Origin of the sequence: Streptomyces anthophorae (assembly GCF_049310305.1) — a bacterium.
Lineage (GTDB): Bacteria > Actinomycetota > Actinomycetes > Streptomycetales > Streptomycetaceae > Streptomyces.
Genome location: NZ_JBLWQQ010000001.1, coordinates 4035505 through 4089963, shown reverse-complemented (window position 1 = coordinate 4089963; position 54459 = coordinate 4035505). Strand labels below are relative to the sequence as shown.

Below are 54459 nucleotides of genomic sequence, written 5' to 3'. Positions count from 1 at the left end.
GTGGTGAAGGCCGTGCAGGCGGTGAAGATCCCGAAGGAGATCCCGCTGACCTCGGCGGCGCTGATCGGCTGCGGGGTCCTCACGGGGGTGGGCGCGGTCCTGAACCGGGCACGGGTCGACCGCGGTGACACGGTCGTCGTCATCGGGACGGGCGGGGTCGGGCTGAACGTGCTCCAGGGCGCGCGGGTGGCGGGTGCGCTGCGGATCGTCGCGGTCGATACGAACCCCGCGAAGGAGGAGGTGGCGCGGCAGTTCGGCGCGACGGACTTCCTGACCGATGTGGGGGCCGTGCGGGAGGTGCTGCCGGACGGCGCGGACCACGTCTTCGAGTGCGTGGGCCGGGTCGAGCTGATCCGGGCCGCCGTCGACCTCCTCGACCGGCACGGGCAGGCGGTGATCCTCGGGATGCCGGCGGCGAAGGCGGAGGCGTCCTTCGTGCCCGCCGAGCTGTTCCTCGACAAGTCCATCCTCGGCTGCCGCTACGGCTCCTCGCGCCCGCAGCGCGACATCAGGCTGTACGCGGACCTGTACGCGCAGGGCCGGCTGCTGCTCGACGAGCTGGTGACGCGGACGTACCCGGTGGAGGAGTTCGGCTCGGCGGTCGCGGACGCGGAGGCGGGGAAGGTGGCGCGCGGGGTGCTGACCTTCTGAGGTGGGGGGTGCGGACCGGCGAGGGCGCCGCCGCACCCCTTCCAATCTGACGAACCGTCAGCTTCAATGGATTTCATGATGGGACACGCAGGGATGGCGGCCACCGTCGTCCGCTACCTCAGGTCGGTCGGTGCTCCCACGGCGGAGGCCCCGGTGGAGGCGCTGCCGCGCCCGTACCTGCGAGCGGTCGGCGACGACGAACGGGCGCCCGTGGATCCGGCCGAATTCCGGCGCGTCATGGGCGAGTTCGCCAGCGGGGTGACCGTCGTGACGGCGGCCGAACCGGACGCGGGCCCGGCGGGCTTCGCCTGCCAGTCCTTCGCGTCGCTGTCCCTCGACCCGCCGCTGGTGGCGTTCATGGTGGCGCGGACCTCGACGACCTGGCCGCGGATCGCCCGGGTGGGTTCCTTCTGCGTGAACGTACTGGGTGCGGACCAGGGCGAGTTGTGCCGGGGATTCGCGGTCAGCGGGGCGGACAAGTTCGCCGGGGTCGCGTACGACGAGGCGCCGACATCCGGCGCGCCACGCCTGGACGGTGCCGCCGCGTGGATCGACTGCGCCATCCACGCGGTGCACACGGGCGGGGACCATCTGATCGTGGTGGGGCGGGTGACGGCGCTCGGTTCGGCGGGCGGCGGCGCGGGGCCGCTGCTGTTCCACCGGGGCGCGTTCTCGGCGCTACGCGACTGAGGGCGGTCTACGCGGCCGAGGGCGCGGCGGCCGGGGTGTCCGCCCGGCCGCGCCGGATGACCAGCGACATCAGCGCCGCCGCCGCGCACAGCGCGCCAGAGGCGTACCAGACGACGTCGTACGACCCGAAGACATCCCGCGCCGCACCGCCCAGGAAGGCCACGACCGCGGCCCCCACCTGGTGCGAGGCGAGCACCCAGCCGAACACGATCGCGCTGTCCTCGCCGTAGTGCTCACGGCAGAGCGCGATGGTCGGCGGCACGGTGGCGACCCAGTCGAGCCCGTAGAACACGATGAAGAACAGCATGGGCGGCCGGACATCAGGAGCCAGCAGCATCGGCAGGAACATCAGCGAGACGCCGCGCAGCGCGTAGTAGACCGCGAGCAGCCGGCGCGCCTCGATCCGGTCCGTGAACCAGCCCGAGACGACCGTCCCGACGACGTCGAAGACCCCGACGACGGCGAGCAGCGACGCGGCCGTGGTGACCGGCATGCCGTGATCGTGGGCGGCGGGCACGAAGTGCGTCCTGACGAGGCCGTTCGTCGTGGCGCCGCAGATCGCGAAGGTCCCGGCGAGCAGCCAGAAAGGCCCGGTGCGGGCGGCCTTCACGAGGACGGTCACGGCCCGCTTCCCCGCTCCCCGTACGGGCGCGGGCTTCGGCACGAACTCCTTTGCCCCGTACGGCTCCACGCCCACGTCGGCGGGGTGGTCGCGCAGCAGCAGCCACACCAGCGGCACGACGGCGAGCGCCGACAGGGCCACGGTCACGGCGGCGGGCCGCCAGCCGTGCCGCTCCACGATCCAGGACAGGAGCGGCAGGAAGACCAGCTGCCCGGAGGCCCCGGCCGCGGTCAGCACCCCGGTGACGAGGCCGCGCCGGGCGACGAACCAGCGGTTGGTGACGGTGGCGGCGAAGGCGAGCGCCATCGACCCGCTCCCGAGCCCCACCAGCACGCCCCAGAAGAGAACCAGCTGCCAGGCGGCGGTCATCCACACGGTGAGCAGCGAGCCACCGGCGATGACGCTCAGCGCCACCGCCACGACCTTCCGAATCCCGAACCGGTCCATGAGCGCGGCAGCGAACGGGGCGGTGATCCCGTACAGCGCGAGATTCACGGACACGGCGAAGCCGATGGTGCCGCGCGACCAGCCGAAACCGGTCTCGGGGTCGTGCAACGGCTCGATGAGCAGCCCCGGCAGCGAGGCGAAGGCGGCGGCGCCGACGATCGTCACGAAGGTGACGGCGGCGACGGCCCAGGCCCGGTGGGGACGGCGTCTCGGGCGGGTGCCGGGCCGCGCGTCCGGCTGCGGCTGGGTCTGCGTCTGCGTCTCGGTCACGTGAGCAGCTTCGGGGATCTCCTCCCGCGGAACGAGTGGCCCGAATGCCATCCTTCGCTAGGATCGGGCCATGGCCTCCCGTAGTGAACGGCACACCCCGCACCGCGTCGCGGTGCTCGCGCTCGACGGCCTCATCCCGTTCGAGTTCGGCATCCCCCAGCGCATCTTCGGCCGCGCCCGTGACGCGACGGGGGAGCGGCTGTACGAGGTGGTGACCTGCGGGGTCCGCGAGCCGGGCCGCGTGCTGACGGACGCCGACTACGCGATCCACGTCGAGCACGGCCCGGAGGCTCTGGGGTCGGCGGACACGGTGATCGTCCCGGCCTCGTACGAGATGGGCCCGGTCTACGAGAAGGGCGTCCTCACGCCGGAGCTGGAGGCAGCCCTCGCCTGGATCCGCCCCGGTACGCGCATGGTGTCCATCTGCACCGGCAGCTACGTCCTCGCCGCGGCAGGGTTGTTGGAGGGCAGGCCCGCGACCACGCACTGGGCGGACGCCGACCACTTCCAGAGCCTCTTCCCGCACATCAAGGTCGACCCGAACGTCCTGTTCATCGACGACGGCGACGTGCTCTCGTCGGCGGGCGTCGCGGCCGGTATCGACCTGTGCCTGCACCTGGTGCGGCGCGACCACGGCGCGGCGGTGGCCAACGACGTGGCGCGCCGCACCGTCGTACCGCCGCACCGGGACGGGGGCCAGGCCCAGTACATCGAACGCCCGCTTCCGGAACCGACGTTGGCGTCCACCGCGCGCGCCCGCGCGTGGGCCCTGGAACATCTGGGCGAGCCCATCCAGCTCCGCGACCTGGCGGCCCGCGAATCCCTCTCCGTCCGCACGTTCACGCGTCGCTTCCGCGAGGAGGTGGGCACGAGCCCCGGCCAGTGGCTGACGGCCCAACGGGTCGAGCGGGCCCGCCACTTGCTGGAAACGTCCTCGTCCTCCATGGACGACATCGCCCACCAGTCCGGCTTCGGCACGGCCCAGTCCCTCCGCCAGCACTTCCACGCGTCGGTGGGGGTGACCCCGACGGCTTACCGGAGGACGTTCCGGTCGGGGGTGGCGGGGTGAGGTGAGCTGTGGGAGGGGGCCACCTTTCTCGCCCGCACCGGACTGTGACGTGAAATGACAGCCCAGTCGTCATTTCACGCCACAGTCGCCCGCCCGGCCGTCTCAGCGGCCCCGGAACTCCGGCCTCCGGCGCTCCACGAAGCTTGCGACGCCCTCGGTCGCGTCGTGGGTGGACATGTTCAGTTCCTGGGCCGTCGCCTCTGCCGCGAAGGCTGTCGTGCGGTCGGAGTCGAGGCTTGCGTTGACCAGTTGTTTGGTCAGGGCGAGGGCGCGGGTGGGGCCCGCGGCGAGGCGTTCCGACCAGTCGCGGGCCGTCTTGGCCAACTCGTCGTCCGGGACGACCCGGTTGACCAGGCCGAGGCGTTCCGCGTCGGCGGCGGGCAGCGCGTCGCCGAAGAACATGAGTTCCTTGGCGCGTTGCGGGCCGATCAGGCGGGGGAGGAGGTAGGCGCCGCCGCCGTCCGGGACGAGGCCGCGGCGGGCGAACACCTCGATGAAGCGGGCCGACTCGGCGGCCAGGACCAGGTCGCAGGCGAGCGCGAGGTGCGCGCCGATGCCGGCGGCCGTGCCGTTGACCGCCGCGAGCACCGGCTTCTCGCAGTCCTGGATCGCGGCGATCAACCGCTGCGCGCCGAGGCGGATCATGCGGGCGACGTCCCCCACGACCCGTTCCCCGGCGTCCGCGTTCCCGCCCCGCAGATCCGCGCCCGCGCAGAAGCCCTTGCCCGTCGCGGTGATCACCACGGCGCGTACGTCCGGGTCGGCGGAGGCCTCGGCGAGCAGCGCGATGACGCGTTCGCGCTGGTCCCAGGTGACGGCGTTCATGGCTTCCGGCCGGTTCAGGGTGATCCACGAGACGCCGTTGTCAGTGGCGTGCAGTACCAATGAGTCCAGGGACTTTTCCGGGTCCTCGGGTGGGCCCGGTTCTGCGGGGGAGGCGTGTGTCATGGGGGAGCTCCGTCTCGGGAGAGGGTCGGTGGCGGCCGGTTCAGCGGCACACCGCGAGCGCGTCGAGGGCGACCGCGCCCTGGCCGCGTGGCAGCACCATCAGCGGGTTGATGTCCAGTTCGGCGAGGTCGTCGCCGAGTTCGAGCGCCATCCGCTGCACCCGCAGGATCACCTCGACCAGCGCGTCGATGTCGACGGGCGGCGCCCCCCTGACCCCGTCGAGCAGGGGCCGCCCGCGGAGCTGGTCGAGGACCGCCCGCGCCTGGCTCTCGCCGAAGGGGGGCACCGCCACGGCGGTGTCCCGCAGCACCTCCACCAGGACGCCGCCGAGGCCGACGGTGACGGTGGGGCCGAACAGGTCGTCGCGCGTGACACCGACGACCATCTCGACGCCCCGCTCGACCATCTGGCAGACCAGGACGCCGTCGAGCTCGATGCCCTCGTAGCGGGCGATGTCGGTGAGTTCGCGGTACGCGTCCCGCACTTGGCTGGCGGAGGTCAACTCGACCTTGACGAGCCCGAGTTCCGATTTGTGGGCCAGTTGGGGAGCCGACGCCTTCATGACGACGGGGTAGCCGACGAGGGACGCCGCCCGCACCGCCGCCGCGGCGCTCGTCACCAGCTGCTCCCGCGGCACCCGGATCCCGTACGCCCGCAGCAGCTGCTTCGCCGCGTGCTCGCTCAGCTGGTGGCCGGGGCGGATCAGGGCCTGCGCCTTGCGGAAGGACGGCGAGGGGGTGCGCGGCGCCTCGTCGAAGGGGGAGACGTACGAGGCCGTGAAGCGGTGGTGGTCCAGGTAGGAGCGGACCGCGGTGATGCAGTTGGCGAACGTGCGGAAGGTGGCCACCCGGGAGGAGCCGAGCAGGGTCTTCCGGTAGGCGTCCTCCGTGCCGACCGGCGAGCCCCACACCACGCACACCAGCTTGTCCGTCTGTTCCGCCGCGTCCACCAGGTCCTGCGCCAGCTTGTCGCTCATGGGCGGGAAGGGGCCGGTGATCGGGCAGATCAGGACGCCGACGGAGGGGTCCGCGAGGATCGCGTCGATGATCTTGCGGCCGCGCCAGTCGCCGACCGGGTGGCCGCCGTTGTCGACCGGGTTCGCCACGCTCAGATAGTCGGGTATCCACTGGTGCAGTTCGTCCTGCTTCTCCTGGGGGAGGGTCGGCAGGTCGAGGCCCGCCTCCGTCGCCAGGTCCGAGAAGTGGGCGCCCGTGCCGCCGGAGATCGAGTAGACGACGACGCCGTCGGCCTGCGGCGGCCGGGCGCGGGCGAGCAGGGCGGAGGTGTCCTGGAGTTCGTCGAGCCCGTCGACGCGGATGACACCGAACTGCCGCATGGCGGCGTCCACGACGGTGTCGGCGCCGGTGAGCTTCCCGGTGTGCGAGGCCGCGGTGCGCGCGCCGGTCTCGGTCCTGCCGACCTTCACGGCGACGACCGGCACGCCCTCGCGCGCGGCCCGGTCGGCGGCCAGGAGGAAGGAGCGGCCGTCCTTGAGGCCCTCGACATAGCAGGCGATGGCGCCGACCTCGGGGCGCTGGGAGAAGTAGGAGATGAAGTCGGCGGTCTCCAGGTCGGCCTCGTTGCCCGTCGGCGCCCAGTGGGAGAGGCGGATGCCCAGTTCCTGAAGGGAGAAGACGGGGCGGCCCTGGTGGCCGGACTGGGTGATGAGCGCGATGGCGGGCCCGTCGAGGTCGTCGCGGAAGCGCTCGAAGGCGTTGAGGTTGGTGTTGGGGCCGAGCAGGCGCATGCCGGAGCGTTCCACGGCGGCGGACAGGCGGGCCTGCGCGGCCGCGCCCTCGTCGCCCGTCTCCGCGAACCCGGAGGCGAACGCGACGGCGAACTTCACCTTCGTGTCCGCCAGTTGCTCGATGACGGGCAGCGGATCGGCGACGAGCAGCACGGCGAGGTCGACCTGCTCGGGCAGCTCGGCGACGGAGGGGGAGCAGGGGAGGCCGAAGACGGTCTCGCGGGTGGGGTGCACCGGATACAGGCGCGCGCCGACCCGCTCCGCCCAGTTCATGAGCTGCCGTGTGATGCCCGTGTTGGGCCGGCCCTCCGCGTCGGACGCGCCGACGACGGCGACGGACTCGGGCCGGAAGAACCGGTCGAGATCGGGGACGTCGGAGTGCAGCGGACGCCCGCTGACGTCCAGCTCTTCGGTACCGGCCCGCCCGTGCACGGCGGGTCCGGGCTGCTCACCGCAGGCGATCACGCGGGCCCGGCGGGAGTCGGTGGTCAGGGTGCCATACGTCGATCCAAGCATCGGTCCGCCCGCTCCTGTGTGTCAGCGACATCTCTTGCCTGTGCAGTGCCTCGAAGTCCCCCCGAGGGATAACTGACGCATAGTCAGATTACTGAACTGACACTGTGTCAGGAACAGGGCTGCAGGCAAAGAGATGGGGCGAATGTTCCGAGGGGCGTGCGCGCGCGGGTGCTCGGGGGCGGTTACGCGGGTAGCTGTGCCGCCACCTTCTTGCCGATGCGGCCCGCGTCCAGGGCGAGTTCGCGGAGCATGCCCGAGATCGGGTTCGTGTAGCCGGTGAAGTGGAGGCCGGGGGTCGAGGAGGTTCCGCGGGGCCGCCCCGTGGCGGGGTCCAGGACGTTCAGGTGGCCCACCAGGCCCTCCAGGCCCTGCCGGTACCCGGTGGCCGCGATCACGGAGTCCGGGGTGACGCGGGTGTCGTCGGAGAGGAGCACCGCGTCCGAGTCGAAGGAGGTGACGGCGGCGACGGGCTCGACCTTCCCGGCCCGTACGGCGTCGACGAAGCCGGCGTCCTGCACCGGGATGGCGCCCTGGAGTGCCCGCGAGTAGAGGCCGGTGTCGGGGCGTGGCAGGCCCTGCGCCGACAGGTCGGGGACGCTCATCCTGCCGAGCGGCGCGGCGAGCCGGTCGACCAGGCCGACCGGCAGGCGCCGGCAGAGGATGCCGGTGCGCTGGGCGGGCCAGCCGAGCGTGGAGCGGCGCACGATGTGCGGCGCGGTGCGCACGGCGATGCGGACGCGCGCGGCGCCGCCCTCGACGAGGTCGACGGCGATCTCGGTCCCCGTGTTGCCCGCGCCGACGACGAGGACGTCCTGGCCGGCGAAGGGGGCCGGGTCGCGGTACTCGCCCGCGTGCAGCAGCTTCCCGGTGTACGTGGCCGCGCCGGGCCAGTCGGGCAGGTGCGGGGTGTGGTTGTAGCCGGTGGCGACGACGACGGCGGCCGAGGTCAGCTCGCGGCCGCCGGTCGCCCGCAGCAGCCACCCCGAGTCGTCGGGGGTCCGCTCGATGCGGGTGACCTCGACGCCGGTGACGACTTCCAGGTCGTGGTGCTCGACGTACTTCTCCAGGTAGCGCACGACGTCGTCGCGGGCGACCCAGCGGCCGAAGCGGCGCGGCATCGGCAGGCCGGGCAGGCCCGAGAGGCGGCGCGTGGTGTGCAGGTGGAGGCGGTCGTAATGGCCGCGCCAGGAGGCGCCGACGCCGTCGGACTTCTCCAGGACGACGGGGCGCACACCGTGTGCCTTCAGCCCGACGGCCGTGGCGAGTCCGCCGGGGCCGCCCCCGATGACGTACACGGGTGGACGTTCGTGACTGCGTGCCGGTGCTTGTGGGGAGTCGGCCATGCACGGAGCGTATTGCGGCGCCGGATTGAACGGGACCGGTCAAGACGGAAACCGGTTGCGAATTGATCACGGACCCGGCTCCGGATGCCCGGCCGTTGGTGTGTGCGGGGCCCTTGCGGAGGCGGTGCTGGATGCGTTGAACTGGCCTACCCGAGTAACTGACGTACCGTCAGAAAGTGGAGGAGGGGCCGGACTTCATGGACGCGATAGGGCTCAGCGGCGCCGAGTGGCTCGCCGTGCTGCGCATCGGGCTCGGCCTGTGGTGGCTGGAGAGCTGGCGGCACAAGGACAAGAAGGGCTGGTTCGAGCGCGGCACCGGCATCGCGTGGGCCGCGGACGTGGCGGGCAAGCACAAGTGGAACGCGGTGCGCAGCGGCTTCGAGGTCGTCGTGAAACCGCGGCCGAAAACGATGGCGTACGTCGTGGTGTACGCCGAACTCGCGCTGGGGATCGGCCTGATCCTCGGACTCCTGACGCCGATCGCGCTGATCGGCGGACTGCTGCTCAACCTCCTCTACTTCACGTTGATGATCCACGACTGGGCCGAGCAGGGGCAGAACGCGATGATGGGCCTGATCTCCCTCGTCGCGCTGTTCGCCATGTCCTGGCAGGCCTGGTCCCTCGACCACGCGATCGGACTGTTCTCATGACCACGGCGGACGTACGGTTCGACGTTCCCGAGCCCGATGCCTTCACCCGGCCCTACTGGGACGCGGCCGCCGGAGGGCGGCTGCTGCTCAGGCACTGCGCGGACTGCGGGCGGCACCACCACTACCCGCGGGAGTTCTGCCCGTTCTGCTGGAGCGAGAACGGCCGGTGGCGGGACGCGAGCGGCCGGGCCACGCTCTACACATGGTCCGTCGTGCACCGCAACGACCTGCCACCCTTCGGGGGCCGCACCCCGTACACCGCGGCCGTCGTCGACCTCGCCGAGGGGCCCCGGATGATGACGGAGATCGTGGAGTGCGCGGAGGCCGAGCTGCGGGTGGGGATGGAGTTGACGGTCGACTTCCGGGAGGGCGGGGACGGGTTCGCGGTGCCGGTGTTCCGGCCCGCCACCTGAGCCGCTTCGGCCGCCCGCGCCGAAATCCCGTGGTCGTACGGATACGGACGCGGCCATCATGAGGCGATGGTGACCTCACGGGCACGTACGCATGAGGCGATGGTGACCTCACGGGCACGTACGGGGGAGTGGCTGCTGACGTCGGCGCTCGACGAGTTCGACGAGCGGGCCGGGGAGCTGCTGGCCTCCGACCCCGCCCTGCACACCGTGGCGCTCGGCGTCACCGCGCGCATGCGGGCGTCCGGCTGGGCGAGGGACCGCGCGCGCTTCGGCGTGTGGCCGGGACCCGACGGCCGGGCGGCCGGCTATTTCTTCTGGACGCCGCCGCACTTCCCGTACGTGGCGCTGCCCGGTGGGGCGGCGGGCCGCGAGGAGGCGGCGGGCGCCCTGGTCGACGCCCTCGCCGGACTGCCGGTCGACGGTGCGAACGGTGCGGTGGAGTCGACGGCCGCATTCGCCGGGGCCTGGCTCGCGCGGCATCCCGGCGCGCGGGCCGAGCGCGTGACGCGGCAGCGGCTGTTCCGGCTCGGCGAGCTCACGCCGCCGAAGAGCCTGCCCGAGGGCGGGGCGCGGATCGCGGGCGCGAGCGACCGGGGGCTCCTCGCGGACTGGCACACGGCCTTCGAGACGGAGGCGCACCCGCGCGAGGTCGCGACACGGGAGCAGGCCGAGGCGTGGGCCGACGAGCGCGTCGGCTACGCGGGCGTCACGCTCTGGGAGGCCGCCGACGGCACGCCGGTCTCGATGGCCGGCGTCACCCGCGGCTCGGTCGGCACCGCCCGCGTCGCTCCCGTCTACACACCGCCCGCGCTGCGCGGGCGGGGCTACGCGGCCGCCGTCACCGCCGAGGTGAGCCGGGCCGCGCGGGCGGCCGGCGCCGAAGAGGTGCTGCTCTTCACGGACCTGGCCAACCCCACGAGCAACGCCCTCTACCAGCGGCTCGGCTACCGGCCGGTCCGGGAGTTCGCGGTGTGGGCGTTCACCACCGGCTGAGCGGCCCGGTCGCCCCCGCGGGCCCGCCCCCTCACGGCCACAGCAGCTCCTTGACCCAGCCGTCCGCCGCGCGCCGGTAGCGCAGCCGTACGTGGCGGCGTCGCGCGTCGCCCTGGAAGAACTCCACCTCGTCCGGGGACAGCTCGTAGACCGTCCAGGAGGGGGCGGCGGCGTTCGGTTCGCGCTGCGCGTGCTCCCAAGCGGCCTGTGAGGCGCGCTCCAACTCCTCGTAGGAGTCGAGCAGTTCGCTTTGGTGGCCGACGAGGGCGGAGGCGAGCGCACCGGTCGAGCGGGCGTGCAGATCGGTGTGGGCGACCTCGGGCCCCGCCGTGCGGACGGGGCCGCGGACCCGGATCTGGCGGCCCTGCGTGGGCCAGTAGAAGCCGAGCGCCGCGTACGGGTGCGCGGCGAGCTGGCGGCCCTTCGCGCTGCCCGCGTGCGAGGCGAAGTGCCAGCCGTGCGCCTCGTCGGCGCCGTGCAGCATCACCGTACGGACGTCGGCGTGGCCCTCGGCGTCCGTGGTCGCGAGCGAGGGGGTGTGCGGTTCGGGCTGGCCCGCCGCGACGGCCGCGGCGAACCACTCGGTGAACAGGGGGAGGGGAGCGGCGGGGGTGTCCTCGGGGTCGAAGGCGGGCAGCTCGGTGTCCCATACGCGCAGGGAGCGCAGGAGGGCGTCCAGGTCGGGTTCCGGTTCCATCCCCCGATTCTCGCCCCCGCCCCCCGGTCCCGCTCTGCCCCCACCCTCCGGTCCCGCTCTGCCTCCGCCCCCCGGTCCCGCTCTGCCCCACTCCTCAGTCCCGCCCCAGCACCACCGTCCCCGCCGAGCAGAACCACCCGCCCGTCCCCGACGCCACCGCGAGGCGTGGCAGCGAACCGTCCGCCCGGTGCACCTGATGGCCCCCCGCCTCGCCGCGCAGCTGCCGTGCCGCCTCCACCAGGAGGAACAGGCCGCGCATCCCGGGGTGCTGTGCGGAGAGGCCGCCGCCGTCCGTGTTCGTCGGGAGTTCGCCGTCGTGCAGGAGGCGGCCCTTCTCGACGAAGGCGCCGCCCTCTCCCTTGGCGCAGAAGCCGAGGTCCTCCAGGGTCACGAGCGTCATGTACGTGAAGGCGTCGTAGATCTCCGCGATGTCGATCTCGTCCGGCCGCACCCCGGCCCGCTCGAACGCGAGCCGCCCGCTGACCGCCGCCGGGGAGACCGTGAAGTCGTCCCACTCCGACATCGTCGTATGGGACACATGCTCGCCCGAACCCAGTACCCACACCGGCGGCTTCGCGCAGTCGCGCACCAGGTCCTCGGCCACGAGCAGCACCGCCGCCCCGCCGTCCGAGCGGATGCAGCAGTGCAGCTTGGTGAACGGGTCGGCGATCATCGGCCCGTCCAGCACCTCGTCGACCGTGATCGGGTCGCGGAACATGGCGTCCGGGTTGCGGGACGCGTTCGCGCGGGCCTGGACGGCGACCTGGGCGAGCTGCTCGAGGGTCGTGCCGTACTCGTGCATGTGGCGGCGGGCCGCCATCGCGTACTTGGCGATCAGCGAGTGGCCGTACGGCACCTCGAACTGGAGCGGGCCGCGCGCGCCGAAGGACAGGTTCGAGGTGCGGCGCTTCGCCTTGATGTCGGCGCGGGCCGTGGAGCCGTAGACGAGGAGGACGGCGCGCGCGTGGCCCGCCCGTATCGCGTCCGCCGCGTGCGCCGCCATGACCTCCCAGGTGGAGCCGCCGACCGAAGTGGAGTCGACCCAGCGGGGTTTGAGGCCCAGGTACTCGGCGACCTCGACCGGCGCGAGGGTGCCGAGGCCCGCGCTCGCGAAGCCGTCGACGACGTCGGGGGCGAGCCCCGCGTCGGCGAGCGCCCGGCGGGCGGCCTGGGCGTGCAGGGCGTAGGGAGTGGCCTCGTCGACGCGGCCGCAGTCGGAGAGGGCGATGCCCGCGATGGCGACCTTGCTTCCGCTCTCAGTCATGAATCTGACGGTACATCAGATACGGGGGTGCGCAGGAGTGTGCGTAGCTCTGGGCATCCGGCGGCAGGCGTCCTAACATGACGCCCCGTCAGAAAGGGGCCCACATGGACGCCAGGTTCACCGAGGAACAGCAAGAGATCCGCCGCACCCTGCGCGAACTCGCCACCAAGCGCTGCACCCCGGACGACGTCAAGGCCGCCACCCGCACGCCCGTCGGTCACGACCTCGCCCTGTGGGGCACCCTCAGCGCCGAACTCGGCCTGCCGGGGCTCGGACTCCCGCAGGAGTGCGGGGGCGTGGGCGGAACCCTCGTCGAACTCGCGCTCGCCGCAGAGGAGTTGGGGCGATCCCTCGCGCCCACTCCGCTGCTCGCCACCAGCGGGCTCGCGGCCCCGCTGATCTCCGCCCTCGGCACCGGGGCCCAGCGCGCCGCGCTGCTGCCGAAGATCGCCGAGGGGGCCCTGACCGCGACGCTCGCCGTGCCGGGCACGGGCCTCGCCACCGCCCTCGGGCTCGTCGCCGACAACGTGGGGGACTGGGCGGGCGGCGGCCGGGCCGGCGGCGTACAGGCCGCCCGGCAGGAGAGCGGCTGGCGGCTCTACGGGCAGGCCGAGCAGGTGCTCGACGGCCACAGCGCCGGACTGCTGCTCGTCGCCGCGCACACCGGAGGCTTCGCCCGCTCCCGCACGCTCCTCTTCCTCGTCCGCGAGGACGCCCCCGGGCTCGCCCGCGTACGCCGGACTGCGATGGACGAGACGCGGCCGCAGGCGCGCATCGAACTCCGCGACGTGGAAGCCGAGTTGCTGGGCGAGGAGGACGGCGATGTGACCGGGGCGCTGACCGCCGTCGGGGACACCGTCGCCACCCTGCTCGCCGCCGAGGCCGTCGGCGCCGCCGACCGGGCCCTTGAGCGGACCGTCGACTACGTCAAGGAACGGGAGCAGTTCGGTCGGCCCGTCGGGTCCTTCCAGGCCGTGAAGCACCGGCTCGCCGACGTGTACGTACAGGTGCAGGCGGCGCGCTCGGCCGCCTACTACGCGGCATGGGCCGCAGGGTCCTGTGCGGACGACGAGGCGCCGGTCGGCGGGCTCGCGCTCGCCCAGGCCCTCGAAGCGCTGCGGACCGGGGCCGGGGAGGCCGTGCAGCTGCACGGCGGCATCGGCTTCACCTGGGAGCACGAGGCGCACCTGTACCTGAAGCGGGCCACCGGCGACGAGCTGCTGTTCGGGCCCGTGCACCTGCTGCGGGACCGGGCCGCGCAGGCCGCCGAGCTGTTCGCGCCGGGTGCGGGCCTGAAGGTGGCGGTCTGATGGCGCCGCCGGGCATCAAGCTGGTGCAGAAGGTGTCGTCGACGCGGACGTTCGGCCGCATCGCGCCGCACGTCATCCCCGCCCTCGACCGCACCGTGCACCGCCTCACACGAGGAAAGGTGCTGCTCAGCGCGCAGATGCTGCCGGGTGTGATCCTCTGCGTGCGCGGCGCGAAGAGCGGGATCGAACGGCGTACGCCACTCGCGTGCATGCCCGAGGAGGAGCGGGGGACCTGGCTGCTGATCGGGTCGAACTTCGGGCGGCCCGGCCATCCGGCCTGGACCGCGAATCTTCTCGCGCATCCGGACGCCGGGATCAACTGGCGCGGGGCGGACGTCCCGGTGACGGCCCGGCTCCTCGAGGGCGGCGAGCGGGCGGAGGCCTGGGCGGCGGCGCTGAAGTTCTGGCCGCCCTACGCCACGTACCAGCGGCGGGTGGACCGGGAGATCCGGCTGTTCCGGCTCGAGCGCCGCTGAGCGGCGGGCCGGGAACTGCAACAGCGGCGGCTCACGTTGCACCACGCGAACCGCCGCTGCACGACAGGACCAGGAAGAGTTACTTGACGGGCTTCTTTCCGGTCACGCCGAGGTGCACCAGCAGTGCGAGGTTCGGCTTGAGTTCGGCCTGCTTGACGCCCCAGGCCTGGAAGCCCTTCTGGTGCGAGGCGACCGCCGCGAGCATCGCGACCAGCGAGCCGGCGACGGCGGCCGGGCTCACGTCCTTGTCGACCTTGCCCTTGTCCTGAAGGTCCTTGACGGCGTCCGCGAGGGAGTTGTTCACCGAGTTGAGGATCTTCATGCGGAGCTTGTAGAAGCGCTTGTCGCCCTCGGCCGCGCCGAGGTCGACGACGCGCAGGATCGCGTCGTTCTTGCGCCAGAACTCCAGGAAGCCGTCCACGAGTTCCTGCGCCGTGGCCCAGCCGGCCTTGCCGACCCAGGAGCGGTCCGCGACCAGTTCGGTCAACCCCGCTCCCACGGTGGCCACTTGCTCGGCGATCTCCAGGACGGCGCCCTCGACGTCCGGGAAATACTGATAGAAGGTCGCGGGCGAAGTGCCCGCCTTTCGCGCGACATCAATGACTTTGACGTCCCGGTAGGGCGAGGAGCTGAGCATCTCGCCGAGGCAGTCGAGCAGCTTCTGACGTGTTGCCTGACCACGCCGGCCGGCCACGCGGCCGTCGACGGTCCGTACTTGTCCTGTCATGCCGTCAGCTTACCGAGGGGTGATCGGAGCGCGATCTGGCCGACTGCAAATGGGGTTGGCCGTCATGGCCTCCGGTCAAATGACGCGCCGTGAGCGACTGGAATTGGCCAAACGTTCGAATTTAAAGCACATCGGCGCGTTCGGCCTGGTTAGCGTGACGCCCATGCGCCCCGCACGCCGCGACCGGCTCGCCGTTCCCGAATTTCCCGAAGGGGCCCCGTGCTGGGCCGACGCCAGGCTCGCGGACGTCGAGGCGGGAAAACGGTTCTACGGCGATCTCCTCGGCTGGACCTTCGACGAGGGCGCGGGCGCCGAGCGCGACTACTACACGGCGGCCTACAGCGAGGACCGCGCCGTCGCCGCCCTCGCCCCGGCGAACCTGGAGGTCGAGTGGCGGGTGCACCTCGCCGTGCGCGACGCCTACGCCGCCGCCGAACGGGTCTTCGCGGCGGGCGGGCACATCGTGGCGGGGCCGCTGTCCGGCGGCACCGAGGCGACCGTGGCGCTCGCGCGGGGGCCCGAGGGGGCGGCGTTCGTGCTGCGGCAGGCGGGGAGCCACCGCGGCTTCGAGCGGGTGGGCGGGGCCGGCGCGTTCTGCGGCGCGGAACTCCTCACACCGGATGCCGCGCTGAGCGATTCCTTCCATCGGGCCGTATTCGAGGAGGGGGACTCCGGGGCGGCGGTCCGCCGGCGGGCCGTCGCCGAGGGGCCCGGCAGGTTCCTGCTGCACTTCGGCTGCGCCGACGCCGGGGCCACCGCGGCGGCCGCCGTCCGCCTCGGCGGGCGGGTGCGGGTGGGGCCGCACCCCACGGCGTACGGAAGAGCCGCCGTGATCGAGGATGATCAAGGGGCGGTGTTCGCGGTGTGCGAGCAGGCGTAAGAGGCCCTGAATGCTCCGAGACACCCCGTTTTGACCCGAGGTTCGCAACTGAGGGCCGAGACAGGAAGAATCGGGGGTGCGTGCCGCCGTGGCGCTTCGGTGGTGAGACGCTGACGGGGGCCGTGAGTGCGGTGGCCCGCACGGGGAGGTGGCAGGCAAGTGATGGATCAGCTGACGCAGCACGATCCGAGGCGGATCGGTCCGTTCGAGGTCCTTGGACGGCTCGGAGCGGGCGGCATGGGCCTGGTCTATCTGGCGCGCTCGGCCTCGGGCCGACGCGTGGCGATCAAGACGGTGCGTACGGAGCTCGCCGAGGACCAGCTGTTCCGGGTCCGCTTCACGCGCGAGGTCGAGGCGGCACGGGCGGTGTCCGGCTTCTACACGGCCGCCGTCGTCGACGCCGACCCGCGCGCGGCCGTGCCGTGGCTCGCGACCGCCTACGTACCGGCGCCCTCCCTCGAAGAAATAGTGAATGAGACCGGGCCGCTGCCCGCTCAGGCCGTGCGCTGGCTCGCGGCCGGCATCGCCGAGGCCCTTCAGTCCATCCACGGCGCGGGCCTCGTGCACCGCGACCTCAAGCCGTCGAACGTGCTGGTCGTCGAGGACGGCCCGCGCGTCATCGACTTCGGCATCGCGTCCGGCGTCTCGAACACGCGCCTGACCATGACGAACGTCGCCGTGGGCACGCCCGCGTACATGTCGCCCGAGCAGGCGAAGGACTCGCGCAGCGTGACCGGTGCGTCGGACGTCTTCTCGCTCGGCTCGACCCTCGTCTTCGCGGCGACCGGGCACGCCCCGTTCCACGGCGCGAACCCCGTCGAGACCGTGTTCATGCTGCTGCGCGAGGGCCCCGACCTGGAGGGCCTCCCGGAGGAGCTGCGGCCGCTGCTCGAAGCGTGCATGCAGATGGAGGCGGGCCAGCGGCCCTCCCCCGCCGACCTCCAGGCCCAGCTCGCCCCGCACCTGTTCGGCGCGGGCAGCGACGACAGCGGCACCGCCTCCGCCTGGCTGCCCGAGCGGTCCGTCGCGCTGATCGAGTCCCGCCGCGGCGGCCGCCCCGCCCCCAAGGCCCCCGCGACCCGGCAGCCGGGCCCCGGCGCGCACGCCGCGCCGAACGGGCACGGCGGCCCGATCCCCGCCATGCCCTCGCAGCCGCCCGCCCCGCCGATGGCGCCCGCCCCGCAGCCCGTGGCCACCGACGGCTGGCGGCACTCACCGGTGCCCGCGGGCCAGAGCCTCGTCGCGGACGGGCCCGTGCACCTCGCCGGGGCGCAGGTGCCGATCGGCCCGGGACCGCGGGTCGCCGACGCGCGGGCCGCCGCCGTGAAGACGCCGCCCGCCGAATCGGGCCTCGCCGGATCCTGGTCCCGCTCCAAACCCGCCGTGAACGGCTCGCAGGAACCGGTCGTGCCCGCGCCCTCCGCCGCCGAGGGCGCGCCGTGGCGGCCCTGGCGGTTCCGCATGTCGAACGACGTGTGGGGCACGCCCGCCGTCGCGGGCGACCTCGTCTACGTCACGTCGTTCGAGGTGCACGTCCTGGACGTGGCCACCGGGCGGCGCCGCTTCAAGACCCGCGACGTCGCCTGGTCGATGGCCGTCGCCGACGGCCGCATCCACGCCTCCGACGGGCCCACCCTGTGGGCGCTCGACGCCCGCGACGGCGGCGACCTGTGGCGGATCCAGACCGACGCCTGGGTGTACGCGCTCCAGGCCGACCGCGGCACCGTCGTCACCGCAACCCGCGGCGGCGGCGTCCAGGCCCGCGAGGCCGTCGGCGGCGACCTCCTGTGGGAGATCACCGGCTGCCAGACCGACTTCGAGGCCACCGAGGCCGGACCCGTCCTGCACGAGGGCACGGTGTACGTGTGGCAGGACGCCCGCCTGCGCGCCCTCGACGCCCGTACGGGGGACGAGCGCTGGTCGTACCCGATCGGCGACGCGGGCTCCTGCGGCGGCGTCCCGATGCGCCTGACGCCCGCCTCCGACGGCTACGTGTACGTCGCCGCGGGCACCCGCGTCCTCGCCGTCGACGCCGCCTCGGGCCACGTCCGCTGGCACTTCGAGGCGCCCGCCGTGTTCCTGTCCCCGCCCGCCTTCGCCCCGGGCCCCGCGGTCACCGGCGGCGGCGTGTACCTCGTCGACCACCTCGGCACCGTGTACGCGCTCGACGCCACCGACGGCCGCGACCGCTGGCGCATCGCGACCGAGGCCAGGCCCTCGTCGGTCGACCCGGTCCTCGTCGCCCAGGGCCATGTGCACGTCGGCAGCGGCCAGGGGCTCTACACCCTGGACGCCGTGACCGGCACCCCGAAGTGGCGCTTCCAGGCCGGCGGCGAGATCGTCGGGGCGCCCGTGGTCGCGGACGAGCGGATCCACTTCGGCTCCACGGACCACCTGCTCTACACGCTGAAGGCCGACGACGGCCGGCTGCGCTGGAAGCTCGCCACGGGCGGCGAGATCACGGGCACACCGGTCGTGAAGGACGGCGTCGTGTACGCGTGCAGCAAGGACCGCTGCGTGTACGCGCTCGACGCGGAGAAGGGGACGGGTACCAGCCGGTAGTCGGGTTCCCGGAGTCCGGGACACCCGCCGCCGATAGAGTGCCCCGCGTGATGAAACGGGGACTGAAACTGACAGCGGTGGCGACGATGGTGGTGGTGGCCCTCACGGGGTTCACCACCGGCCGGAGCCACGGACATTCCAAGAGCCGCGGGAGCAGCGGGGGCGGGTGCAGCAGCTCCTCGCAGAAGCACGACTCGTCGTCCGGCCTCTCCAAGGGAGGCAGCGGCTACACCCGGCACACCAGGCACCGCACTCCCACGACGACGTCGTCCGCCTCCTCGTCGAGCCTGCGGGACGGCACCGTGCGGCTCATCAAGTGCGCGGACGCACGGCAGGCGTACGCCACCGTGGAGGTCACCAACCCCAACAGCAGGCGTGCGCGGTTCGACGTCCACGCCTCCTTCCTCGACGCGCGCGGCACCACCGTGAGCTCCCTCTTCCACAAGGTGGAGGTGCCGGCCAACGGCCGGACGACCGCCAAGGTGCCGGTCGGCAGCAAGGACCTCGCCGCGAAGGTCGACCACTGCGACATCGCCTCCGGAGCGCTCGTGCAGCGCTGACCGGCCGTGCTCAGCGCACCCTGAACTCCCGGTTCTGCGTACGGGAGTTGAAGAGTTCCGCCTGCCGCTCCGGCGGCAGGTTGCCCAGTGTGATCAGGTCCGGGGCCCGCGTGAAGGCGTGGGCCCGGGTGGCCTCCGCGGCCGCCCAGACCGCCTTGACCGTGCCCTGGACCGCCTCCGTCGGATACGAGGCGATGGTGGCGGCGCACCGCAGCGCCGCCGCCAACGCCCCACCGGCGGCCGTCACTTCCGACACCAGGCCCACCTCGTACGCGCGCCGCGCCGACATCCGCTCCGCCGAGCCCATCAGTGCGAGCCGGGCCACCTCGCCGGGCGGCATCCGCTGGGCCAGGTGGATCGACTCGAAGGCGTTGACCATGCCGTACGTGGTGTGCGGGTCGAAGAACGTCGCCGTCTCGTCCGCGACCACGAACTCCGATTCGCCGATCAGGTAGAACGCCCCGCCGCAGGCCATGCCGTTGACCGCGGCGATCACCGGTTTCCACAGGTCGTTGGCCTTCGGGCCGACCATGGGCAGCGGATCGTCCGCCGAGTACGGGGAGTCCGGCTGCGGCACGTCCCACCCGCGGTCGATGCCCGTGCAGAACGCCCGCTCGCCCGCGCCGGTGAGGACGATCGCCCGCACGGTGTCGTCGAAGCGGAACTCCCTCCAGGTCGCGGCCAGTTGGGCGACCGTCTCCTGGTCGAGGGCGTTGTGGCGGTGCGGGCGGTCGAGGGTGACGGTGGCGACGCCCGTGCCCTTGTCGATCTCCGTGCGTACGGTCATGAACGCTCCAGCACCCAGCGCGGCACCGTCACCCCGTCGACCTCCGTGAACACCACCTGCACCCGCGCGCCGATCTTGATGCGGTCCGGGTCGACGGAGTTGAGCGGGGCGTCGGCGGCGGAGACCAGATTGCCGACGAGCCGGATCCGGGGCGCCTCGGCCAGCTCCACGACGATCGCGTTGTACGGGGCCTGGGCGGCGTAGGCCGGGAGCAGCGGCGGGTGCGGGATCACGTACGACCAGACCCGTCCGCGCCCGCTCATCCGGCGCCACTCGCTGTCGAAGGACTGGCAGTGCGGGCAGCAGGGCCGGGGCGGGAACCGGAGCTCTCCGCAGTCCGGGTTGGCGCAGGCCTGTACGCGGAGTTCGCCGCGGGCCGCGTACTCCCAGAAGGGGGCGCCGTCGTCGTCGGGGGTGGGGGTGAGGAGCTGGGAAGTGGTGGTCGCGTCTGTCATGTGGCCGTCCCTTCGGGTAGGCAAATCAAGCCCCGCTTTTCGTACGAGAGCCAGCGGGGTCCGGGGCAGAGCCCCGAGACCGCAACGCCGCTGCGGCGCAAGAGAACGGGTCAAGCGCGCAGCAGAAGCGCCGACGTCGGCACCCCCTCACCCGCCGTCACCAGGCAGGTCTCCGCCTCCGGCACCTGCGCCGTACTGACCCCCCGCAACTGCTTCACGCCCTCGTTGATCAGGTTGAAGCCATGGACGTACGCCTCCGAGAGGCCGCCGCCGCCCGTGTTGATGGGAAGGCGCCCGCCGATCTCAAGGGCGCCGCCCTCCGTGAACGCCGCGCCCTCGCCGCGCCCGCAGAACCCGTAGCCCTCGAGGGAGAGCGGGATGAGCGGGGTGAACGCGTCGTAGATCTGGGCGACGTCGACGTCCTCGGGGGTGACGTCCGCGTTCTTCCACAGATGGCGGGCGGCCGTCCACGCGGGCCCGGTCAGCGGGTCGTCGTTCCAGTAGTTGACCATGCCGTGGTGCTGCGCGGGCAGCCCCTGCGCCGCCGAGTGGACGTAGACCGGCTTCTGCCGGCAGTCGCGGGCGCGCTCGGCGGAGACGATGACGCAGGCAAGGGCTCCGTCGGTCTCCAGGCAGTTGTCGAAGAGGCAGAGCGGTTCGCTGATCCACCGCGAGGTCATGTAGCTGTCGCGGGTCATGGGGCGCTCGTACATCATCGCGGCGGGGTTCTGGTTGGCCCTGTTGCGGCAGGCGAGCGCGACGTTGAAGAGGTGGTCCCGGGTGGCGCCGTACTCGTGCATGTAGCGGCGGGCCAGCATGCCGATCTCGTCGGCCGGGCGCAGCAGCCCGTACGGCCGCGTCCACTGGGCGGGGGTGGGGAGTTGGACGGTCGTGTTCTTCCACGGTCGCGGGCCCGAGCCGCGCTTGCGGGAGCGCCAGGCGATGCCCACGCTCGCCTGCCCCGTGGCGATCGCGGCGACGAGATGCGCGACGGTCGCGCACGAACCGCCGCCCCCGTAGCCGACCTTGGAGAAGAAGGTGACGTCGCCGGCCCCGATGGCCTTGGCCACCTCGACCTCGTCGGTCTCCTCCATCGTGTAGGAGGCGAAGGCGTCGACCTCGGACGGGGATATCCCCGCGTCGTCGAGCGCGTCGATGATCGCCCGGCACGCCAATGTCTTCTCGGATTCCGGGAGTTGCTTCGCGAAGGCCGTCTGCCCGATGCCGACGATGGCCGTCGCGTCCTTGAGTCCCGCCATGGGCACACCCCACCTGGTTCCGTCTGCCGCCGGTTCCATCTGCTGACAGCGCGTCAGGCTACAGCTAATCTGACGGATAGTCAGCTACGGCGTTGTGGGAGGTCGTTCGATGCGTACGGATGGCGAGTGGGGAACGGTCCCGGAGCTGGTACGGGATGCCGCCGAACGGTACGGCGAGCGCGAGGCCGTCGTCGAGGGCCGCGCCCGGATCTCTTACGCGGAGCTCGGCGAACGCGTCGAGCGGGCCGCCGCCGCGTGCATGGCGGCGGGCGTGGAGACGGGGGACCGCGTCGCGGTCTGGGCGCCGAACACCCTGGACTGGATCGTCTCGGCGCTCGGCGCCGTGAGCGCGGGAGCCGTCCTCGTACCGCTCAACACCCGCTTCAAGGGCGGCGAGGCCGCCGACATCCTGGCCCGCTCCCGGGCCCGCCTGCTGTTCGTCACGGGCACCTTCCTCGGCACGTCCTACGTGGCGTCGCTGCGCCGCGCGCAGGAGGCGGGCGCCGAACTGCCCGCCCTGGAACAGGTGGTGGTGTTCGGCGACGGCGCGCCCGAGGCCCCCGGCTACCGCAGCTGGAAGGAGTTCCTGGCCGCGGGCGACAAGGTCACGGCCGCCGAGGTCCGCGCCCGCTCCGCCGCGATCGACCCCGCCGAACCCTCGGACATCATCTTCACCTCGGGCACGACGGGCCGCCCCAAGGGCGCCGTCATCACCCACGCCCAGACCCTGCGCGGCTACGAGATCTGGGCCGAACTCGCGGGCCTGCGCGAGGGCGACCGCTATCTGATCGTGAACCCGTTCTTCCACACGTTCGGCTACAAGGCCGGGGTCCTCGCCTGCCTGATGCGGGGCGCGACGATGGTGCCGCAGCCCGTCTTCAACGTGGACACGGCCCTCGCCAACATCGCCTCCGAGCGCATCTCGGTCCTGCCCGGACCGCCCACGCTCCACCAGTCGCTGCTCGACCACCCCGCGCGCGACTCCCACGACCTGTCGGCGCTGCGGCTCGTCGTGACGGGCGCCGCGGTCGTCCCGCTGCGCCTCGTGGAACGGCTGCGCGGCGAACTCGGCGTGGCCACCGTCCTCACCGCCTACGGGCTCTCCGAGGCCAGCGGCATCGCCACCATGTGCCGCCGCGGCGACCCGGCCGAGGTGATCGCCGAGACCTCGGGGCGGGCGATACCGGGGACGGAGGTCCGGGTCGACTCGGCCGCCCCCGGCGAGCCGGGCGAGGTCCTCGTCCGCGGCTTCAACGTCATGCGCGAGTACTTCGAGGACCCCGCCGCCACCGCCGAGACGATCACCGAGGACGGCTGGCTGCGGACCGGCGACGTCGGGATCATGGACGCGGCCGGCAACCTCCGGATCACCGACCGCATCAAGGACATGTTCATCGTCGGCGGCTTCAACGCCTACCCGGCCGAGATAGAGCAGCTCCTCGGCCTGCACCCGGCGGTCGCCGACGTCGCCGTCGTCGGCGTCCCCGACGGCCGCCTCGGCGAGGTCGGCAGGGCGTACGTCGTCCGCAGGCCCGGCGGCGTCCTCACCGAGGACGACCTCATCGCCTGGTCGCGGCGCGAAATGGCGAACTACAAGGTCCCCAGGACCGTCGAGTTCGTGACGGAACTCCCGCGCAACGCCAGTGGAAAGGTGGTCAAGGGGGAACTCCGGGCCACGCGTTCCTGACGGCCCCCGCGGTCAGCGCGCGACGAACTGCGTCAGGATCGCCTGCACCTCGTAGATGTCGACGCCCTTGGTGAAGGTCTTCTCGATCGGCACCGAGTTCCCCGAGATCCAGATCTTGAGCTCGGCGTCCAGATCGAAGTGCCCGGCCGTCTCCACGGCGAAGTGGGAGATGCTGCGGTACGGCACCGAGTGGTACTCGACCTTCTTGCCCGTCATCCCCTGCTTGTCGATGAGGATCAGGCGCCGGTCCGTGAGCAGAATCGCGTCACGTATCAACTGATAGGCGCCGTATATCTGCTCGCCCTGACCGAGCAGCCGCCCGTAGTCCTGCGCCGCCTTGGCCGGGTCGATCGTGTGAGCGTTGCCGAACAGTGCCATGGGTTCCCCGTTTCGTCGTTCCGTCGTCGAGCTCCGGTGGTCGTCCAGAGAACGGGTCCCCGCGCGCGAGGGTTCCCGGCGCCCGACGACGAAACGTACGGGGGAGGGCTCAGAGCTTCTCGGGCGTGCGGATGCCGAGCAGCGCCATGCCCCGGTGCAGCGTCCGCGCCGTCAGGTCGCACAGGAACAGCCGGTTCTCCACCTGCTCCGCCGAATCCGCCTTCAGGACCGGGCACTTGTCGTAGAACGACGTGTACAGCGACGCCAGCTGGTACAGGTACGCGGCCAGCTTGTGCGGCGCGTACTCGGCGGCGGCCTCGAAGACCGTGTCACCGAACGCGTCCAGGTGCAGGCCGAGCGCCCGCTCCGCCGGAGCCAGCTCCAGCTCCGCGTGCGCGGCCGGCTTCGCCTCTCCCGCCTTGCGCAGGATCGACTGGATACGGGCGTACGCGTACTGGAGGTACACGGACGTGTCGCCGTTCAGCGACACCATCTGGTCCAGGTCGAACTTGTAGTCGCGGCTCGGCGACGTCGACAGGTCCGCGTACTTCACCGCGCCGATGCCGACCTGCGCGGCCCGCTCCTGGATCTCCTCCTCGGTGAGGTCCCGCGCCTTCTCCCGCACGACCTCGGCGGCCCGCTGCACCGCCTCGTCGAGCAGGTCCTCGAGGCGCACCGTCTCACCGGCACGCGTCTTGAACGGCTTGCCGTCCGCGCCGAGCACCGTGCCGTACGCCATGTTGTGCGCACTCACCTCGTCGGACAGCCAGCCCGCGCGCCGCGCCGTCTCGAAGACCATCTTGAAGTGCAGCGACTGCCGCACGTCCACGACGTAGAGGAGCGACGTCGCGTCCAGGTCCGTCACACGGTTGCGGATCGCCGTGAGGTCGGACGCCGCGTAGCCGAAGCCGCCGTCCGCCTTCTGCACGATCAGCGGGACCGGCTGGTCGTCCTTGCCCTTGATGTCGTCGAAGAAGACGACGAGCGCACCCTCCGAGCGCACCGCGACACCCGACTCCTCCAGGAGGCGGGCCGTCTCCGGCATCCCGTCGTTGTACGCGGACTCACCGACGATCTCGTCGTCCCGGATCTCCATGTCGAGCTTCTCGAAGACCGAGTAGAAGTAGACCTTCGACTCGTCGACGAACCGCTGCCACAGGTCGAGGGTCTCCTTGTCGCCGGACTGGAGCGCGACGACCCGCTTGCGGGCCCGCTCCTTGAAGTCCTCGTCCGCGTCGAAGACCGCGCGCGAGGCCTTGTAGATCCGGTTCAGCGTCGACATGGCCTGCTCGCCGTCGGCGTCCGTACCGGCTGCCGGCAGCTCGTCCGGGTGCTCGATCACGTACTGGATGAGCATGCCGAACTGCGTGCCCCAGTCACCGATGTGGTGCCGGCCGATCGTCTTCTCGCCCGTGAAGTCGAGCATGCCGCGCAGCGCGTCACCGATCACCGCGGACCGCAGGTGACCGACGTGCATCTCCTTCGCCACGTTCGGCTGCGCGTAGTCGATGACCGTGACGCCCGGCTCGTCCTTCGTGGGCACGCCGAGCCGGTCCGTGTCGGCGGCGCGCGCCGCGAGCGTCTCGGTGATCGCCTTGTCGGTGACCGTCACGTTCAGGAAGCCGGGGCCGGAGACCTCGACGTCGGCGATCAGCCCGCCGTTCGTGATCTTCTCGACGACCTGCGTCGCCAGCTCCCGCGGGTTCGCCTTCGCCTTCTTGGCGAGGGCCAGGATCCCGTTGGCCTGGAAGTCGGCCCGGTCGCTCCGTCGCAGCAGCGGGTCCGCGCCGCCGGCCTCCGGCAGGGCGGAAGTCAGGGCGTCGGCGAGGCGTGCGTTGACGTTGGCGGTGATGGACTTGACCGGGGCCATGTAGGGGCTGCCGTTCTGGTCGGGGTGGGCTGGAATGCACGGCCAGTATCCCAGAGCCGTGCCGCGAAGCCGTAACGCGTTTTCGTTCCGCACCGGGAAGCTGGGAGAATGGGGTGGGCAGAGGTGCAGCCCCACCCCGGATTCGAAGAGAGGGACAACCGATCGTGGCCCAGAGCACAGGCGCGGAGACCCAGGACTGGGTCTCCCGATACGCGGACGATGTCATCGCCGAGTCCGAGCGTCGTGCCCCGGGCAAACCGGTCGTCGTCGCCTCCGGACTCTCCCCGTCGGGCCCGATCCACCTCGGCAACCTCCGCGAGGTCATGACCCCGCACCTGGTCGCCGACGAGATCCGCCGCCGCGGGTACACCGTGCGCCACCTCATCTCCTGGGACGACTTCGACCGCTACCGCAAGGTCCCGGCCGGCGTCCCCGGCACCGACGAGTCCTGGGCCGACCACATCGGCAAGCCGCTGACCAGCGTCCCGGCCCCGGCAGGATCGGCGTACCCGAACTGGGCGGAGCACTTCAAGGCCGCCATGGTCGAGGCCCTCGCCGACCTCGGCGTCGAGTTCGACGGCATCAGCCAGACCGAGCAGTACCAGGCCGGTACGTACCGCGAGCAGATCCTGCACGCCATGAAGCACCGCGGCGACATCGACGCGATCCTCGACCAGTACCGCACCAAGAAGGCCCCGGCCAAGAAGCAGCAGAACCAGAAGCCGGTCGACGAGGCCGAGCTGGAGGCCGCCGAGGGCTCCGGCGCCGCGTCCGAGGACGACGGTTCCAGCGGCTCGGCCGGCTACTTCCCGTACAAGCCGTTCTGCGGCGAGTGCGGCAAGGACCTCACGACGGTCACGTCCTACGACGACGACACCACCGAGCTGTCCTACACCTGCACGCTCGACGGCTTCACCGAGACCGTCCTGCTGTCGGAGTTCAACCGCGGCAAGCTGGTCTGGAAGGTCGACTGGCCGATGCGCTGGGCGTACGAGGGCGTGATCTTCGAGCCGTCGGGTGTCGACCACTCGTCGCCGGGTTCGTCGTTCCAGGTCGGCGGCCAGATCGTCGGGAAGATCTTCGGCGGCAAGCAGCCGATCGGCCCGATGTACGCGTTCGTCGGCATCAGCGGCATGGCCAAGATGTCGTCGTCCAAGGGCGGGGTCCCGACCCCCGGCGACGCGCTCCAGATCATGGAGCCGCAGCTGCTGCGCTGGCTCTACGCCCGCCGCAAGCCCAACCAGTCCTTCAAGATCGCCTTCGACCAGGAGATCCAGCGGCTCTACGACGAGTGGGACAAGCTGAACGCGAAGGTCGCCGACGGCACGGTGCTGCCCGCCGACGCCGCCGCGCACAGCCGCGCCGTCGGCGTCGCGGGCCGCGAGCTGCCCCGCACGCCGCGCCCGCTGCCGTACCGCACGCTGGCGTCCGTCGCCGACGTGACGGCGGGGGACGAGGAGCAGACCCAGCGCATCCTCTCCGAGCTCGACCCGGCGAACCCGGTCACGGACCTGGACACCGTCCGCCCCCGGCTCGACAAGGCCGAGGCCTGGATCACCAAGTACGTACCCGCCGAGTCCCGCACCATCGTGCGCACCGAGCCCGACGTCGAGGCGCTCGCCGCGCTCGACGAGCAGGGCCGCGAATCCATCCGCCTCCTCCTGGAGGGCCTGGACGAGCACTGGTCGCTCGACGGACTGACCCACCACGTGTACGGCGTTCCCAAGGTGCAGGCCGGCTTCCCGGCCGACGCCACGGCGAAGGAGCTCCCGGCGGAGATCAAGACCGCCCAGCGCTCGTTCTTCGCGCTGCTCTACCACCTGCTCGTCGGCCGTGACACCGGGCCGCGACTGCCCACGCTGCTCCTCGCCGTCGGCGCGGACCGCGTGCGCAAGCTGCTCGGGGCGTAACCGGACACGAAGAGGGGCGGCACCGTGCGGTGCCGCCCCTCTCGCATGCCTACGCGTAGTCGCTCATCATGTCCTGCTCGAAGCGGACCGCGAACTGGTTCATGTACCGGCTCAGGTCCTCCGCCGTCATTCGCTGCCCGTACTGCGCCTCCACGTTCGCCGCGAACGCCTTCGGTGTCGGCAGCCCCTCACCCTCTATCGAGCCACGGAACACCTGGTACAGCTCGTCGTCCGTGGGCTCCTCGACGAGCTCCGGCGCGCCGTCACCCAACGGCCGCGTCCCGCCCGCCCCGTTGGGCACCGGGAACTCGGGCTCCTGGAACTCGGGCTCCTGGTACACGGGCTCCGAGTACTCCGGCTGCGAGTACTCCGGCTCCGGCTCCGGAGCGCGGGGAGCCGGCACCGGCACCTGGGCCTGCGGCTGCCGCTCCTCGTACCGGCCCTGGTGCTCCGGCTCGGGCACGTACGACGGCACCTCGAAGTTCGGGTCGTAGCCGCCCCGGTACTCCTTCCGCGGCTCCCCATTGAACGCCGGCGGGACGTAGCCCACGTTCCCGTCCCCGGAGGGCGGCTCGGGCCGCGGCTGCGCCGACGTGAGCTGCGCCGGCGCCTCGCGCGGAACGGGCGCGACAGCCGGAGCGGGCGGCAGCAACGGCGCCTCGATGCCCGCCGCCGCAAGACCCTCCGGCGCCGTCTGCGCCAACGGCACCCCGTACCGCGCGAGGCGCAGCGGCATCAGCGACTCCACCGGAGCCTTCCGCCGCCACGCCCGCCCGAACCGCGAACGCAGCCGCGCCTGATAGACGAGCCGCTCCTGCTCCAGCTTGATGACCTCGTCGTACGAACGCAGCTCCCACAGCTTCATCCGCCGCCACAACAAGAACGTGGGCAGGGGGGAGAGCAGCCAGCGCGTGATGCGCACGCCCTCCATGTGCTTGTCCGCGGTGATGTCCGCGATCCGCCCGATCGCGTGCCGCGCCGCCTCCACGGCCACCACGAACAGCACCGGGATCACCGCGTGCATGCCGGTGCCCAGCGGATCCGGCCACGCCGCCGCACCGTTGAAGGCGATCGTCGCCGCCGTCAGCAGCCACGCCGTCTGCCGCAGCAAGGGGAACGGGATCCGGATCCACGTCAGCAGCAGATCCAGCGCGAGGAGCACACAGATACCGGCGTCGATACCGATCGGGAAGACGTACGAGAAGTTGCCGAAGCCCTTTTGCAGGGCCAACTCCCGCACAGCGGCGTACGAACCGGCGAAACCGATGGCGGCGATGACCACCGCTCCGGCGATCACCACCCCCACGAGTATCCGGTGCGTCCGTGTCAGCTTCAGTGGCGCGGCCACTCCACTTCCCCTCCAAGTTCCGGCTGTTGCGGCCAACAGAGTGGCACATGCACGAGCAGGGGTGTGGGCCGGTACGCGCGGAAGCCCGGCTCCCCAAGGGGGAACCGGGCTTCCAGCAGGAGGTCAGCGGGGTGCGATCATGCGCCCTTCTTCGACTCCTTGGGCTCCTTGGACTCCGAGGAGGAGGCCGACGGCTTCGCCGAACCGCCCGCGTCGCCGCCCTTGGCGGACTCGATGACCTTGGCCACCGCTTCCTTCGACGCCTTCTGCGCGTCCTTCGACAGCTCGCCCGCGGCCGGGGCTTCCTCGCCCGCCAGGCCCGAACCGTTGTAGTCCACCGTCACCACGACGTTGTCCACGCGCGAGACGATCGTCTGCTGCTTGGACGTGACCGTGTCCTTCTTGTCCTTGTACTTCCGGTCGTAGCTGATCTGCGTCGCCGCGTCGCCCGTCTTGGACACCGGCGTCGTCTTGACGTCCTTCGCGCCCTTGGTCGCCTTGGCGTCCTCGATCTGCTTCGCGTAGTACGCCTCGGCCAGCTTGTCGCCGCTGCCCCGGTTCACATCCGAGTCGAAACGGACCATCGACACGTTGAGCCAGCGGAACTGCGAGCCCTTCACGCCGTTGTTGTCCAGGCTGGACCAGGAGCAGCTCGCCCGCGTCGACTCGTCGTCGGACGCGCCGGCCTTGCTCTCGGCCTTCGGAACCAGGTCGCCCAGCGTGCTCTTCGAGAACGCCGAGCACGCCTGCGGCAGCTCCTTGTACGTCGCGGGCGCGACCTTCTTCGTCTTGGCGCCCGAGGTCGAGGCCGAGGCCTTCGCCTGCGAGTCGTCCTTCGCGCTGTCGGAACCGGAACCGGACGAGCAGCCGGCTACGACGAGAACCGCAGGCACGGCGGCCGCGCAGACAAGGGTGCGGGTGAGTCGCTTGGTCGGACGGTGCATGGTTCCTTCACTAGGACGCTGACAGGGCCACGGCCCCGCCACGTGACGACCATTCGACCTTCACGAGTGGGGCTCGATGGGTCACCGTACGCCGTGCCCGACGCGCGCGTCTCGCCTTCACCATGCCACCGGACCGTGCCCGAATGCCCCTAATCGCCGAACTTGCCGACCAGGTTTCCGGCCAGATTCCGGGCTGTGTCCTGCATTTCCTTGCTGTCCGGCACCTTCTCGGCGGTCGCCGACTGCACCTCGTACTGGACGGTCACCAACACATTCGACGTGCGGAACGCCACAGTCACCGTGCGGTGCCGACCGGTCGTCGGACCCGCCAGCACGTCGTTCACGAACGCCTCGTCGCCGAGGTCGTCGAGCAGCCGCGGCTGAAGATCATCGACCGAGCCGCCGGGGGAGGAGGACGGGGAACCGGAAGGCTCACCCGAGGCCTTCCCGGAGGCCTTGCCGGACGCCTTGCGGGACGGTTCGCCGGACGGCTCGTCCGAAGCGGAGGTGGGGGAGGACGAGGAGGGGGACGCGCTCTCCGAAGCCGCCGACGACGCCGGATCCGGCAGATCCGCCGCCTTTGCCTGCGACGAGAACACCGACGCCGCACGGTCGTCGTCGCTCACCGACGTGTCGTACGACACCACCCGCTCGAAGTCGAGGCTCAGACGATGGGTGCCGCCCCGGGCCGAATCGTCCTTCCACCGGCACCCGACCCGGCGGTCCGTGTCGTACGTGACCGTGGCCACGCCCTCGTACGCCTTCTCGCGCTGCTCCGCGTCCGGGAGCCGCTTGATGCCGGGGAGCATCTCGTTCAGCGTGTCCTGGCCGGGCTGGCCGCACGGCTCGGGCAGCGTCCGGTACTTGCCCGGCTCCGCGGTCGACGCGGTGGCACTCGGCTCACCGGGCTTCGAGTCGTCGGCGCCGCCGTCGCTGTCGGAGCCGCTGGTGCAGCCGGCGAGCACGGCCGCAAGGAGCACGGCGACACCCGGTACGAACGCGTACGACTTCCGCTGCACCCTGAGGCTCCTCTCGGCGCCTTGCGCCTGGTTAATCGGTTGCCGCGGCGGGGCGGCCAATGGGCACTATGTCTATCGCACGCGCCGCCGTGGACGCCGGTCCGGCATCCGATTTGCCGCCCTGGCGCCGGTATTTGCGCTACATCCACTTCACTGGTTTCAACCCTTACGAACCAACTCATCCGATCCTCGGGGGATTTCATGTCATACGTAGAGGTACCGGGCGCCAAGGTCCCGATCCGCATGTGGGCCGACCCGGCCACGGTGGACCCGGGCGCGCTCCAGCAGCTCCAGAACGTGGCGACGCTGCCCTGGATCAAGGGCCTGGCCGTCATGCCCGACGTCCACTACGGAAAGGGCGCCACGGTCGGCTCGGTGATCGCGATGCAGGGCGCGGTCTGCCCGGCGGCGGTCGGCGTCGACATCGGCTGCGGCATGAGCGCGGTGAAGACGTCCCTGACGGCGAACGACCTCCCCGGCGACCTCTCCCGCCTCCGCTCGAAGATCGAGCAGGCGATTCCGGTGGGCCGGGGGATGCATGACGAGCCGGTGGATCCGGGACGGCTGCACGGGTTCGCCACGGGCGGGTGGGACGACTTCTGGGGGCGGTTCGGCGGGGTCGCCGATGCGGTGAAGTTCCGGGAGGGGCGGGCCGTGAAGCAGATGGGAACGCTCGGCTCGGGCAACCACTTTGTGGAGTTTTGTGTAGATACATCCGATTCGGTCTGGCTCATGCTGCACTCCGGTTCCCGCAACATCGGCAAGGAACTGGCGGACCATCACATCGGCGTCGCGCAGGGCTTGTCGCACAACCAGAACCTCGTCGACCGCGACCTCGCCGTCTTCATCGCGGAGACCCCGCAGATGGCGGCGTACCGCAACGACCTGTTCTGGGCGCAGGAGTACGCCAAGTACAACCGCTCGATCATGATGGCGCTCTTCAAGGACGTGATCCGCAAGGAGTTCAAGAAGGCGAAGCCGACGTTCGAGCCGGAAATTAGTGCTCACCACAATTACATCAGCGAGGAGCGCTACGACGGCATGGACCTGCTGGTCACCCGCAAGGGAGCGATCCGCGCGGGCTCCGGCGAGTACGGGATCATCCCCGGCTCCATGGGCACGGGTTCGTACATCGTGAAGGGCCTCGGCAACGCGGCGTCCTTCAACTCCGCGTCGCACGGCGCGGGCCGGAAGATGAGCCGGAACGCCGCGAAGAAGCGCTTCTCGACGCGTGACCTGGAGGAGCAGACGCGGGGCGTGGAGTGCCGCAAGGACTCCGGCGTCGTGGACGAGATCCCGGGCGCGTACAAGCCGATCGAGCAGGTCATCGATCAGCAGCGGGACCTGGTGGAGGTCGTGGCCAAGCTCAAGCAGGTCGTCTGTGTGAAGGGCTGACCTGTTCGGGCCGCGCGTACCCTGGGCTTCGGTTCAGTGGATCGTCGCCGAAAGGTAGGGCAAGGCCATGGCTCCCGCCCCCGCATCTCGTATTGCCGTCGTCACGGGCGCGAGCAGTGGCATTGGTGCCGCCACTGCTCGGCGGCTCGCGGCCGAGGGGTATCGCGTGGTGCTCACCGCTCGCCGGGAGGACCGGATCGAGGCGGTCGCCAAGGAGATCACGGCTGCCGGGCACGATGCCGTGGCGTATGCGTTGGATGTGACCGATCGGGCTGCCGTTGATGAGTTCGCCTCGGCGTTCAAGACCATCGGGGTGCTCGTCAACAATGCCGGGGGCGCGCTCGGGGCCGATCCCGTTGCCACCGGGGATCCGGATCAGTGGCGGCAGATGTACGAGACGAACGTCATCGGCACGCTCAATGTCACGCAGGCGCTGCTGCCCGCTCTCACGGCGAGTGGGGACGGGACCGTGGTGGTGCTGTCGTCGACTGCTGGGCATGGGACCTATGAAGGTGGCGGCGGGTACGTCGCCGCCAAGCATGGGGAGCATGTGCTCGCGGAGACGCTGCGGCTCGAGATCGTCGGGACGCCCGTGCGGGTCATCGAGGTCGCGCCGGGGATGGTGAAGACCGACGAGTTCGCGCTGACCCGGTTCGGCGGGGACGAGGCGAAGGCCGCCAAGGTGTACCAGGGCGTGGCCGAGCCGCTGAGCGCGGACGACGTCGCCGACACGATCGGCTGGGCCGTGACCCGGCCGCCGCACGTGAACATCGACCTGCTGGTGGTGCGGCCGCGCGCTCAGGCGTCCAATACGAAGGTGCATCGTGAGCAGCCCCAGCAGTCCTGAGCGGCCGGACTCACCGGATCCGCTGGACGCGTTGCAGCGGGAGTACGACGACCGGCGGCGCGCCGAGGAGAAGCGCGGCGAGCGGTACATGTGGTGGTACCTGGGGTACTTCCTGTTCGGCATTCACATCGTCGCGTTCGTGATGATCTACGCGATCAAGCACGCCAACTAGCTGTACCGACCGGCACGGTGGCGCCTGTCAGGGGCGGCGGGCGAGCCAGGTGGTACGGGTGGTGCGCACGCTCAGGTCGCCCCGGCGCGCGATGCTCTGCGGCTGCGTCTCGTCCAGCAGGGTGTCCAGCGCCGCCAGATCGTCGGCTTCCAGGACGTCGGTGGCATGGGAGCGCAGCTTGGCCAGGAAGAGCTGGGCGTAGGCGTTCAGGGCCGGACCTGCCTGGGTGCTGTCGAGATGGATCTCGAAGGGGCGGCGCTCCTCCACGACGAACCCGGCATCGGCCAGCGGGCCGGTCCATTCGTGCGGTGGCCGGGTGTCGGTGGCCTGGTGCAGGCGGGCCTCCAGTCCGGGCCGGCCCGTACCGGTGTCCTCGGGCAGGACGCGGGGGAAGAAGTCCATCTCGGTGACGGCGATGAGCCCGCCCGGCCGCAGCTGTTCGAAGGCCCGGGCGAAGGTGCGGGTCGGGTCGCTCACGTGGTGAATGAAGGATGCGGCCCAGATCAGGTCGAAGGGGCCCTTCTCGGTGATCTTCGTCCAGGGCTCGTCGATGTTCGCCTCCACCGTGCCGACGCGGTCGGCGACCCCGCGTGCGGCCGCCTGCTTCTCCAGCCGGTGCAGCAGCTGCGCGGAGATGTCCACCGCCGTCACCTGCGCGGCGGGGAACTGCTGGGCAAGGGCCAGGCTGCCGGTGCCCGGACCACTGCCCAGATCCAGGATCCGGGCCGGGCCGGGGTCGAGGCGCTGGGCGAGCAGCCCCGTCAGTCGGGCGAGGTAGGAAGCGAGGACTTCGGCGTCCAGTTCCAGCAACCGGGCCATCGCCCTCTCCCCTTCCCCGGCCTGCTCGTGCCCTGTATGTCCGTTGGTGCCATGGTGTGCGTTCATGCCTCGACGGTAGGCCGGTCCCCGCCGCAGTGGCATAGGCTCTTGCCGGTGGAGCAAGAATCGACGTTGGACACCACCGTCCGGATGCGCATCCGGTCCCTGCGCAAGGCGCGCGGCTGGTCACTGGACAACCTCGCCGAACGCGCGGGTATCAGCCCCTCCCAGCTCAGCCGCATCGAGACGGGCCACCGCCGCCTCAGCCTGGACCAACTCACCGCCATCGCCACCGCCCTGAACAAGACCCTCGACGAGCTCGTGGAGTCGCCCGACGACTCCGACGTCGTCATCCGCCCCGAGCGGGACGAGCGCCGCGGCCTGACCACCTGGCTGCTCAGCAAGGACGACGGGCCGCAGGGCCTGACCGTCGGCAAATTGCGCATCACCGAGCAGGCCGGCGACGTCGGCCCGGACGATTTCGGAGTTCACCCCGGCCGGGACTGGTTCACGGTCCTGTCCGGCACCGTCGTCCTGTACCTCGGCGACCGCGTCCTCCGCATCGAGGCAGGTCAGGCCGCTTCCTTCAGCACCATGACCCCTCACGCCCTGCGCAGTGACCGGGGCCCCGCCGAGATCCTGATCATCCTCGACCACAACGGCGAGCGCAGCCATTTCGGTACCTGAAAGACCAAGCGTCAGCGACGCTCGTGGTCAATGCGCCCAGCCGGCGTACGCCGTCGGCGGCACGCCCACCGTCGCCGTGAAGTCCCGGACGAGGTGGGCCTGGTCCGCGTAGCCGAGGTCGGCGGCGAGGGCGGCCCAGTCGATGTCGCGGCGGGCCGCGGCCGTCTCCATGGCCTCGTGGATGCGGTAGCGCAGGATGCACCACTTGGGGCTGACGCCGACGTACGCGTGGAAGAGGCGCTGGAGCGAGCGCACGGTCATGCCCTCGGCCTGCGCGAAGTCGGCCACGCGGCGGACTCCTCGGTCGGCCCGTATGCGGTCGACCAGGCCGATCGCGAGGTCGGCCTGCGGGTCGGGTCCGGCGGGGGTCAGCGGCAGCAGATACGCGTCGAGGGCGGCGATCCGGCCCGCGTCGTCGGCGGGGGAGAGGATGGCCGCCGGGTCCGTGGCCGGGAAGATCTCCTCGTAGGGCAGGACCCGGCCCGTCCACTGCGAGACCGGCGCGTCCGGCGCGAACGGCCGGAACGCCCCCGGCCGGAATTTCACCCCGCACACCCTTCCCCGCCCGTGGATCTTGCGAACGTAGAGCCCTGGCGCGGCGACGCCGGTCAGCTCCCCGTACGGCGGCTGGTCGATGTCGTCCTGCTGGAAGGTGAGGTGCACGGACGGGTGGGGCAGCACGTTCGAGGCGTAGGGCTCCGGCAGGTCCCAGTCGATGAACCAGTAGTGCTCGACATGCCGGCGCAGCGGCTCGGCCGGTTCGTGACGGCGCAGCCGCACGCGCGTGAGCAGCGCGGTCGGGTCGACGATCCCGCGGGTGTCGGGGCGGCGGGCCTGTGGCATGAGGAGAGCGTAGAGCGGGGCACTGACAGTGGCCGTGGCGTCGTGCGTCGTGTTTCTTCAAGCGGGGTGGTGGGCCGCGCTCGTAGCGTCGAGGTATGGACACGAACGAGAAGCAGATGGACATGAAGCCGCTGGGCGCGCTGCTCGGCGCGGCCGTCTCCCGGGCCGTCCCCGTCGTCGCGGGTGTCGAGGACAAGGATCTCGATGCCCCCACGCCGTGCGCGGACTACGACGTGCGGACGCTGGTCAATCATCTTCTGCACGTGGTCGTCGAGTTTCAGAAGCTGGCGGTGAAGCGGGACTCCGACTTCTCCTCGCCGCCGGACTACGTGGCGGAGGCGGGCTGGCGGGAGCGGTTCGCGAGCGAGGCGGACGCGCTGGTCAAGGCCTGGTCGACGCCGGGCGCGGAGGAGGGGACGACCGGGGCGCTGAACATGCCGGCGCGGACCGTGGGCGGGATGGCGCTGCTGGATCTGACCGCGCACGCGTGGGACCTGGCGCGGGCGACCGGCCAGGAGTACGGGGCCGATCCGGCGGTGGTGGCGGAGCTCACGGGGGTGGTGGGGCGTCTTGCGCCGACGGGCCGGGAGATGGGGGCGTTCGGGGCGGCGGTGCCGGTGGGCGCGGACGCGGATCCGTTCGCGCGGATGCTCGCGGCCACGGGCCGGGACCCGTACGGGGAGCGGTAAGGGGGGGAGCAGCAGGGGGAGCAGGGGAGGGCCGGACCGGTCCGGGAATAGCTCGCGGCGGCGCACCGTTCGGAAGGTATAGTTGAACAATCAACGACCTGCGGAAGGTGAGCAAGGTGAGCAGCATGCAGTTCGGGATCTTCACCGTCGGTGACGTCACCGTTGACCCGACGACCGGACGCGCGCCGAGCGAGCACGAGCGCATCAAGGCGATGCTCGCCATCGCGCGGAAGGCGGAGGAGGTCGGCCTCGACGTCTTCGCCACCGGTGAGCACCACAACCCGCCGTTCGTCCCGTCCTCGCCGACGACGATGCTCGGCCACATCGCGGCCCGCACCGAGAACCTGATCCTGTCCACGTCGACGACGCTGATCACGACGAACGACCCGGTGAAGATCGCCGAGGACTTCGCGATGCTCCAGCACGTCGCGGACGGCCGGGTCGACGTCATGATGGGCCGCGGCAACACCGGCCCGGTGTACCCGTGGTTCGGCAAGGACATCCGCGACGGCATCGACCTCGCCATCGAGAACTACGCGCTGCTGCGTCGTCTGTGGGACGAGGACGTGGTGTCGTGGAAGGGCAAGTTCCGCACGCCGCTCCAGTCCTTCACGTCGACCCCGCGCCCGATGGACGGCGTCGCGCCGTTCGTGTGGCACGGCTCCATCCGCTCTCCGGAGATCGCCGAGCAGGCCGCGTACTACGGCGACGGCTTCTTCCACAACAACATCTTCTGGCCCATGAGCCACACCAAGCAGATGGTGAACCTGTACCGGCAGCGCTACGCCCACTACGGGCACGGCACCCCGGAGCAGGCGATCGTCGGCCTCGGCGGCCAGGTGTTCATGCGGAAGAACTCGCAGGACGCGGTGCGGGAGTTCCGCCCGTACTTCGACAACGCGCCGGTGTACGGCCACGGCCCGTCCCTGGAGGAGTTCACCTCGCAGACGCCGCTGACCGTCGGCTCGCCGCAGGAGGTCATCGAGCGGACCCTGTCGTTCCGTGACCACGTGGGCGACTACCAGCGCCAGCTGTTCCTCATGGACCACGCGGGGCTTCCGCTCAAGACGGTCCTGGAGCAGCTCGACCTGCTGGGCGAGGAGGTCGTGCCGGTGCTGCGCAAGGAGTTCGCGAACAAGCGTCCTGCGAACGTGCCGGACGCGCCCACCCACGCCGCGCGTGTCGCCGCCAAGAACGAGGAGGTCAAGAGCGCATGAAGCTCGTCGTCGTCTCGGCGGGGCTGAGTTCCCCGTCGTCCACCCGGCTCCTCGCGGACCGGCTGGCCGCCGCGACCACGGGGAACGTGGACGCGGAGGTCGAGGTCCTGGAGCTGCGTGACTACGCCACGGAGATCGCCCAGCACTTCGTCACCGGGTTCCCGCCGGCCCGGCTCGCCGCCGCGCTCGACGCGGTGGCGGCGGCGGACGGCCTGATCGCGGTCACGCCCGTCTTCTCGGGGTCCTACAGCGGCCTGTTCAAGTCGTTCTTCGACCTGATCGACAAGGACGCGCTGACCGGGAAGCCGGTGCTGGTCGGGGCGACGGGCGGCACGGCCCGCCACTCCCTGGTGACCGAGCACGCCCTGCGCCCGCTGTTCACGTACCTGCGGGCGATCGTCCTTCCGACGGCGGTGTACGCGGCGTCGGAGGACTGGGGCGAGGAGGGCCTGGCGTCCCGGATCACCCGGGCAGGCGCGGAACTCGCGCGGCTCATGGTCCCGTCGGGGTCCCCCGACGTCGACACCTCGGCGGCGATCGCCCCGCGCTCCCTGCACGGCGCGGTCACCTCCGTGGACCCGGCGGACGGCTTCGAGGTCACCCCCTTCGCGGAACGCCTGGAGGCCCTCCGGGTCAGCTGACCCGTGCCCGACGCCCCGGTGCCCATCGCGCGGCACCGGGAGCCGCCTTGCCCACCCTGCCGCCCAAGGCGGCAGATTGCCCAAGACGGCAACGTCCGACCGCAACGGGCAGGGGGCCGGGGCCTGGCGGCGGCTCGGCCCAAGCGGTGGCGGTACCCCGTGGGGCCGACGCCCCTGGAGGGGGCGGGCGGTGGGAAATGGGCGGGGCATCCGAGCGATTGGCCTGCGGGGCGGGCGAGCAAATCAAGCCTGCGGGGCGGCCGGGCAAATCAAGCCCCGCCGGCGATTGAGGCGCGGGGTCCGGGGCGGAGCCCCGTGGCCGTAACGCCGGTTCGGTAAATCAGGCCTGCGGGGCGGCCGGGCAATTCAAGCCCCGCCGGCGATTGAGGCGCGGGGTCCGGGGCGGAGCCCCGAGGCCGTAACGCCGGTTCGGTGAAAGGGACTCCGCAACGCCGGTTCGGCAGCATCAGGTCCGCCCCCGCAACCGACCACCGAGCCTCCGCCAGGCCCGGCGCCGCCGAGACGCCCCCAGCTCCTCGAAGAGCGACTCGTACCGCCCCACGATCGGCTCCGGGTCATAGCGATGCGCAGACGCCCGCGCCGCCGCCCCCATCTTCCGCCGCACCGGCTCGTCCTCGATGAGGTCCATGAGCGCCTCGGCGAGCGCACTCGCGTTGCCGACCGGCACGAGCCGCCCGTCGACCCCGTCCGTGATGATCTCGGCAGGACCGAGCGGCGCGTCCGTGGAGACGACCGGCACCCCGCACCGCATCGCCTCCACCAGCGTCATCCCGAAGGACTCCGCGTCGGAGGCGCTCACCACGATCGACGCCCGCGCGAACTCCGGCTCGATCGGCGACACCGTCCCCATGAGGTGGGCCCTGCCGCGCAGCCCGAGCTCGTCCACGAGGGCCCGCAGCCGCGGTTCCTGCCGCCCGCCCCCGTAGATCCGCAGTTCCCAGTCGGGATGCTGTGCGCAGACCGCGGCGAACGCCTCCAGGAGCAGGTCGTAGCGCTTCCCGGCGGAGAGCCGCCCGGCCGCGGCGATGATCTTCGAGCTGCCGTCCGACGGCGGCACATCGGTCGGCGGCACGATGTTCGGCACGGAGAGGATCCGCACGCCGGGCAGCCGCATCCGCGTCCGGTACACATCGGCGTCCTCCTGCGTGACCGTGACCAGCGCGTCCAGCGTCCGGTAGCGCCGGGCGAGGGTTCTGAGCAGCCTGCCGCTGTGCGCGTCGTGCCGCAGGTGTTCCTGCGCGATCCGCAGCGCCCGCTTCGGCCCCCACTGGGCGAGGCAGACATTGAGCCCGGGCCGCGTCCCGATGACGACGTCGGCCTCGCAGCGCTCCTGGAGGTACTCGCGTACGCGAATGTCGTGCAGCAGCGTGTACTGGCGGTGGCGCTTGTCGGCGGTGGGGTAGACCCGGGCCCGCTTCCCGTACGCGCGGTGGAGCGTGTCGGCCGCCCCGGCCCGCAGGTCCACCAGCGGTACGAGGGTGATCCGCGGGTCGATGGGGAAGCGGGGGGCCTCCCGGTGCCGGGAGGCCGACACGATCTCCACCTCGTGGCCGCCGTGCTCGATGAGCGCGCCGGCGAGGTTCAGCGTGGTGCGCGCCGTGCCGCCGACGGCGTACACGTTGTGCAGCAGGAACGCGATCTTCATGGCGCATGTGTTCCCCGCCAGGCGCCCGCCGCGGGTGAGATCCGGGGAAGAAGCCCTTCGGCCGACCACCGAACAGGGGACCCTCCGACGACTCCCAGGCCTGTCGGGCAGCCGCCCCGGCCGCCATCATGGCGGGATGCGCTTCTCGGTCAACATCCCGAATTTCGGTGACTTCGCCGACGCCCGCACCGTCGCCCGTACGGCCGTCGCGGCCGAACAGGCGGGCTGGGACGCCCTGTTGCTGTGGGACCACGTCGTGCACGACAAGAAGGTGCAGCGCGGCAAGCCCTTCGGTGACCCGTGGATGCTGCTCACGGCGGCGGCCCTGGCCACGTCCCGGATCAAGGTGGGCACGCTGGTGGCGGCCGTGCCCCGCTACCGGCCCGAGCAACTGGCCCGCCAGGTCGCCACGTTGGACGCGCTCAGCGGCGGCCGTGTCGTGTTCGGCGCCGGTCTGGGCGGCCCCGCCGCCGACGAGTACGGCGGCTTCGGCGACACTGTCGACCGGACCGTGCACGCCGAACGCCTCGACGAGGGCCTGGATTTGCTCGCCCGCTACTGGTCGGGCGGGACCGTGGACCACGACGGGGCCCACTTCCGCGTACGGGAGACGCAACTGCTGCCCGCGACCGTCCAGCAGCCCCGCCCGCCCGTGTGGATCGGCGGTTTCTGGCCCGCCCGGCGGCCGATGCGCCGCGCGGCCCGCTGGGACGGTGCGGCCCCCTTGTTCGCCGACGCGCTGCACGGTGTGCCGCCGCGCCCGGACCGGTTCGCGGAGGTCGTCCGGTACGTGAACGAGCACCGGGAGTCGACCGAGGACCCCTTCGAGTTCGTCGTCGGCGGGCTCACGCCGCCCGGCAAGGCGGCCGCGCTCGATGTCGTGGGGCCGCTGGCCGACGCGGGCGCGACCTGGTGGGACGAGCGGCAGTTGCAGACGGGCGGGTCGATCGACTCGTACGAGGCGGTGCTGCGCAGGATCGAGGCGGGGCCGCCGGTGCTGTAGGGCCCGGGGTCAGGGCCACACCAGGCAGTACGCCTGATGCCCCGCATCGTGCAGCCGGTGGCTGAAGTCCTGCCACTCGTGCAGCAATTGGTACACGTTGAACGCGTCGCGCGGGCCGCCGCGGTCGGGGACCGTGGACCAGATGAACGCCGCGGCGCCGACGGACTCCTCGCCGACCCCGCGCAGCGGGTCGACGACCGTCATGGGGAGCTTGACCACCGCGTAGTCGGGGTGCAGGACGACGAGCTCCAGGGGCGGAACCTTGTGCAGGGGTATGCCCTCGATGCCGGTGAGGACCATCGCGGCCATCGTCTCCGGCTTGATCTTGGTGAACATGCCGCCCATGCCCAGCTCGTCACCGCCGAGCTCCTCGGGGCGCATGGAGATCGGGACGCGGGCGGCCGTCGCGCCGTCGGGCGCGCCGAAGTATTTGTAGGTCACCCCCACCCGGCCACCATTCCCGATGTCCCCGTCCCTGATGTCCCGGTCGATGTCCCGGGCCTCTTCGCCCTCTTCGCGTCGGTGCTTCCCCCGCCGGGCACGCCGGGGGCCCAGGTCGCCGGTCCCCTCGCCCAGTCCGCCACCGCGATGCATATCTCCACCCGACTGCTGTTCCCCGGGCCGCGCAAGCCCTTTTGTAGGCCGCGCGACCGCCTGCGCGCAACCCGATCATCGTGTCAGTGACCTCCCCCACGGTCCCCCGCCGAAACGTGTCGGCGCGCCGTGGCGCGAAGCAGAGTCTAGAGTCCCGCGGGTCCGCGCGCCGGTGCGCGAGAGGGTGGGCCGTACGCTGAGAGGTATGGCAGAGGCGAACAACACTCCCTATCCCTATGAGGCACCCGCGTCGCAGGGGCTTTTCGACCGCGCGGAGGCGGTGACGCCCGGTGGCGTGAACTCGCCCGTGCGCGCGTTCCGCGCGGTGGGCGGAACGCCCCGGTTCATGGTGTCCGGTAACGGTCCGTATCTCACCGATGCCGACGGGCGCGAGTATGTCGACCTCGTGTGCTCGTGGGGGCCGATGATCCTCGGCCATTCCCACCCCGAGGTGATCGCGGCGGTGCAGGAGGCCGTCTCGCGCGGCACCTCCTTCGGTACGCCGGGTGCGGGCGAGGTCGAGCTGGCCGAGGAGATCGTCGGGCGGATCGACCCCGTCGAGCAGGTGCGCCTCGTGTCCTCCGGCACGGAGGCGACCATGTCGGCGATCCGGCTCGCGCGCGGCTTCACCGGCCGGGCGAAGGTCATCAAGTTCGCCGGCTGCTACCACGGGCACGTCGACGCGCTGCTGGCCGCCGCCGGTTCGGGCGTCGCCACGCTCGGCCTGCCGGACACCCCGGGTGTCACGGGCGCGCAGGCCGGCGACACGATCGTGCTGCCGTACAACGACATCGAGGCCGTGCGGGCCGCGTTCGCCGCGCACCCCGGCCAGATCGCCTGTGTGATCACGGAGGCCTCGCCGGGCAACATGGGTGTCGTGCCGCCGAAGGCGGGCTTCAACCAGGGGCTCAAGGACGTGTGCGCCGAGAACGGCGCGCTGTTCATCTCCGACGAGGTGATGACGGGCTTCCGTACCTCGAAGGCCGGCTGGTTCGGCGTCGACGGTGTGGTGCCCGACCTGATGACCTTCGGCAAGGTGATGGGCGGTGGCTTCCCCGCCGCCGCGTTCGGTGGCCGCGCCGACGTGATGGCGTACCTCGCCCCGGCCGGTCCCGTGTACCAGGCGGGCACGCTGTCCGGTAACCCCGTCGCCACCGCCGCGGGCGTCGCCCAGCTGCGGCTGCTCGACGACGCGGCGTACGCGAAGGTCAACGCGACCAGCGAGCAGCTGCGCGGCCTGGTCTCGGAGGCGCTCACCAAGGAGGGCGTCGCGCACCGCGTGCAGAACGCGTCGAACATGTTCACCGTGTTCTTCACGGAGAACGAGGTGACGAACTACGACGACGCGAAGGGCCAGGACGCCTTCCGCTTCGGTCCGTTCTTCCACTCGATGCTGGAGCAGGGCGTGTACCTGCCGCCTTCGGCGTTCGAGTCGTGGTTCGTGTCGACCGCGCACGACGAGCGGGCGATCGAGCGGATCGCTGCGGCGCTTCCGGCCGCCGCCCGCGCCGCCGCGGAGGCCACGGCATGAGCGCCCCGAAGTCGGGCGACGACATCACCGTCGTCCATCTGATGCGTCACGGCGAGGTGCACAACCCGGAGGGGATCCTGTACGGGCGGCTGCCCGACTACCACCTCTCCGAGCTCGGCCGCCGGATGGCCGACCGCGTCGCCGAGCACCTGTCCGCGCGGGACATCACGCACGTCGTGGCGTCCCCGCTGGACCGGGCGCAGGAGACGGCGACGCCGATCGCGAAGGCGCACGGCCTGGACCTGGACAGCGACGAGCGGCTCATCGAGGCGGGCAACGTCTTCCAGGGCAAGACCTTCGGCGTCGGCGACGGCGCGCTGAAGAATCCGGAGAACTGGAAGCACCTGGTCAACCCGTTCAAGCCGTCCTGGGGCGAGCCGTACATCGAGCAGGTCGTGCGGATGATGGGCGCGCTCGACGCGGCGAAGGACGCGGCGCGCGGGCACGAGGCGGTGTGCGTCAGCCACCAGCTGCCCATCTGGATCGTCCGGTCGTTCGTCGAGAAGCGGCGCCTGTGGCACGACCCGCGCAAGCGGCAGTGCACCCTGGCCTCGCTGACGACGTTCACGTACCAGGGCGACAAGATCGTGTCCGTGGGCTACACCGAGCCCGCCCGCGATCTCGTTCCCGCGCATCTCCTCGCGGGCGCCAAGCCCGTGAAGGGGAAGGACAAGGCCTTCGGGGCCTGATCCCGGGCAACCGTTCCGCTGAGAGGCCGCCGTCAACCCGGCGGCCTTTCGCGTACCTCTTCAAATCGCCGCAAAACTGGACCGTTTACCGGAACCCGCGTGTTCCTCGAGCCCTCTTCCCGGGCGCCCCTGTGAATGGGGTGGCGTGAGGAATGGGGACGACGGAATGCGGGACGTGAGTCGCAGGGGCCTGCTCGGGCTCGGCGCGGGCGCGGCGGGCGGGGCACTGCTCGCCGGATGCGGTACGGGCGGTGGCCGGACGGTCACCTCCCAGGGGCACGGCAAGGCGGGCCCGCCCGACCGGACGCGGCTGCGGCCCATCGGCGACGGCTCGACGGCGTACACCGGGAAGCAGCCCCATCAGCCGGGCAGGCCCGAGCGGCTCGAACCCGGGCAGAAGCCGCCGCAGTTCGTGGTCTTCTCGTGGGACGGCGCGGGCGAGGTGGGGAACGGCCTCTTCCCCCGCTTCCTGAAGCTCGCCGAGGACCACGGCGCGCACATGACCTTCTTCCTCTCGGGCCTGTACCTGCTGCCCGAGTCGAAGAAGCGGCTCTACCGCCCGCCGAACAACCCCGTCGGCGCCTCCGACATCGGCTACCTGACCGACGCGCACATCGAGGAGACGCTGACGTACGTGCGCCGGGCCTGGCTCGAAGGGCACGAGATCGGCACGCACTTCAACGGGCACTTCTGCGCCGGCTCCGGCACCGTCGCGAACTGGACGCCCGCGCAGTGGCGCGACGAGATCGACCAGGCGACGTCCTTCGTGAAGAAGTGGCGTACGCACACGGGCCGCAAGGACCTGCCCGCGCTGCCCTTCGACTACGACGAGGAACTCGTCGGCGGCCGCACGCCCTGCCTGCTCGGCCAGGAGAACCTGCTGCCCGCCGCCCGCGAACTCGGCTGGCGCTACGACGCGTCCTCGCCCGGCGGCCTCCAGCGCTGGCCGGACAAGCGGCTCGGGATCTGGGACCTGCCGCTCCAGGCCGTCCCGTTCCCCGGCCGCGGCTTCGAGGTCCTGTCGATGGACTACAACATGCTGGCCAACCAGTCCCTCAACTCCACGCGCGCGCCCGCCGCCAACTATCCGGGCTGGCGCGAGCAGTCGACGCAGGCGTACATCCAGGGATTCAAGCGGGCATACGAGACGAACCGGGCGCCGTTCTTCATCGGCAACCACTTCGAGGAGTGGAACGGCGGCATCTACATGGACGCCGTCGAGGACGCGCTGAAGCACATCGCGGCCACCGCCGACAAGCACTCCGACGTGCGGCTCGTCTCCTTCCGGCAGTTCGTCGACTGGCTCGACGCGCAGGACCCGAAAACGCTGGCGAAGCTGCGTACGCTCGACGTGGGACAGCAGCCCTCCGAGGGCTGGCGCAAGTTCCTCGCAAACCCCTCCTGAAGTGGGCTTTCCCCACCGCGAGGGGGGTGCGGAAGATCCCCTAAACAGACATGCGAAACTTTTCACATGAGTGCCGCCTCCCGCACCCCCCGCACCACCGCGACGAAGCGCCGCGCCGCCAAGCTGACCGTAGGAGCCGCCGTGGCGGCCCTCGCGCTGACGGCCTGCGGCTCCGGCGGTACGTCCGGCGGCGGCAACAACACCAACTTCGTCACCGGGTCCGGCGGCATCGCCACGGTCAAGAAGGGCGAGCGGCACGACGCCCCCTCCCTGACCGGCAAGGACCTCGAGGGCAAGCAGCTCGACATGGCCGACTACAAGGGCAAGGTCGTCGTCCTCAACGTCTGGGGCTCCTGGTGCCCGCCGTGCCGCGCCGAGGCACCGAACTTCGTGAAGGTGGCCAAGGACACCGAGAAGCAGGGCGTCCAGTTCCTCGGCATCAACACCCGGGACCCCAGCACCAACCCGGCCCAGAAGTTCGAGGAGTCCTACGGGGTCCCGTACCCGAGCTTCTACGACCCGACCGGGCGGCTCCTCCTCAAGTTCGAGAAGGGCACGCTCAACCCGCAGGCCATCCCCTCGACGATCGTCGTCGACCGCGAGGGGAAGATCGCGGCGCGTTCCCTCAAGCCGCTCAGCGAGAAGGCCCTGCGCAAGATGGTCGCGCCGGTCATCGCGGAGAAGTGAGCGAAGGTGAGCTCCTCCCTCGTCGCACTCGCCGCCGGTGACACCGTCACGGACGGCGCACTCCTCCTCGCCGTGCCGATCGCCCTCCTCGGGGGCCTCGTCTCCTTCTTCTCGCCGTGCGTGCTGCCCCTCGTACCCGGCTATCTCTCGTACGTGACCGGCATCACCGGCACCGACCTGATGGAACAGCGGCGCGGCCGGATGGCGGCGGGCGCCAGCCTGTTCGTCCTCGGGTTCACCGCGGTCTTCGTCTCCGGCGGCGCGCTGTTCGGCTTCTTCGGCCAGACGCTCCAGGAGTACCAGCCCGTACTGACCAAGGTGCTCGGCGGCCTCATGATCGCCATGGGTGTCTTCTTCATGGGCTTCATGCCCTGGATGACGCAGCGGGAGTTCCGCTTCCACAAGAAGCCCGCCGCCGGGCTCGCCGGAGCCCCGGTCCTCGGCGCGCTCTTCGGCATCGGCTGGACCCCCTGCATCGGCCCGACCCTCGCCTCCGTGATCGGCCTCTCCTCGGTGCAGAGCACCGCCGGCCGCGGAGCCATACTGACCATCGCGTACTGCCTCGGCCTCGGCGTGCCCTTCGTGCTCGCCGCCATCGCCTTCCGCAAGGCGCTCGGCGCGTTCGGCTGGGTCAAGCAGCACTACACGTGGGTGATGCGCATCGGCGGCATCATGATGATCCTGACCGGAGTTCTTCTGCTCACGGGCGCGTGGGACGCCCTTGTCGGGCAGATGCGGACCTGGTCCACCGGCTTCCAGGTGGGAATCTGATCCATGAGCAACACGACCGACGACGTGCAGGCGACCGGTGGCGACCCCACTGAGGCCGAAGCCGCGTCACAGCTGAGCACGGCCCCCCAGGAGGACCGTGCGCCCAACCTGCCCAAGCTCGGCGTCATCGGCTGGGTCCGCTGGTTCTGGCGGCAGCTCACCTCGATGCGGGTCGCCCTGATCCTGCTGTTCCTGCTCTCCCTCGGCGCCATCCCCGGCTCCCTGATCCCGCAGCAGGGCACGGACCCGACCAAGGTCGAGGACTTCCGCAAGGCGCACGACATGCTCGCGCCGGTCTACGACAAGATCGGCTTCTTCCACGTCTACAGCTCGGTGTGGTTCTCCGCGATCTACCTGCTGCTGTTCGTCTCCCTCATCGGCTGCATCGTGCCGCGCACCTGGCAGTTCGTCGGGCAGCTGCGCGGCCGCCCGCCGGGCGCGCCCAAGCGGCTCACCCGGCTGCCCGCGTACGCGACGTGGCGCACCGAGGCGGGCCCCGAGCAGGTGCGCGCCGCCGCCCTCGCGATGATGAAGAAGCGCCGCTTCCGCGCGCACGTCACCGGGACCGCCGTCGCGGCCGAGAAGGGCTACCTGCGCGAGGTCGGCAACCTCGTCTTCCACATCGCGCTGATCGTGATGCTGGTCTCCTTCGCCTGGGGTCAGCTGTTCAAGTTCGAGGGCGGCAAGCTCGTCACCGAGGGAGACGGGTTCGCCAACACGCTCACCCAGTACGACGACTTCAAGTCCGGCAACCTCTTCGACAGCGATCACGACCTGTCGCCGTTCAGCTTCACCCTCGACAAGTTCACGGCCACGTACGAGCGCACGGGCCCCGAGAAGGGCACCCCGCGCACGTTCCGCGCGAACGTGAGCTACACCGAGGGCTCGGGCGACAAGACGAAGCAGGCCAAGATCGAGTCCAACCACCCGCTGGACATCGACGGCACCAAGATCTTCCTCAACGGGCACGGTTACGCGGTCCCCGTCACGGTCCGCGACGGCAAGGGCAAGGTCGTCTCGAAGCAGACCGTGCCGATGCTGCCGATCGACTCCAACATCTCCTCGCAGGGCGCCATCAAGGTGATGGACGGCTACAAGAACGCGAAGGGGAAGAAGGAACAGCTGGGCTTCGCCGCCTGGTTCGTGCCGACGTTCGCGGGCGCGGGCAAGGGCACGATGCTCTCCCAGTTCCCCGCGCTCGACTTCCCCGTCCTCGCGCTGAACGCGACGCACGGCGACCTCGGCGTGGACGCGGGCCTGCCGCAGAACGTGTACCAGCTGGACACCTCGCACATGAAGCCCTTCAAGGACTCCAAGGGCAAGGCGCTCAAGCAGCGGCTGCTGCCCGGCGAGACGATGAAGCTGCCGAACGGGGCGGGCTCCATCACGTTCGACAAGGACATCAAGGAATGGGTCACCTTCCAGATCTCCCACCAGCCCGGTGACACCTGGGCACTGGGCGGCGCCATCGCCGCGATCGGCGGTCTGGCCGGCTCCCTGTTCATCCAGCGCCGCCGCGTCTGGGTGCGCGCGGTCGAAGGCCCCGACGGGGTGACCGTCGTCGAAATGGCGGGCCTCGGCCGCAGCGAGTCCGCGAAGCTGCCGGAGGAACTCGGCTCCCTGGTCGAGCAACTGCACAGCGAGGCACCGAGCGCGCCCGACACCCCCGAATCCACCGAATCACCCACTGCTGTTCCTGCCGCCGAAGGGGCTGAGAAGTGAATCTCGCCGCCGCAGTCAACGAGAACCTGGCTCACACCAGTAACGTCCTCATCTACTCGTCGATGGCCGTGTACCTGCTCGCGTTCTTCGCGAACATGGCCGAGTGGATCTTCGGCAGCCGCAGCAAGGTCGGCCGTACCGCCGCCGCGCTGACCGGCAAGGCCGAGACGAAGGCGGCGGCCGCAGCGCCCGCCGTCACGGTCAAGAAGAAGGAGGGCGGCACGGCCGTCCTGGAGCGGCCGCAGGTCGTCACCCGCGCCGCCGCCGGTGCGCGCGACGTACCGGACGGGCCCGGCGCAGCCGCCGGTGACGTGCAGGGCGACCTGTACGGGCGCATCGCCGTCTCCCTCACTGCCCTCGCGTTCATCATCGAGTTCGGCGGCGTGCTCACGCGCGCGCTCTCGGTGGAGCGGGCCCCGTGGGGCAACATGTACGAGTTCTCCATCACCTTCTCCACCGTGGCCGTCGGCATCTACCTGGTGCTGCTCGCGCTGAAGAAGAACGTGCGCTGGCTCGGCCTGCCCCTGGTCATCACGGTCCTGCTCGACCTCGGCCTCGCGACCACCGTGCTGTACACCTCCAGCGACCAGCTGGTCCCGGCGCTGCACTCGTACTGGCTGTACATCCACGTCTCGACGGCGATCTTCTGCGGTGCGGTCTTCTACGTCGGCGCGGTCGGCACGATCCTGTACCTCTTCAAGGACTCCTACGAGAACAAGCTCGCGTCCGGCGGCCAGCCCGGCCGCTTCGCGACCTCCGTCATGGAGCGGCTGCCCGCCTCGCAGTCCCTGGACAAGTTCTCCTACCGCGTGAACGCGGCCGTCTTCCCGCTGTGGACGTTCACGATCATCGCGGGCGCCATCTGGGCGGGCGACGCGTGGGGCCGCTACTGGGGCTGGGACCCCAAGGAGACCTGGTCGTTCATCACGTGGGTCGCCTACGCGGCGTACCTGCACGCCCGCGCGACCGCCGGCTGGAAGGGCCGCAAGGCCGCCTACCTGGCGCTGATCGCCTTCGGCTGCTGGATCTTCAACTACTACGGCGTGAACATCTTCGTCACGGGCAAGCACTCGTACGCCGGGGTGTGACCCCACACCGCTGTCGTGAAAGGCCGGTCCCGCGGGACCGGCCTTTCACGTACGCGCGTCAGCCCACCGTGATCGCGTCCAGCTTCCCGCGCAGATACCTGTGCGAGTCGACCGGCTCGTACGCGACGCGGCCCTTCGGAGCGGGCAGCGGTTCGACGGTGGTGCCCGGGTCGCACTCGTAGAAGTAGACGAGCGACATCAGCTCCTCGGCGGGCGCGTCCGCGGGCGGCGGCAGGACGCGGTGCCGGCCGGAGCGCCAGCGGTCGCCGGTCCAGCGGGCCATCAGGTCACCGATGTTGATGGTGAACGCGTCCGGATCGTAGGGGGCGTCCTCCCAGCCGCCCTCGTCCGTGAACACCTGGAGGCCGCCCTTCCCGGCCTGCCGGTCGAGCACCGTCACCGTGCCGAAGTCGGTGTGCGGGCCGATCCGGAACTGTCCTGGCTCAGGCGCGCCGACGACCTCCGTGCCCGGATACCAGTTGATGTTGAAGCCCCAGGTGGGCTGCGCGGTGTGCCGGGTGAAGAAGTCGGCGGGCTCGGCGAGGGCCACCGCGAGGAGTTCGAGCAGCCGGTCGGAGAGCGCCCGCATCTGCTCCAGGTACGTCTCCACGAGTGCGCGCAGCAGCGGCGACTCGGCCGGGAAGACGTTCTCGCCCGACCACTCGGCGCGCACCGCCGGGTCGTCGAAGGGCGTCGCCGTGGCGAAGGACAGCGACTCCTTCAGGTCGGGCGGAGTCTCGGTGCCCTCGGAGTAGCCGTTGGCCTCGGCGCCCGGGCCGAGCCAGCCTCGGCCGCCGACCTTGACGCCGTACGGCTCCTTCACGGGCGCGGGCAGCCGGAAGAAGCCGCGGGCCGCGTCCCGGATCCGGGTGCGCAGCCCCGGGTCGACGCCGTGGCCGGTGACCAGCAGGAACCCGGCCGTGCGCAGCGCGTCGTCCACGGTCGCGGCGATCTCCGCGCGGGCCTGCGGATCGCCGGACGTCCACGGCGACAGGTCGATGGTCGGAATGCGGGGCGCGGCGCCCGGGGAAGGGGTCATGCGGTCCACTCTCGCCGGGCCGAAACACCGGGGCAACGTGCGGGGCGTACTGTCCCGGCCGTCCCCACCCCGACGGAATGTCCGCACGCGCGCGTGCCCACCGGGAGGCCCCGTGTCCGCTCTCACGCTCCGCGAGATCCTGTGCCTCGACGTCGTCGGCGGCGCGGAACCCGAACTGCTCGCCGGGGAGGGCGGGTTGGACCGGCCGGTGCGCTGGGTGCATTCCAGTGAGGTGTACGAGGGCGCGGGCTTCCTGGACGGCGGGGAGCTGCTGCTGACGAACGGGTTCGCGTTCCTCGACGCCGACGAGGGCGCGCTGCGCCGCTACGTGCGGGAGTTGACGGCGCGCGGCGCGGCGGGGCTCGCCGTGGAGGTGGGGCGGGCCCTGGAACGCATGCCGTGCGAAGTGGTCGCGGCAGCGCAGGAGTTGGAGTTTCCGCTGATCGCGCTGCGGCGGGTCGTGCCGTTCGTGCGGATCGCGGAGGCCGCCAACCGGGCCATCGTCACCCACGGTCTCGCCGCCCGCCCCGCGGTGACGCTGCGGACGGCCGACCACGCGGCGGCGCTGCTCGCCGACCTGGCCGAGCGGCAGGCCCTCAACCAGCCGGAGGTGCAGGCCCGTTCGGCGCTCGCGGGGTTCCGTCCTGGGCCCGGGGCCCGGCTCGTCGGGGTCTCGGTGCACGGTCCGGCCGTGGCGGCCCGTGCGGCGGTCGGCCGGGTGGCGGGGCGGGGTGCGCTGTGTGCGGCGTTCCCGGGTGATGTGCTCGCGCTCGTGGCGGGTCCTTCGGGGCGGGACACGGTGCGGGCGGTCCTCGACGCGTTCCGTGCGGAGGCGGCGCCGGGGCTCACGGTGGCGGTCGGCCCCGCGGTCGCCGCGGACGACGGATGGCTGCGCTGGAGCGACACCCTGCGCACGGCCCGTACGACGCTGGAGCTGGCGCTGACCGTGCCGGCGGCCGAACCGGTGCTGGCCGAGGGGCCGTTGGTGACGTCGTCGCGGGCGCTCGCCCTGGAGCGGGAGCTGACGCGGGGTGGTGTGGAGGCCAACCGGGAGCGGCTGGCGCGGCTCGTCGGCGATGTCCTCGGACCGCTCCTGGAGTGGGAGGCCGTGCACGGCAGCGACCTCGTGCACACCTTGGAGGTGCATCTGCGGCACGGGTGCAGCCCCACGCGTACCGCCGCGCTCCTGCACATCGGACGGCAGTCCCTCTACCAGCGCCTGGAGCGCATCGAATCGCTGCTCGGCGCGGAGGTCGGCGACCCGGAGCTGCTCGGTGAACTGCTCCAGGCGGCGTGCGCGGCCCGGGTCGTGGGGGCCGGGCGGGCCGGTCAGGGGGCCAGTGAGCGCCAGATCCTCTCCGACAGGACGCGCGCGGCCTGATCGAGGTCGGTCTCGTGCGTCCCGGCGAGCCAGCCGCGTGCGAGGCCGACGACCGGGCCGAGCACCAGGGCCTCGATGAGCGGCTCGGGCAGCGGGGCGACCGCGCCGGATTCGACGTGCTGCCGCATCCACGCGGTGAGCGGGGAGAGCCGGGCCTCCTGCGCGTCGCGCAACTGGCGGGCGTGCGCCATCCCCAGCCGGTCGGCGTACGAGGAGTGCAACAGGCGGGAGGCGTCGGGGTGTTCTCTGATGAAACGCAGATACGTTTCGACCACCGCACGGATTCCCGAGCGCGGGGTGCGGGAGCGTTCGAGGGCCGCGGTGAGCTCTTCGAGGAGCCGGCCGAGCCAGCGCAGCAACAGCGCCTGCATCAGCCCGTCGACGCTGCCGAAGTGGTGGTACAGGCTGCCGGGGCTGGCCCCGCCCGTGCGCGTCAGGGAGTTGACGGTGATGCCCTGCTCGCCCGCGTCCGCGTAGACACGCAGAGCGGCATCGAGGAGGCGGTCGACGGTTTCCGCGCCGCGCAGTTGCTTGGGGCTCATGTCGACGACCAGCCTAAGGCACCGCCCACGCCTGTGTTTCTATAGTGAATTTCTAGAAATTCACTCCAGTTCAGTAGGGTGCTGAGCCACACTGATTTCCGTACGTCCAGGAATCGCCCTGGCCAGGGCCGTCGAGCGGCACGGGGGACTGCTCGACGGCCCTGGCCGTTCTCGACCTGCTCGCCCTGCGGGCGGGGTTCGCGGCGCGGGTGCCGGAGGGGGACGCCCGCGCCGCTCGAAGCCCACGCTGCCGGTCGGCGCTGGTCCCCTGTGCGAGCGGCGCGTCCCCCTACGCCACGGGGCTCCGCCCCGGAGCCCGCTCCTCAATCGCCGGAGGGGCTTGAAAAAGGCCGGCCACCCGGCCGTATCAGCGGCGTGCTGCCGGCATCCGGCAGAGGGTCGCGTACACCGCCGCGCTCACGGCGAAGCCGACCAGGCAGGTGATGTCGCCGAGTGAGGGCCAGTGGCGTGCCGCCCAGCCGACGTAGCGCTCCTGGTTGGAGAAGAGCGGGACGGAGACCGCGACGCCCGCCAACAGGGCCGTGAAACCCGGCCAGTTGGAGAAGCCGGGGTTCGCGAGGCGGGCGGCGAGCTCGGTCTCGGCCGTGCGCCGCGAGCGCCACCGCTCCGTGAGCACCACGCCCAGCCAGGGCGCGATCCAGTACGCGATCACCAGCAGGAACGTCTCGTACGCGTGCCCCGCGTCGGAGAGCGAGGACCAGGCGGCGGCCGTGCCCGCGAGGCCCGTGAGGACGACCAGCGCGCCGCGGCCGAGCCACCGGGGCAGCCGCAGCCCGCTGGAGGTGATCGACATGGCGGAGGAGTAGATGTTGAGGGCGTTCGCCGAGACCGCGCCCAGGATGATCGCAAGCAGCACCAAGTGGGCGAGCCAGGACGGGAGATGGCCGGTGAACGCGGCAGTGGGCGTCGCCCCCGCGGGCGCCGCGATCGTCGCCGACGCCGCGCCGGTCAGCGCCACGACCGAGACCGAGAGGAAGAGGCCGAGCGCCGGGTACAGCACCGTACGGAAGCGGTTCGCGGTGCGCGGCAGATAGCGCGAGTAGTCCGACGCGTTCGGGTTCCAGCCCGCCGCGTACCCCCACGCCGAGCTGAACGCGAGCAGGAACCCGCCGATGCCGCCCCCACCGCCCGCCGCCGACAGATCCGCCTCGCCGAACGTCCAGACACCCGCCGCCAGGAAGACGACGGCGAGCACCGGGAACGCGTACCGCTCGAAGGCGTGCACGAAGTTGTGGCCGATGAAGCCGATGAGGATCTCCGCGGCGACGACCACGAGCAGCGAGGGCAGCGGCCGAAGGCCGGTCAGCGTGTTCAGGGCGAACGCGGCGCTCACGCTGTTCACGGCGAACCAGCCGACGCCCGCCACCAGCGCGTTGACCCCCGCAGGCAGCGCATTGCCCCGGAAGCCGAAGGCGAGGCGGCCGATCGCCATCTGCGGGACGCCGAACCGCGGCCCGTCGAGCGACAGGATCCCCTGCGTCAGCGCGCCGAGCGCGGTGCCGAGCAGCAGGGCCGCGGCCGCCTGCCAGAAGCTGAGTCCGAAGAACAGCACGGAGATCACACCGATGTAGACGGTCGCGAACTCGATGTTGGGCGAGGCCCAGGTCCACAGCAGCTGCCGCGGACCGCCGTGCCGCTCGGCGTCGGGGATCGGCTCCGCCCCGGCCGTCTCCACGGCGACGATCCTGTCGCCATAGGCGGGCGGCGGCGTGGGTGTGCCGGTGGGAGCGGTACCGGAGGCGGTGGTCATGCCCCCTGAGTGTCCGCGTGCCCGGCCGCACCGGCCAGAGGCGCACTGTCCGCATCAGAGGGCGCCCCGACGTACACCTTGTACGCGCCCCCTGTGCGCGCCCCTATCGGCTCACTCGCCGATGTCTTCGTGCCACAGCTCCGGCTTCGCCGCGATGAACTCCTTCATCATGCCCACGCACTCGGGATCGTCCAGCAGCACGATCTCCACGCCGTGCTCGGCGAGCCAGTCGTGCCCGCCGTGGAAGGTGCGCGCCTCGCCGATGACCACCCGCGAGATCCCGAACTGGCGCACCAGGCCCGAGCAGTACCAGCAGGGGCTGAGCGTGGTCACCATCGTGGTGCCCTTGTACGTGCGCTGCCGGCCCGCCCTGCGGAACGCGTCGGTCTCCCCGTGCACGGACGGGTCGGCATCCTGCACGCGCCGGTTGTGGCCGCGGCCGAGCACCTCGCCGTCGGCGGAGTACAGGGCGGCGCCGATCGGGATGCCCCCTTCGGCGAGGCCCTCCCGGGCCTCCGCCACGGCGGTGGCGAGCCAGGTGCGGGCGAGGTCCAGGTCCATGGTGCTCATTCGTCCTTCTTGTCGTCGTCCCTCAGGGACCGCAGGAACTCGGGGTTGTCGTCGGGCGCGACGAACCGTGTGCCGCCGCCCGCGGGAGCGCGCCGCGGCCTGCCCACCGCCAGCCAGGCGATCGGGCCGATGAGCACCTGGCCGAAGAGCAGGACGATGAAGACCCAGGCCAGCTTGGGCAGCTTGCGCACCTCTTTC

The 54459-nt window shown here is 71.5% G+C and carries 53 protein-coding genes (2 of these 53 cut by a window edge); 29 read left to right on the top strand and 24 right to left on the bottom strand.

All coding sequences use genetic code 11. From position 1 onward, the window contains the following. Both ACNYS0_RS18340 and ACNYS0_RS18335 read left to right on the top strand, forming a co-directional pair. Window positions 1-651, top strand: the 3' portion of a protein-coding gene (locus ACNYS0_RS18340; RefSeq protein WP_422474973.1) for a Zn-dependent alcohol dehydrogenase. 399 nt of this gene lie to the left of the window's left edge; the window shows 651 of its 1050 coding nt (coding positions 400-1050); the start codon falls outside the window, past its left edge; the stop codon is at window positions 649-651. A gap of 78 nt (window positions 652-729) precedes the next feature. Then, window positions 730-1341 (top strand): flavin reductase family protein, encoded by a 612-nt coding sequence (locus ACNYS0_RS18335; RefSeq protein ID WP_422482708.1) that lies wholly within the window; start codon window positions 730-732, stop codon window positions 1339-1341. Between the two features lie 7 nt (window positions 1342-1348). On the opposite strand, the gene ACNYS0_RS18330 is transcribed toward ACNYS0_RS18335, so the two are convergent. Then, window positions 1349-2680 (bottom strand): MFS transporter, encoded by a 1332-nt coding sequence (locus ACNYS0_RS18330; protein WP_422474971.1) that lies wholly within the window; start codon window positions 2678-2680, stop codon window positions 1349-1351. Window positions 2681-2750: 70 nt separating this feature from the next. Between ACNYS0_RS18330 and ACNYS0_RS18325 the strand changes: the two genes are divergently transcribed. Beyond that, on the top strand, window positions 2751-3749 hold the full coding sequence (locus ACNYS0_RS18325) for a GlxA family transcriptional regulator (RefSeq protein WP_422474970.1): 999 nt from the start codon (window positions 2751-2753) through the stop codon (window positions 3747-3749). Window positions 3750-3851: 102 nt separating this feature from the next. On the opposite strand, the gene ACNYS0_RS18320 is transcribed toward ACNYS0_RS18325, so the two are convergent. From ACNYS0_RS18320 to ACNYS0_RS18310, 3 genes are all read right to left on the bottom strand, one after another. After that, the gene (locus ACNYS0_RS18320) at window positions 3852-4697 is read right to left on the bottom strand and encodes an enoyl-CoA hydratase/isomerase family protein (RefSeq protein WP_422474968.1); all 846 of its coding nucleotides are present in this window, start codon (window positions 4695-4697) and stop codon (window positions 3852-3854) included. Between the two features lie 40 nt (window positions 4698-4737). Continuing rightward, the gene (locus ACNYS0_RS18315; RefSeq protein WP_422474966.1) at window positions 4738-6960 is read right to left on the bottom strand and encodes an acetate--CoA ligase family protein; all 2223 of its coding nucleotides are present in this window, start codon (window positions 6958-6960) and stop codon (window positions 4738-4740) included. A gap of 182 nt (window positions 6961-7142) precedes the next feature. After that, window positions 7143-8303 (bottom strand): flavin-containing monooxygenase, encoded by a 1161-nt coding sequence (locus ACNYS0_RS18310; protein WP_422474965.1) that lies wholly within the window; start codon window positions 8301-8303, stop codon window positions 7143-7145. 197 nt (window positions 8304-8500) lie between these two features. On the opposite strand from ACNYS0_RS18310, the gene ACNYS0_RS18305 reads away from it, so the two are divergent. The 3 genes from ACNYS0_RS18305 (at window position 8501) to ACNYS0_RS18295 (ending at window position 10359) form a co-directional block, all read left to right on the top strand. Further along, window positions 8501-8953, top strand: coding sequence for a DoxX family membrane protein (locus ACNYS0_RS18305; protein WP_422482706.1), 453 nt, complete (start codon window positions 8501-8503; stop codon window positions 8951-8953). After that, window positions 8950-9366: a Zn-ribbon domain-containing OB-fold protein gene (locus ACNYS0_RS18300; protein WP_422474963.1), complete on the top strand. Its 417-nt coding sequence runs from the start codon at window positions 8950-8952 to the stop codon at window positions 9364-9366. Before ACNYS0_RS18305 ends, ACNYS0_RS18300 begins: the two co-directional genes overlap by 4 nt. Before the next feature lie 99 nt (window positions 9367-9465). Then, window positions 9466-10359: a GNAT family N-acetyltransferase gene (locus tag ACNYS0_RS18295; protein ID WP_422474961.1), complete on the top strand. Its 894-nt coding sequence runs from the start codon at window positions 9466-9468 to the stop codon at window positions 10357-10359. 31 nt (window positions 10360-10390) lie between these two features. On the opposite strand, the gene ACNYS0_RS18290 is transcribed toward ACNYS0_RS18295, so the two are convergent. Together ACNYS0_RS18290 and ACNYS0_RS18285 are read right to left on the bottom strand one after the other, a co-directional pair. Then, window positions 10391-11056, bottom strand: coding sequence for a pyridoxine/pyridoxamine 5'-phosphate oxidase (locus ACNYS0_RS18290; protein WP_422474959.1), 666 nt, complete (start codon window positions 11054-11056; stop codon window positions 10391-10393). 94 nt (window positions 11057-11150) lie between these two features. Then, window positions 11151-12320 (bottom strand): thiolase C-terminal domain-containing protein, encoded by a 1170-nt coding sequence (locus tag ACNYS0_RS18285; RefSeq protein WP_422474958.1) that lies wholly within the window; start codon window positions 12318-12320, stop codon window positions 11151-11153. Between the two features lie 104 nt (window positions 12321-12424). Between ACNYS0_RS18285 and ACNYS0_RS18280 the strand changes: the two genes are divergently transcribed. Together ACNYS0_RS18280 and ACNYS0_RS18275 are read left to right on the top strand one after the other, a co-directional pair. Further along, window positions 12425-13630 (top strand): acyl-CoA dehydrogenase family protein, encoded by a 1206-nt coding sequence (locus ACNYS0_RS18280; protein WP_422474956.1) that lies wholly within the window; start codon window positions 12425-12427, stop codon window positions 13628-13630. Continuing rightward, window positions 13630-14106, top strand: coding sequence for a nitroreductase family deazaflavin-dependent oxidoreductase (locus ACNYS0_RS18275; protein WP_422474955.1), 477 nt, complete (start codon window positions 13630-13632; stop codon window positions 14104-14106). The genes ACNYS0_RS18280 and ACNYS0_RS18275 overlap by 1 nt, the downstream gene beginning before the upstream one ends. Window positions 14107-14185: 79 nt before the next feature. Here ACNYS0_RS18275 and ACNYS0_RS18270 read toward each other — a convergent pair whose 3' ends face one another. Next, window positions 14186-14833 carry a TetR family transcriptional regulator gene (locus ACNYS0_RS18270; RefSeq protein ID WP_422474953.1) on the bottom strand — a complete coding sequence of 216 codons (648 nt, stop codon included), beginning with the start codon at window positions 14831-14833 and terminating at the stop codon, window positions 14186-14188. Window positions 14834-14996: 163 nt separating this feature from the next. Between ACNYS0_RS18270 and ACNYS0_RS18265 the strand changes: the two genes are divergently transcribed. The 3 genes from ACNYS0_RS18265 to ACNYS0_RS18255 all read left to right on the top strand — a co-directional run bounded on the left by ACNYS0_RS18265 (window position 14997) and on the right by ACNYS0_RS18255 (window position 18835). Next, window positions 14997-15713: a VOC family protein gene (locus ACNYS0_RS18265; RefSeq protein WP_422474951.1), complete on the top strand. Its 717-nt coding sequence runs from the start codon at window positions 14997-14999 to the stop codon at window positions 15711-15713. Window positions 15714-15872: 159 nt separating this feature from the next. Then, entirely contained in the window at window positions 15873-18275 is a 2403-nt protein-coding gene (gene afsK, locus ACNYS0_RS18260; RefSeq protein WP_422474949.1) for a protein serine/threonine kinase AfsK, read from the top strand. A 50-nt stretch (window positions 18276-18325) separates the two neighbouring features. Further along, on the top strand, window positions 18326-18835 hold the full coding sequence (locus tag ACNYS0_RS18255; protein ID WP_422482704.1) for a hypothetical protein: 510 nt from the start codon (window positions 18326-18328) through the stop codon (window positions 18833-18835). Window positions 18836-18845: 10 nt separating this feature from the next. Here ACNYS0_RS18255 and ACNYS0_RS18250 read toward each other — a convergent pair whose 3' ends face one another. From ACNYS0_RS18250 to ACNYS0_RS18240, 3 genes are all read right to left on the bottom strand, one after another. Further along, window positions 18846-19622 carry an enoyl-CoA hydratase/isomerase family protein gene (locus tag ACNYS0_RS18250; RefSeq protein ID WP_422474948.1) on the bottom strand — a complete coding sequence of 259 codons (777 nt, stop codon included), beginning with the start codon at window positions 19620-19622 and terminating at the stop codon, window positions 18846-18848. Next, window positions 19619-20077: a Zn-ribbon domain-containing OB-fold protein gene (locus ACNYS0_RS18245; protein WP_422474946.1), complete on the bottom strand. Its 459-nt coding sequence runs from the start codon at window positions 20075-20077 to the stop codon at window positions 19619-19621. Before ACNYS0_RS18245 ends, ACNYS0_RS18250 begins: the two co-directional genes overlap by 4 nt. Before the next feature lie 110 nt (window positions 20078-20187). Continuing rightward, window positions 20188-21336: a lipid-transfer protein gene (locus tag ACNYS0_RS18240; RefSeq protein ID WP_422474945.1), complete on the bottom strand. Its 1149-nt coding sequence runs from the start codon at window positions 21334-21336 to the stop codon at window positions 20188-20190. 109 nt (window positions 21337-21445) lie between these two features. Between ACNYS0_RS18240 and ACNYS0_RS18235 the strand changes: the two genes are divergently transcribed. Further along, a complete protein-coding gene (locus ACNYS0_RS18235; protein ID WP_422474943.1) occupies window positions 21446-23023 on the top strand; it encodes a FadD3 family acyl-CoA ligase in 1578 nt (525 codons plus the stop codon). Window positions 23024-23035: 12 nt separating this feature from the next. On the opposite strand, the gene ACNYS0_RS18230 is transcribed toward ACNYS0_RS18235, so the two are convergent. Beyond that, window positions 23036-23401 (bottom strand): PH domain-containing protein, encoded by a 366-nt coding sequence (locus ACNYS0_RS18230; RefSeq protein WP_422474941.1) that lies wholly within the window; start codon window positions 23399-23401, stop codon window positions 23036-23038. Between the two features lie 109 nt (window positions 23402-23510). After that, window positions 23511-25271, bottom strand: a complete 1761-nt coding sequence (gene argS / locus ACNYS0_RS18225; RefSeq protein WP_422474939.1) for an arginine--tRNA ligase — start codon at window positions 25269-25271, stop codon at window positions 23511-23513. Window positions 25272-25411: 140 nt separating this feature from the next. Here argS and lysS point away from each other — a divergent pair, with 140 nt between their 5' ends. Beyond that, window positions 25412-27181, top strand: coding sequence for a lysine--tRNA ligase (gene lysS / locus ACNYS0_RS18220; protein WP_422482702.1), 1770 nt, complete (start codon window positions 25412-25414; stop codon window positions 27179-27181). 49 nt (window positions 27182-27230) lie between these two features. Here lysS and ACNYS0_RS18215 read toward each other — a convergent pair whose 3' ends face one another. The 3 genes from ACNYS0_RS18215 to ACNYS0_RS18205 all read right to left on the bottom strand — a co-directional run bounded on the left by ACNYS0_RS18215 (window position 27231) and on the right by ACNYS0_RS18205 (window position 30492). Then, complete coding sequence (locus tag ACNYS0_RS18215) at window positions 27231-28529, bottom strand: DUF2637 domain-containing protein (protein WP_422474937.1); 1299 nt, start codon at window positions 28527-28529, stop codon at window positions 27231-27233. 137 nt (window positions 28530-28666) lie between these two features. Then, a complete protein-coding gene (locus ACNYS0_RS18210) occupies window positions 28667-29473 on the bottom strand; it encodes a DUF3558 family protein (protein WP_422474935.1) in 807 nt (268 codons plus the stop codon). Window positions 29474-29622: 149 nt separating this feature from the next. Then, window positions 29623-30492: a DUF3558 domain-containing protein gene (locus ACNYS0_RS18205; RefSeq protein WP_422474933.1), complete on the bottom strand. Its 870-nt coding sequence runs from the start codon at window positions 30490-30492 to the stop codon at window positions 29623-29625. A 201-nt stretch (window positions 30493-30693) separates the two neighbouring features. Here ACNYS0_RS18205 and ACNYS0_RS18200 point away from each other — a divergent pair, with 201 nt between their 5' ends. The 3 genes from ACNYS0_RS18200 (at window position 30694) to ACNYS0_RS18190 (ending at window position 32906) form a co-directional block, all read left to right on the top strand. Continuing rightward, window positions 30694-31887 (top strand): RtcB family protein, encoded by a 1194-nt coding sequence (locus ACNYS0_RS18200; protein ID WP_422474931.1) that lies wholly within the window; start codon window positions 30694-30696, stop codon window positions 31885-31887. A 67-nt stretch (window positions 31888-31954) separates the two neighbouring features. After that, complete coding sequence (locus ACNYS0_RS18195) at window positions 31955-32734, top strand: SDR family NAD(P)-dependent oxidoreductase (protein ID WP_422474929.1); 780 nt, start codon at window positions 31955-31957, stop codon at window positions 32732-32734. Then, a complete protein-coding gene (locus tag ACNYS0_RS18190; RefSeq protein ID WP_422482700.1) occupies window positions 32709-32906 on the top strand; it encodes a hypothetical protein in 198 nt (65 codons plus the stop codon). The genes ACNYS0_RS18195 and ACNYS0_RS18190 overlap by 26 nt, the downstream gene beginning before the upstream one ends. Before the next feature lie 27 nt (window positions 32907-32933). On the opposite strand, the gene ACNYS0_RS18185 is transcribed toward ACNYS0_RS18190, so the two are convergent. Next, entirely contained in the window at window positions 32934-33791 is an 858-nt protein-coding gene (locus ACNYS0_RS18185) for a class I SAM-dependent methyltransferase (RefSeq protein WP_422474927.1), read from the bottom strand. Window positions 33792-33875: 84 nt separating this feature from the next. On the opposite strand from ACNYS0_RS18185, the gene ACNYS0_RS18180 reads away from it, so the two are divergent. Further along, a complete protein-coding gene (locus ACNYS0_RS18180; protein WP_422482698.1) occupies window positions 33876-34412 on the top strand; it encodes a helix-turn-helix domain-containing protein in 537 nt (178 codons plus the stop codon). A 27-nt stretch (window positions 34413-34439) separates the two neighbouring features. On the opposite strand, the gene ACNYS0_RS18175 is transcribed toward ACNYS0_RS18180, so the two are convergent. Continuing rightward, entirely contained in the window at window positions 34440-35255 is an 816-nt protein-coding gene (locus ACNYS0_RS18175; RefSeq protein ID WP_422474925.1) for a DUF6597 domain-containing transcriptional factor, read from the bottom strand. 95 nt (window positions 35256-35350) lie between these two features. On the opposite strand from ACNYS0_RS18175, the gene ACNYS0_RS18170 reads away from it, so the two are divergent. The 3 genes from ACNYS0_RS18170 to ACNYS0_RS18160 all read left to right on the top strand — a co-directional run bounded on the left by ACNYS0_RS18170 (window position 35351) and on the right by ACNYS0_RS18160 (window position 37802). Next, on the top strand, window positions 35351-35944 hold the full coding sequence (locus tag ACNYS0_RS18170) for a TIGR03086 family metal-binding protein (protein ID WP_422474923.1): 594 nt from the start codon (window positions 35351-35353) through the stop codon (window positions 35942-35944). 125 nt (window positions 35945-36069) lie between these two features. Next, a complete protein-coding gene (locus ACNYS0_RS18165; protein WP_385756035.1) occupies window positions 36070-37161 on the top strand; it encodes an LLM class flavin-dependent oxidoreductase in 1092 nt (363 codons plus the stop codon). After that, entirely contained in the window at window positions 37158-37802 is a 645-nt protein-coding gene (locus ACNYS0_RS18160) for a CE1759 family FMN reductase (protein WP_422474922.1), read from the top strand. The genes ACNYS0_RS18165 and ACNYS0_RS18160 overlap by 4 nt, the downstream gene beginning before the upstream one ends. A 466-nt stretch (window positions 37803-38268) precedes the next feature. Here the strand turns inward: ACNYS0_RS18160 and ACNYS0_RS18155 are convergent, their stop codons facing one another. Continuing rightward, window positions 38269-39468, bottom strand: a complete 1200-nt coding sequence (locus tag ACNYS0_RS18155) for a glycosyltransferase family 4 protein (RefSeq protein WP_422474920.1) — start codon at window positions 39466-39468, stop codon at window positions 38269-38271. A 136-nt stretch (window positions 39469-39604) separates the two neighbouring features. Here ACNYS0_RS18155 and ACNYS0_RS18150 point away from each other — a divergent pair, with 136 nt between their 5' ends. Continuing rightward, complete coding sequence (locus ACNYS0_RS18150) at window positions 39605-40471, top strand: LLM class flavin-dependent oxidoreductase (protein WP_422474918.1); 867 nt, start codon at window positions 39605-39607, stop codon at window positions 40469-40471. A gap of 9 nt (window positions 40472-40480) precedes the next feature. Here the strand turns inward: ACNYS0_RS18150 and ACNYS0_RS18145 are convergent, their stop codons facing one another. Then, window positions 40481-41065: a hypothetical protein gene (locus tag ACNYS0_RS18145; protein WP_422474916.1), complete on the bottom strand. Its 585-nt coding sequence runs from the start codon at window positions 41063-41065 to the stop codon at window positions 40481-40483. 205 nt (window positions 41066-41270) lie between these two features. Between ACNYS0_RS18145 and hemL the strand changes: the two genes are divergently transcribed. The 7 genes from hemL (at window position 41271) to ccsB (ending at window position 48958) form a co-directional block, all read left to right on the top strand. After that, complete coding sequence (gene hemL / locus ACNYS0_RS18140) at window positions 41271-42596, top strand: glutamate-1-semialdehyde 2,1-aminomutase (protein WP_422408758.1); 1326 nt, start codon at window positions 41271-41273, stop codon at window positions 42594-42596. After that, window positions 42593-43285 carry a histidine phosphatase family protein gene (locus tag ACNYS0_RS18135; protein ID WP_422474914.1) on the top strand — a complete coding sequence of 231 codons (693 nt, stop codon included), beginning with the start codon at window positions 42593-42595 and terminating at the stop codon, window positions 43283-43285. The genes hemL and ACNYS0_RS18135 overlap by 4 nt, the downstream gene beginning before the upstream one ends. Window positions 43286-43451: 166 nt before the next feature. Beyond that, window positions 43452-44690, top strand: a complete 1239-nt coding sequence (locus ACNYS0_RS18130) for a polysaccharide deacetylase family protein (protein ID WP_422474912.1) — start codon at window positions 43452-43454, stop codon at window positions 44688-44690. A 66-nt stretch (window positions 44691-44756) separates the two neighbouring features. Next, entirely contained in the window at window positions 44757-45377 is a 621-nt protein-coding gene (locus ACNYS0_RS18125; protein ID WP_422474910.1) for a TlpA family protein disulfide reductase, read from the top strand. 6 nt (window positions 45378-45383) lie between these two features. Further along, a complete protein-coding gene (locus tag ACNYS0_RS18120) occupies window positions 45384-46148 on the top strand; it encodes a cytochrome c biogenesis CcdA family protein (protein ID WP_422408762.1) in 765 nt (254 codons plus the stop codon). Between the two features lie 3 nt (window positions 46149-46151). Further along, entirely contained in the window at window positions 46152-47870 is a 1719-nt protein-coding gene (gene resB, locus ACNYS0_RS18115; protein WP_422474908.1) for a cytochrome c biogenesis protein ResB, read from the top strand. Continuing rightward, window positions 47867-48958: a c-type cytochrome biogenesis protein CcsB gene (gene ccsB / locus ACNYS0_RS18110; RefSeq protein ID WP_422474906.1), complete on the top strand. Its 1092-nt coding sequence runs from the start codon at window positions 47867-47869 to the stop codon at window positions 48956-48958. Before resB ends, ccsB begins: the two co-directional genes overlap by 4 nt. Before the next feature lie 58 nt (window positions 48959-49016). Here the strand turns inward: ccsB and ACNYS0_RS18105 are convergent, their stop codons facing one another. After that, window positions 49017-49997: an isopenicillin N synthase family dioxygenase gene (locus tag ACNYS0_RS18105; protein ID WP_422474904.1), complete on the bottom strand. Its 981-nt coding sequence runs from the start codon at window positions 49995-49997 to the stop codon at window positions 49017-49019. A 112-nt stretch (window positions 49998-50109) separates the two neighbouring features. On the opposite strand from ACNYS0_RS18105, the gene ACNYS0_RS18100 reads away from it, so the two are divergent. Continuing rightward, window positions 50110-51378 (top strand): PucR family transcriptional regulator, encoded by a 1269-nt coding sequence (locus tag ACNYS0_RS18100; protein ID WP_422474902.1) that lies wholly within the window; start codon window positions 50110-50112, stop codon window positions 51376-51378. Here the strand turns inward: ACNYS0_RS18100 and ACNYS0_RS18095 are convergent. The 4 genes from ACNYS0_RS18095 to ACNYS0_RS18080 form a co-directional block, all read right to left on the bottom strand. Beyond that, window positions 51327-51920, bottom strand: coding sequence for a TetR/AcrR family transcriptional regulator (locus tag ACNYS0_RS18095; protein WP_422474900.1), 594 nt, complete (start codon window positions 51918-51920; stop codon window positions 51327-51329). The two genes, ACNYS0_RS18100 and ACNYS0_RS18095, sit on opposite strands and share 52 nt — an antisense overlap. Window positions 51921-52287: 367 nt before the next feature. Beyond that, the gene (locus ACNYS0_RS18090; protein WP_422474898.1) at window positions 52288-53691 is read right to left on the bottom strand and encodes a purine-cytosine permease family protein; all 1404 of its coding nucleotides are present in this window, start codon (window positions 53689-53691) and stop codon (window positions 52288-52290) included. A 111-nt stretch (window positions 53692-53802) separates the two neighbouring features. Further along, window positions 53803-54252 carry a nucleoside deaminase gene (locus tag ACNYS0_RS18085; RefSeq protein WP_422482696.1) on the bottom strand — a complete coding sequence of 150 codons (450 nt, stop codon included), beginning with the start codon at window positions 54250-54252 and terminating at the stop codon, window positions 53803-53805. Window positions 54253-54257: 5 nt separating this feature from the next. Next, a protein-coding gene (locus ACNYS0_RS18080) for a PLD nuclease N-terminal domain-containing protein (RefSeq protein ID WP_422474897.1) crosses the window boundary here: on the bottom strand, window positions 54258-54459 show its 3' portion. Its footprint extends 77 nt past the window's final position; 202 of the gene's 279 nt are visible here — the last part of the coding sequence; the start codon falls outside the window, past its right edge; it ends in the stop codon at window positions 54258-54260.

What these genes read in the sequence shown, in the direction of transcription:
- ACNYS0_RS18275 (WP_422474955.1), top strand. Translation starts at nt 13,630, where the DNA reads ATGGCGCCGCCGGGCATCAAGCTGGTGCAGAAGGTGTCGTCGACGCGG.
- ACNYS0_RS18180 (WP_422482698.1), top strand. Translation starts at nt 33,876, where the DNA reads ATGCGCATCCGGTCCCTGCGCAAGGCGCGCGGCTGGTCACTGGACAAC.
- argS (WP_422474939.1), bottom strand. Translation starts at nt 25,271, where the DNA reads ATGGCCCCGGTCAAGTCCATCACCGCCAACGTCAACGCACGCCTCGCC.
- ACNYS0_RS18085 (WP_422482696.1), bottom strand. Translation starts at nt 54,252, where the DNA reads ATGGACCTGGACCTCGCCCGCACCTGGCTCGCCACCGCCGTGGCGGAG.
- ACNYS0_RS18310 (WP_422474965.1), bottom strand. Translation starts at nt 8,303, where the DNA reads ATGGCCGACTCCCCACAAGCACCGGCACGCAGTCACGAACGTCCACCC.
- ACNYS0_RS18210 (WP_422474935.1), bottom strand. Translation starts at nt 29,473, where the DNA reads ATGCACCGTCCGACCAAGCGACTCACCCGCACCCTTGTCTGCGCGGCC.
- ACNYS0_RS18320 (WP_422474968.1), bottom strand. Translation starts at nt 4,697, where the DNA reads ATGACACACGCCTCCCCCGCAGAACCGGGCCCACCCGAGGACCCGGAA.
- ACNYS0_RS18255 (WP_422482704.1), top strand. Translation starts at nt 18,326, where the DNA reads ATGAAACGGGGACTGAAACTGACAGCGGTGGCGACGATGGTGGTGGTG.
- ACNYS0_RS18150 (WP_422474918.1), top strand. Translation starts at nt 39,605, where the DNA reads ATGCGCTTCTCGGTCAACATCCCGAATTTCGGTGACTTCGCCGACGCC.
- ACNYS0_RS18335 (WP_422482708.1), top strand. Translation starts at nt 730, where the DNA reads ATGGGACACGCAGGGATGGCGGCCACCGTCGTCCGCTACCTCAGGTCG.
- hemL (WP_422408758.1), top strand. Translation starts at nt 41,271, where the DNA reads ATGGCAGAGGCGAACAACACTCCCTATCCCTATGAGGCACCCGCGTCG.
- ACNYS0_RS18315 (WP_422474966.1), bottom strand. Translation starts at nt 6,960, where the DNA reads ATGCTTGGATCGACGTATGGCACCCTGACCACCGACTCCCGCCGGGCC.
- ACNYS0_RS18290 (WP_422474959.1), bottom strand. Translation starts at nt 11,056, where the DNA reads ATGGAACCGGAACCCGACCTGGACGCCCTCCTGCGCTCCCTGCGCGTA.
- ACNYS0_RS18170 (WP_422474923.1), top strand. Translation starts at nt 35,351, where the DNA reads ATGGACACGAACGAGAAGCAGATGGACATGAAGCCGCTGGGCGCGCTG.
- resB (WP_422474908.1), top strand. Translation starts at nt 46,152, where the DNA reads ATGAGCAACACGACCGACGACGTGCAGGCGACCGGTGGCGACCCCACT.
- ACNYS0_RS18090 (WP_422474898.1), bottom strand. Translation starts at nt 53,691, where the DNA reads ATGACCACCGCCTCCGGTACCGCTCCCACCGGCACACCCACGCCGCCG.
- ACNYS0_RS18200 (WP_422474931.1), top strand. Translation starts at nt 30,694, where the DNA reads ATGTCATACGTAGAGGTACCGGGCGCCAAGGTCCCGATCCGCATGTGG.
- ACNYS0_RS18235 (WP_422474943.1), top strand. Translation starts at nt 21,446, where the DNA reads ATGCGTACGGATGGCGAGTGGGGAACGGTCCCGGAGCTGGTACGGGAT.
- ACNYS0_RS18165 (WP_385756035.1), top strand. Translation starts at nt 36,070, where the DNA reads ATGCAGTTCGGGATCTTCACCGTCGGTGACGTCACCGTTGACCCGACG.
- ACNYS0_RS18300 (WP_422474963.1), top strand. Translation starts at nt 8,950, where the DNA reads ATGACCACGGCGGACGTACGGTTCGACGTTCCCGAGCCCGATGCCTTC.
- ACNYS0_RS18265 (WP_422474951.1), top strand. Translation starts at nt 14,997, where the DNA reads ATGCGCCCCGCACGCCGCGACCGGCTCGCCGTTCCCGAATTTCCCGAA.
- ACNYS0_RS18280 (WP_422474956.1), top strand. Translation starts at nt 12,425, where the DNA reads ATGGACGCCAGGTTCACCGAGGAACAGCAAGAGATCCGCCGCACCCTG.
- ACNYS0_RS18195 (WP_422474929.1), top strand. Translation starts at nt 31,955, where the DNA reads ATGGCTCCCGCCCCCGCATCTCGTATTGCCGTCGTCACGGGCGCGAGC.
- ACNYS0_RS18105 (WP_422474904.1), bottom strand. Translation starts at nt 49,997, where the DNA reads ATGACCCCTTCCCCGGGCGCCGCGCCCCGCATTCCGACCATCGACCTG.
- ACNYS0_RS18155 (WP_422474920.1), bottom strand. Translation starts at nt 39,468, where the DNA reads ATGAAGATCGCGTTCCTGCTGCACAACGTGTACGCCGTCGGCGGCACG.
- ACNYS0_RS18270 (WP_422474953.1), bottom strand. Translation starts at nt 14,833, where the DNA reads ATGACAGGACAAGTACGGACCGTCGACGGCCGCGTGGCCGGCCGGCGT.
- ACNYS0_RS18175 (WP_422474925.1), bottom strand. Translation starts at nt 35,255, where the DNA reads ATGCCACAGGCCCGCCGCCCCGACACCCGCGGGATCGTCGACCCGACC.
- ACNYS0_RS18125 (WP_422474910.1), top strand. Translation starts at nt 44,757, where the DNA reads ATGAGTGCCGCCTCCCGCACCCCCCGCACCACCGCGACGAAGCGCCGC.
- ACNYS0_RS18230 (WP_422474941.1), bottom strand. Translation starts at nt 23,401, where the DNA reads ATGGCACTGTTCGGCAACGCTCACACGATCGACCCGGCCAAGGCGGCG.
- ACNYS0_RS18245 (WP_422474946.1), bottom strand. Translation starts at nt 20,077, where the DNA reads ATGACAGACGCGACCACCACTTCCCAGCTCCTCACCCCCACCCCCGAC.
- ACNYS0_RS18145 (WP_422474916.1), bottom strand. Translation starts at nt 41,065, where the DNA reads ATGCATCGCGGTGGCGGACTGGGCGAGGGGACCGGCGACCTGGGCCCC.
- ACNYS0_RS18250 (WP_422474948.1), bottom strand. Translation starts at nt 19,622, where the DNA reads ATGACCGTACGCACGGAGATCGACAAGGGCACGGGCGTCGCCACCGTC.
- ACNYS0_RS18095 (WP_422474900.1), bottom strand. Translation starts at nt 51,920, where the DNA reads ATGAGCCCCAAGCAACTGCGCGGCGCGGAAACCGTCGACCGCCTCCTC.
- ACNYS0_RS18325 (WP_422474970.1), top strand. Translation starts at nt 2,751, where the DNA reads ATGGCCTCCCGTAGTGAACGGCACACCCCGCACCGCGTCGCGGTGCTC.
- ACNYS0_RS18295 (WP_422474961.1), top strand. Translation starts at nt 9,466, where the DNA reads ATGGTGACCTCACGGGCACGTACGGGGGAGTGGCTGCTGACGTCGGCG.
- ACNYS0_RS18160 (WP_422474922.1), top strand. Translation starts at nt 37,158, where the DNA reads ATGAAGCTCGTCGTCGTCTCGGCGGGGCTGAGTTCCCCGTCGTCCACC.
- ACNYS0_RS18185 (WP_422474927.1), bottom strand. Translation starts at nt 33,791, where the DNA reads ATGAACGCACACCATGGCACCAACGGACATACAGGGCACGAGCAGGCC.
- ACNYS0_RS18240 (WP_422474945.1), bottom strand. Translation starts at nt 21,336, where the DNA reads ATGGCGGGACTCAAGGACGCGACGGCCATCGTCGGCATCGGGCAGACG.
- ACNYS0_RS18285 (WP_422474958.1), bottom strand. Translation starts at nt 12,320, where the DNA reads ATGACTGAGAGCGGAAGCAAGGTCGCCATCGCGGGCATCGCCCTCTCC.
- ACNYS0_RS18130 (WP_422474912.1), top strand. Translation starts at nt 43,452, where the DNA reads ATGCGGGACGTGAGTCGCAGGGGCCTGCTCGGGCTCGGCGCGGGCGCG.
- ACNYS0_RS18305 (WP_422482706.1), top strand. Translation starts at nt 8,501, where the DNA reads ATGGACGCGATAGGGCTCAGCGGCGCCGAGTGGCTCGCCGTGCTGCGC.
- ACNYS0_RS18135 (WP_422474914.1), top strand. Translation starts at nt 42,593, where the DNA reads ATGAGCGCCCCGAAGTCGGGCGACGACATCACCGTCGTCCATCTGATG.